The following is a 56,534-nucleotide window of genomic DNA, read 5'->3' as shown; positions in this document are numbered from 1 at the left end:
TTCGGCGACCACGCCGGTCAGCGGCAAGGCCTGCAGCCGGGCCTGATGTTCGATGTCATTGAGCAACGCCTGGTGGCGCTCCGGTGCATCGACAGAAAAACTCTGCGTCGGGCACTGTCCGGCCTCAGCCGGTTGCTGCTGCGGATCCTGCAGATAAAACTCCAGCTCTGCCGCCACGACCGGGAAGTAACCCTTGGCATGCAGGCGTTTGAGCACCCGTTGCAGCACCACACGCGGCTCCAGTTCGCAGGCGTCGCCGTCGGCATTTTTCATCGTCAGCAGCAATTGGGCATGGTGCTGCGGATCGCGGGCGCAGGGCCGCAAGGTTCCGGGCACCGGCAGACACAACCTGTCCGGCTCGCCGGCCTGCTGGCCCAGCCCGCTTTCTTCAATGACCTGGCCGCCAAGATCCATGGCGTAGATCGACAGCGGGAAATAACAGCCTTTATCCAGCGCAAACACCTCGGCGACAGGCAGCCGTTTCCCGCGGAATTGACCGTTCAGATCGTTGAGATAAATATCGACGTGTTCGGTGTCCGGATAGCGCTGTAAATACTGTTCCACTTCTTTGTGGAATGAACGCGCCTGCGAAGCAGGAATATCTGCCAGCAGTGGGTTAAAACCAATAACGTTAGCATGCATGGCAGCCCCCGAAATGAATTAAAGCCGCGGGGGAAATTATTATCAGGGCAGGGGATAAACACATGAGGCATCCGTCTCGTAAGGCCATATTGGCGATGTAATGATGTTATCTGCGCCCCTAAAACCTGTCTGTAAAAACGCCGTAACTTTATTTATAGCCGGAATAAAAAAGGTGTAAATAAGGGGCGTGGCTCTGATGGCCGAAGAATAAATGGCTGCATATACTGCTGAGAGCGACGTTATTCAGGAGAGAAAATAATGATCAGAGTTTTTATCGTGTTTGCCGCCGTGATGACGGCGTTCAGCGCCGGGGCCTCCTCTGAAGCAGCATGGGCCAGCGGCGATAAAGCACTGCAAACCGCCTGCCTGAAAGCCAGCAGTTTGAAAGGGGCCAAAGCCGTCGGCAGCATTATCCATTATGGTGACGACATCGGTTACTCGGCCCTGTTGATCGCTGGGCGCTATCCGCAGGCGTTTATGCATAACAAAGCGCGCAGAGAACTGTGCCTTTACCAGCGAGCCACTAAAAAGGCGGTGGTTCAGGACGCTGACGGGCTGGCGGGAAAGCCATAGCTACCGATCAAAAAAGGGCGCCGGGGCGCCCTTATGCCGTTATTTCAACGCGATACGGATCACGTCGTCCGGCGCCGTGGCTTCTTTCTCGCGGCTGGAAGCCTGTTTGACGCTCACGTACAGCGTCTGGCCATCCGGTGACAGCGCCAGGCTGTTCGGATGGGTTGGGGTCTTGATGGTTTGCAGCAGCTTGTAGTTCTTGGCGTCGATCACGCTGACCTGGCCTGCCTGACGATGGGTGACATACACCTCATTGCGCGTCGGGTTGAACAGGACCGCCAGTGATTCCGGCACGTCGATTTTGCTCAGAATCTTGCCGTCGCGGGTATCGACCACCAGCACCTGGGCCTGCTTGGAGTCGGTGATAAAGGCGCGATGCGTGGCAGGATCCAGGCTGATGTTCAGGAAGAAGTGCTCTTTGGACTCGTCCAATTTCTTGCGGCTGAGCACCTTGTTGGTTTTGGTGTCGATAGTCACCAGCTCGCCGTCGGCGTTGGTCACGTACAGGCGGCTTGCGGCCGCATCCAGTGCCAGACCGGTACCGTATTTGCCGGTTTCGGTGATGGTGGTGCGCAGGGTCAGGTCTTTGCCGTCTACCACCCAAACCACGCTGGATTCACCCAGCCCGGTGATATACAGGGTGTCGGTGGTGGCGTCGGCCACCAGCTCACGCGGTGCCAGCGGTTTTACCGTTTCGGAGCGTTTACGCGCATCCAGCACCAGGCGGCCTTTGACCTCACCGGTTTTACCGTCGATGGCAGTGACCGAGTTATTGACGGTGTTGCCGAAGAACAGCGTGTCGGTTTTGCTATTAATGGCCGCGCCGAAAGGTTTGATATCGTTGTGAATGATCTGGGTGATATCCAGCGTTTGCGGATCCAAACGATACACCACGCCGCCTTTGTCCAGCTTGCGGCTTTGCGAAGTGGCCAGATACAGCGCGTTCTCGCCCTGGCTGTAGACCATCTCGTAAGCGCCTTTGCCGACGGGCTTACGCAGCAGTTCCGGCTCGCCCTGGGCCAGCAGCGGGGCGGAAAACAGCATTGAAGTCAGCAGCAGCAGTGGGAAAGCGGCGCGTGCGCCAAAGCGGCGGCTGGTCGTTGTTGCAGAGTTCATAACCTCTCCATGGAGTTAAAATGCCTGTCGCCGCAGGGCGGTTGCCCAGAGGCTAAAAAGCTCAACATTGAATTCAAAGCAAAATCCGGCCGGTCGCATCGTGGCGCGCCGGGCCTTCTGTTTGCGAATAATAATCATTATTCATGCCGGAGGGGAGTGATTTCTACCCAGGCTGGGGTGAAAATCACAATGTGAAGAGTGGGTGGAGGGTGATCGTTGCCGTGTCGCTGCGTGGGGTTCCTGGTTTTCCTTGTTGGCAGATAACAAATAATTAATTTAGCTGCGTTATTGTTTGGTCGCTGTAATAATATTTATTTGTTATCTCTTATAATAAAAACCCGATAATAACGGAGGTTTCTTTGGGTTAAAAACTCCTGCTTTGTACGTTATGTGAGCGGTTAATTACATTGTCTTGCATTGAATTACAGTTGAATACTTTTGTGGTGAAAAAGTCATCCTGTGGTGGATAATCTCAGGTTATGACATGAATTTTTATAACTTGCGTCATTTGCACACATCGGGTAATTGTTTATGCGTGGCTCAAGACCACCGTATTTATAACAATAATTTTTCGGGCAGGGGTAATAATGAGATATATAAAAACGCCAATATTCATTGGCGGCGTTGTGCTGTCGGCGTTATCCGCCGGCGCGCAGGCAGAAATCACCATTCTGGATAAAAACCCGCAAAGCAATGTGTTGCTGGCACCGCTGAGTTTGAAAGTTGGCGGCAGTATTCGCCCCGAGTGGATATTTAATAATGGCCCGGAGCCGGGATATTATAAAAATGGTCATGATGGCGGCACGCGCTTTCGCTTCAGCGGTGACTATGCGCTGACGCAGGATACCTCGGTTATCGGCTACTACGAGTGGGGCGTCGATCTGGCACACGCGCTGAGCTGGGACGGCCACTACAACGAAGACGGCAAACGCGACTATCAGCGCCAGCTGTACGGTGGCTTCAAAGATGACCGCTACGGCACCTTAACCTTTGGTCACCAATACGGCATTTATTATTCGGTTGTCGGCATTAAAAGCGACGTCTGGGATAACGATGGTCATGCGGGCGGCACCGGCATTGGCATTTCCGGCGACTACGACGGCGGTAATAAACCGAAGAACAGCCTGAAATACACCAATGATTTTGGGCCGGTCACCTTATACGCCAACTATTTATTACCAGAAGACGATTTGCACACGGCGGATAATCTCATCTATCGCCGTAAAGGCGGCGGCGGGTTGGGGTTTGATTATAAGGCGACGAAGGAATTAACCTTCAGCGCGGCCTACAGCTACACCGACGCAAAAATCAAAGACAATCAATATAACGAGAAAGAGTATCACCAGCAGTTGTCCGGCACCGCGCTGACCTGGCAACCGAATAACTGGTATATCGTCGGGACCGCCAGCTATTACAAAGACTATGTGCCGAGCACCCGTGAACGTACCTTGTCGCATTATTTCGCCGGGAGCGGTTACGGGGTAGAAGGCTTTGTCGGTTATACCTTTAATATCGACAAGCCTTTCCTGAAATCGATCCAGCCTTATGTGGCCGCGGACTCGCTGCAATTGAAGGGCGACGAGGAGTACCACGCCAATCACGTTTACCTTGGGGCGGGTACCACCATCGGCTACGGCCTGTCGGTGTATGTGGAACGGACGCTGGCCAACAGCAGCGACAACGAACCGGACTCCACCTGGGTGACGGTGTTCTACGACTTCTGATCGCTCCTGACAAATTTTCCAGGCCGGCCTCGTTGCCGGCCTTTTTGTCTGGTTATTTCACAAGGTGATCCAACCACCCTGCGCCCGATCCGCCGCGGTTTTCTCCGCCAGATAGCGTGCCGGCGGTTTGCCGACGGCTTTGCGAAACATGGTGACGAAGCCACTGGCGCTCTCATAGCCCAAATCCAGCGCCACCCGCTGTACGGTCTCCCCCTTGGTCAGGCGTTGCAGCGCCAGCATCACGTGCAGTTGCCGTCGCCAGTGGCCAAAGCTCATGCCCATTTGCTGCTGCAGGGTGCGGTTGAGGGTGCGTTCGCTCATGCCAATGCGCTGAGCCCATTGGCTGAGGGTGGCTTTGTCCGCCGGATCGGCCAGCAGGCGCTCGGTCAGTTGGCGAATGCGCGCGTCATTGGAGACCGGTAAGTGCAGGTTCTCAATCGGCGCGGCGGCCAATTGATCCAAGAGTACGCCAATCAGTCGCCCTTCAGCGCCTTGCTCGTCATACAGCGGATCAAACCCGCTGGCCTGCAACAGCAGTTCGCGCAGCAACGGCGAAACGGCCAACGTACAGCAGCTGGTCGGCAACCCGGCGATGGCAGCCTGATCGACAAACAGCGCGTAACATTCGGTGGCCCCGGTACCCTGAGCGTTGTGCAGCACGTTGCTGGGCATCCAAAGCGCACACTGCGGCGGAACCAGCCACAGGCCGTTTTCCACTTCGCAGCGGATCATGCCGCGCATCGTATAAATCAGCTGCGCTTTTTGGTGCCGGTGATGGGCGACTTCCCAATCCTTGTTAACGGTGGAACCCTGCACGGCAAAAACTGCCCGGGGCACCCGATCGATATCGAAAAGCGGTTGAGTGACAAAAGGCATGAGAATAATTCTCAATTTGGCGCAAATGAAAAACATTATGTCCTGATTGTGCAATGTGGTCTAGTGCTTCCGCCGATAAAGTAAGCGCACGTTTCCGAACTCTTAGGAGAAATCTCATGTCATTAGATTCTGCAACCTTCCCACTGGTCTGGATGCGTCAGCAAGCCGCCGGCGAACCGAAAGATACCCTCGCCGAATTTGCCGAATTCAGCACCTTGCTGCAGCGTGAACAGCCGTTTGTGCTGCTTTGCGATCGTCGTATGGACGAAAGCGGCGAGCAGGATCGCGACGAGCGTACCCAGGTCGCCCTGTGGAAACGCGATCACCGTGAGGCGTTAGCGAAATGGGTTAAAGGTATGGTGCTGATCGAGCCGGACGACATGCGCCGAAAGGCGGCGGAAGAGTTTGTCGATTTCGCCAGCCGTTTCTGGGGTTATCCGGTGATGGTGGTGGCCAGTGAGCAACAGGCCCATGAGCTGGCACAACGCCTGCTCGAGCAGCGGGAACAATAATTAAAAGGAAGCGCCATGTATCAGCAACAGGTAATTGCGCAACTGCTGGCCTGGATTGAAGCAAACCTCGACCAGCCGCTGACGCTGGACGATATTGCCGCCAAATCCGGCTATTCCAAATGGCATTTGCAGCGGCTGTTCAAGCAGTTGACCGGCCATATTCTGGGCACTTACGCCCGGCGCAGACGTTTGACCGCCGCCGCGCGGGAGCTGCGGCTCACCCATACCGGCGTGGCCTGCATTGCCGATAAGTACCAGTTCGATTCCCAGCAGACCTTCACCCGTTGCTTCAAAAAACAGTTCGGTTTGCCGCCGGCCGGCTATCGCCGCAGTGCGGATTGGTCCAGCCACGGCATGCAGCCGCCGCTGCGGATGGCAGAAGGCCCATTGCCTCAGGGGAGTATTGTCACTCTGCCGGCCATGCAGCTGGTGGGGCGTACCCAGCGTCGCAGCTGCACTCTGGGGCAAATGCAGCATTCGAAAAATGAGCTGCGCCAGTACGTCTGGAACCAGGTGCTGCAACCCGAAGTCGCGCCACCGGCGGTAGTCTACGGCCTCACCAGTCTGGAAGCGGACAACCGACAGCTTGATGGTCAACGCATGGCCTATACACTGGCGCTGGCAGATGAACAGGCCGAAGGGGAGCAGATCCTGATCGAGCAGGGCGATTACGCCAGCTTTACCTATCAGGGGCAGGTCGAAGAGTTGCCAAACTTCGTCGATCGCCTGTACGACTCCGCGATGCCCATGATGAAAGCTGTGCGCCGTCCCGGACAGGATATCGAGCGTTTTTACCCTGCACAGGGAGAGGTTTGTAATGCACGCGGTACGGCGATCCGCTGTGAATATCTGATCCCGATTCGCCGAACGTCACCGCCGGCCGCTGTGCTTTAACGGCAGTTTTCACAGAAAAACCTCTTCGTGCTGCACCAGGTTACAAAAAAGTTCGATATTGCGCTGGTAATGTTTCACACTTAGGCCGATGTGCACATATAATGCGCATCCGGTCATTTATGGCCGCATAACCTATATTGATAACTGCCAGTGGCCACTACCAACACGAAGATGAAAATGAGCATTCGCGCGTTACTAACCCTGTTTACGGCACTGGTGGCTTTCAGCCAGGCTGCCTTCGCCGTTGTATATCCGTTGCCTGCCAAAGACAGCCGTCTGGTGGGTGAGAACATCCAGATCACCGTACCGGAAGACAGCAAGCTGCCGCTGGAGAGCTTTGCCGCTCAATACCAGATGGGCCTGAGCAATATGCTGGAAGCCAACCCGGGTGTGGATCCTTTCCTGCCGAAAGCGGGCAGCACTCTGACCATCCCACAGCAGTTGATCCTGCCGGATGCGCCACGTGAAGGTATCATCATCAACAGCGCCGAAATGCGTCTGTACTACTACCCGAAAGGCACCAACACCGTGATCGTGTTGCCAATCGGTATCGGCCAGTTGGGCAAAGATACGCCGCTGAACTGGACTACCACCGTGCAGCGCAAGAAAGACGGCCCAACCTGGACGCCAACCGCCAAGATGCGTGCGGAATACGCCGCGGACGGCGAGATCCTGCCTGCAGTATTCCCGGCTGGTCCGGACAACCCTATGGGGCTGTACGCGCTGTACGTCGGTCGTCTGTATGCGATCCACGGTACCAATGCCAACTTCGGTATCGGTCTGCGCGTGAGCCACGGTTGTGTGCGTCTGCGTGCTGACGACATCAAGTTCCTGTTCGAAAACGTTCCGGTCGGCACTCGCGTGCAGTTCATCAACGAGCCGATCAAAGCCAGCGTTGAGCCGGACGGTTCCCGTTACATTGAAGTGCACAACCCACTCTCTGCTAACGAAGAACAGCTGAAGTCCAAAGATCCGGTGCCGTTGACCATCTCTGCGCCAGTGGGCAAAGTGATGATGGACCCGGCGGTTAACCAGAGCGAAGTGGACGCGGCAATCAAAGCCCGTTCCGGTATGCCGGTTAAAGTGAACTGATTGATTCAGTCGCTGTAGAAAAGGCGCCTTAGGGCGCCTTTTTTTATGGCTAAAAAACACCGTTTTGCGCAGGCCTCCGCAGTTCTTTGCTTTTCGTTACCGCTGCCGCTTTAAAGGTCGGGTACTGTTAGCAAAAAACAGATTTTCTCGTTGCCTTAAACGGGCATCGCGAAGCTGTAGGTGGGCCAAATTGCGACGGGAAACTGTCGGGAGGCCCGTCGCTGAAACTTCTTTCTCTGGTGCAAAAACGCGACCTGAAGATCTTGCTGTAGAGTGTCAGAATAATCACAGCTTACCTGCCTATGCATCACCGCTATAAATCCTTCCTGGTAATTATTCCTCAAAAAATCATCGTTAATTAATTGGTTATATATCCCCTCCGACCAGTGATTGCCTGAGAAAAAACTCTCAAAACCTCTGCATTGTGAAAATAAGATCACACAAACGTAACAAAAGATAAACATAGGCTCTCTATATTGGCTGCTTTGCTTTTGGGAGGGAGTGCCATGCGTAACTGGAACGAGCCGAAAAAGAACAAAGCGCACATCGAACTGATCCCGATGATCGACGTGATGATGTTTTTGCTGGTGTTTTTTGTGTTGATTAGCCTGAACGTGATCCCGGCCCTTGGCCTGAAGACTCAGTTGCCGTCCGCCGGTAGCGCTCAGCAATTGAAGCCGCAGAAGAAGGCGATCATTACCCTGGGCGCGGAGGAGCAACTGCAGCTCGACGGCCAGCCGATAGCGCTGAGCGCGCTGGTCAGCACGCTGAAGCAACAGCAGCAGGAAAACCAGACCACCACCATTATCGTTAACAGCGACAAAGGCGTTGCGGTAGAGCGCTTGGTCGCGGTGATGGATAACCTGCGCCAGGGCGGTTTCTTCTCCGTCTCCATCGCCACACGGAAGCTGTGACATGTATCTGCTCTATCGCTCACGTCACCTTTTCAGCTGGTTGCCGGCGCTGATCGTCGCGGGCTGCGTGCTGTTCGCCAGCCAACAGGCGGCGCTGAAAATTCAGCCGCGCTATGACGAAACCGCCATGGAGCTGGCATTGGTCGAGCCGGAACCTCAGCCGCAGCCGGAACCGGAGCCGCCGGTGGAAACCCCGCCGCAACCCGAGCCACCGCCGCCGGAACCTGAGCCCCTTCCTGAACCTGTGGTGCCTGCACCTGAGCCGATTGTCGAGGCCAAACCGGTGCCCAAGCCACAGCCGAAACCCAAACCCAAGCCGGTGAAAGAGAAAGCCAAGCCGGTGGAAAAGGCCAGGCCCGCCGCGGTGCCGGCAGCGCCGAGGACCTTGGTCAGCAAGCCCGCCGCACAGCCCGTTCCGCCGGCTCCAGCGGCACCGAAGGTGAACGCGCAGGCAATCGAAAACGGTTATCTGCAGGCATTGCGCCATGAGCTGGAGCAGCGCAAGCGCTATCCCAGCGGGCGGCAGGCTTCGCTTGAACGGCCGCAGGGCAACGTCGAGGTGTGGCTGGAGGTGGATCGCAGCGGTCGGGTGATCTCTTCCGGCATCGCTAATAAGGCCTCCAGCATGCTGCTCAACCGTGCGGCGCTGAGCAGTTTGCAAAGTATCAGCCAGGTGAAGCCGTTCCCAACTGAGGCTTTCAACGGGCAAACAACCAAAAGATTTTCAGCCACGTTCAATTATCAGGCGCCTTGATGCCTGGCATAACAGTTTGATTTTTATGGGATGGAAACAATGAAATCTTTCAATCGATCTGGGGTTTATCTGGCAGTGATGTCGGCGATGTTACCGGGTGCCGTGCTGGCGGCGGACTCGACCGACGTCGGCACCATCAACGTTAAGGGGCAGTCGCTGGGCGGCGGCATGATGGTGCAGGAGGACAGCGCCAAGTCGCGTTCCACCATCACCAAAGAGGCGATGGATAAAATGCCGGCGGCGGCCAACGCCATCGACAAGCTGAAATACACGCCGGGCCTGAACGTCAACAGCGACGATGCCAGCGGTCTGAGCGGCGTTGATTACACCATGCGCGGTATGAGCTCCGATCAAATCGGCCTGTCGATGGACGGGATCCCGATTAATGATTCCGGCAACTATGCGGTTTACCCGAACCTACTGGGTGATTCGGAGAACCTGGGGGAAGTGTTCGTCACCCAGGGCTCCTCGGAAGCCGACGGCCCGCACATCGGCTCCAGCGGCGGCAATATTGGCCTGGTGACGCGGCGTCCGTCTAAAGACTTCGGCGGCTTCGTCAAACAGACGCTGGGCAGCAACAACCTGAGCAAAACCTTTGCCCGTCTGGAGACCGGTGAGTACAACGGCTTCAGCAACTGGATCTCCTATTCGCACACCGAGGCCAAAAAGTGGCGCGGAGAAGGGCGTTTGTACTCCGACAAGTTCGAGATGAACTCGTTGTATGAAGACGGTAACGGCAACAGCAGCAACCTGATCATGAAGTACAACCAGCAAAATAACGTCAACTACAACACACGCAGCAAGGCTCAGTTCGCGGAAGACCCCCGTGGCGATTATGACACCACGCCGTCCTACAATAACCGGGGCCAGCTGACTCGCTATTACAAGCTCAACCGTAATCCGTTCGAGAATTTCAACCTGACGTTCACTCAGAAGCTGCAGCTGCGCGACAACCTGGCGTTAACCCTGCAACCCTATTACTACTGGGGGAACGGCGGCAGCTTCAGCGGCCAGAGCGCATCGGTACTGTCCAGTACCTCGGATCGGGCCGGTCAGTATGACCTCAGCAACTTGCAGTCCAACACTTATTACCGTCCTTCCTGGACCCAGACCTGGCGGCCGGGTATCACCACCAAGCTGAAGTGGGACATCAACGATCAGCACAGCCTGGATATCGGCTACTGGTTTGAACGTGCGCGTCAGTCGCAGACCCAGCCGTTTATCGGCATCAAGGACGACGGCAACCCGCAGCAGCTCTCGGGTAAACCGGGCGGTTCCGATCAGGTGAAGGACGCCAACGGCAAAACCGTGCAGGGGCGTAACCAGTACACCATTACCCCGGCGCAAAAAGTGTGGCTGCAGGACACCTGGTTCGCGACGCCGGACTGGACCTTCGTCGGCGGGCTGGCCTATCAGTACGTTGAACGAAAAGGCGATAACAAGGGCAGCCTGTATAACGTGCCGGAAAAGCGTGATGCCAAATACCATGAATTTCTGCCGAACTTCAGCGCCAGCTACAAGCTGAACCCGGAAAACCAGGTGTTCTATAACCTGACGCGCAACATGCGCACCCCGCCAAACTACGTGTTGTACAACGTCGGCGATTCGCTTAGCACCAAGCCTGAACTGAGCTGGAACCATGAGCTGGGCTGGCGTTTCGAGCGTGAAGATATGCTGCTGAGCGCCTCGCTGTTCTACTTGCGCTACAGCGACCGTCAAATCTCTACCACCAATCCGGACGGTGACTACGAGATGATGAACATCGGCAACGTAGAGAACAAAGGGCTGGAACTGGAGTGGAGCGGCCAACTGCCGCATAACTTCAACTACTACACCTCGTACACCTATACCGAGTCCAAGCAGAAGAGCGACATTGTCAGCAACGGCGGCCTGCCGCTGCCGACCAGCGGTAAAGAAGTGCCGAACGTGCCGAAAAACCTGCTTAACGTGACCCTGGGTTATGACGACGGTTTGTATTACAGCAGCGTGAGCGGCAAGTACGTCAGTTCGTTCTACGGCGACCTGACCAATGACGAGAAGATTGGCGGCCGGACGGTATTCGATCTGGCGGCGGGGGTGCATTTGCCGGTGGACAAGAAGATCGTCAAGAGCGCGGCGCTCCGCTTCGGCATCAGCAACCTGTTTGACAAGGAGTACCTGACTTCGGTGCGCTCCACCACCTTCAACGCCGCGCCTTATAACGGCGTAAGGGCCAGCACGCCTTACTACAACGTCGGGGAAGAACGTACCTTCAGCGTATCGCTGGAAGCCACCTTTTAACTATTTATACCCTATGGCTTTCAAGTTGCAGCCAGGCGGCCAACTCGCTCATCCCCAGGCGCTTACTTAAGTAAGTAACTGGGGTGAGCGAGTGCAGGTAACAACGCTGCGGCTTGAAAGACGACGGGTAAGAGGACTGAACGATGAATGCCAATCTGCTACACGACATTATTTTCTACGTGATGTACGCCGCGCTGGCGATTGCACTGGTGATCATTATCGAACGTGCGTTGTATTTCGCCTATACCCAACGCCAGGCGCGTCGACTGGAGCAGGCGCTGACGTTGGATGTGCACCGCACGGCCGATCTGCCGGATGAGTTGACCCAGCGCAACAGCCTGCCGCTGGCGGTGATTTCACCGGTGCTGGAGCAAAAACACCGTGCCGGTGACCGCGAGGCAATCGGTGATTTGATCGACGCTCAGTATTTGTTGAGCAAGCCGCTGATGGCGCGGGGCCTGTGGTTGCTGGAAACTATCGTTACCGCGGCACCACTGTTGGGGCTGCTGGGCACGGTGATGGGGATTATCGAAACCTTTAAGGCACTGGCTGCCTCGGGAGTGTCCGAGCCGAGCCTGGTTTCTGCCGGGATGGGCACCGCGCTGTACGCTACCGGACTGGGTATCGCCATCGCGCTGCTGTGCCTGGTGGGGAACAACTATCTGCAAAGCCGCATGGAGCGCATTAACGAACTGTTGAAGGTACTGCTGATCCGCGCCGGTGCGCCGGGCAGCCGCCCGGAAAACGGCAACCGCGAGCAACGGGTTGACAGCGAGGTGCCGCGCTATGCCTAATGGCCGTCATTCATGGTGGCCATTAGGCCGCCTTTACACTGCGTTATGGGGTGGTTGCCTGTTGATGTTGAGCCAGAATGCGGCGGCGCGCTTTGAAATTCCCGGCTACGAGCTGGTGTATACCGCACCGGTAGAAACCGCGTTGCAGGCGGATGACCTGCGCAACACTGCCGAAGTGTGGCAGCAGATGTTTGATGCGGCGAAAACCCGCATCGATCTGGGCCAGTTCTACGTGGCGAACCAACAGGGTTCGCTGCTGGATGGCGTGCTGCAGCATCTTAAAGCGGCGGGGGAACGTGGGGTAAAAATTCGTTTCCTGATGGAGGAGAAGGGCATCCGCATTTCTACTCCCGAAACGCTGGAACAGCTTAAGGCGATCCCGAATCTGGAGCTGCGTATCATCCCTTACCAGCGGCTGAGCGGCGGCATTCTGCATGCTAAATACCTGCTGGTGGACGGTGAACAGGCGTTTGTCGGCAGCCAGAACTTTGACTGGCGCGCGCTGACGCACATCCATGAAACCGGGCTGCGCATCAGCGATGCCGGTGTGGTGCGGCAGATCCAGGCGATCTTCGAACAGGATTGGCAGGCGCAGGCGTTGCTGGCGGCGGAAAAACCGGTGCCCCAACTGACGCCCCAACCCACGGTAGAACCGCTGCAGAGCAATTACCTGGTCGCCAGCCCGCGTGCCTACAACCCGGCGGGCGTGATTGATTCGCAGCTTGAGCTGCCGCGCCTGTTGGCCTCGGCCAGGCAGCGAGTGCGGGTACAGGTGATGGACTACGCGCCGTTGTCTTTTGGCCCGGACCGCACCCGGCCTTACTACGCCGTGATCGATAACGCCCTGCGCAGCGCTGCCGCGCGCGGTGTGCAGATTGAGCTGATGGTCGCTAACTGGAATACCAAAAAGCCGGATATCGCCTGGCTGAAAAGCCTGGCGCTGGTGCCGAATGTGCAGGTGAAAGTGGTCACCATTCCGCCGGCAAGCAGCGGGTTTATCCCGTTTGCCCGGGTGATCCACAGTAAAATCATGACCATCGACGGCGAGATCGCCTGGGTAGGCACCAGCAACTGGACCGGCGGCTATCTGGACAATTCGCGTAATCTGGAGATTGTGCTGCACGACGTGAACATGAGCCAGCGGCTGGACAAGCTGTACAGCCAACTGTGGGACAGCCTTTACGCCGAACCGCTGAAACTGGATTACGACTACCCGACGCCCAAACCGGGCGGCGAATCTCAATAGTGTGAAATAGCGTGGTGGTTATTATTTATCGTTGGATGACGTTTCACATTTCTGCTCTTTAAAGGAAAGGGTGTTATCGCCAAAATAAGCAACGGAGACCACCCCTTTTTCCAATTCAGCGACTGTCGCTTCAGGGGGAAGATTATTACATTGGTAGTTGGGGTGATAATGAAGCTCAACAAGGAATTTTTTTGCGATAAGACTGAGGGTTGGTGAGCTGATGTCATAAGTACTTTGCATGCCTATGACCATTAAAGAAGCCAGTATGAGAGGCGCCGCTATGCGCGGCAGCATGATGAGCTTTTTCACTTCTAACTCTTTGTTCGCATCGGGTGAGAGATGTTTCTTCCCGGTAATAAGACGCTGCGCCGTGCGTTTAATAAAGTTCGGTGCAAATATTTGCAGCGGCATGGTGACGAACATTGGAATGAGAATGGCTAACCATTCCAATACGGCCATTGTGATAACGCATAGTAGGATGATGCTCAAGTAAGCGATGGGTGTATACAGGGTCGCGACTATCGTGGTCATTTCTGGGAAAAAACGCGCGTTAGTGTGGGTGAGTTCTGTTAGCCAACTCTTTGACATGGCAGTTGAAATGTAAAAGGCCAACGTTCCTATACCGGCTAGCAGGACTTTTCCTGCCAATCTTGCCCAGGTTTTTCTTATCACCCATTCACACCTGGATTTTAAATCTAACAGGGCTGCGAACGCATAGATCCCAATGCTGATCTGTAACATCAGCAGGCTTTGAGCGTTAATCAGGAAAGCGTAGGGAATTTGCAAGGTAATGAGAAATGTGGCGACATAAAGCAGGAACTCTGTCGCAAGCGATAGCTTATAAAATTGCCGGGTGTTGATCACTAAACGCCAATAGCGTCTGATTAGCTTTTTTTTGATTGTGGGAAACAGAGCAACGGTTCTAAGCAACAATAAGGTCGGCATCGCCATAAGCAAGCACAGGGTTATGGCATAAATAATATAATTTTTGTTGTAGAGAAATAGCGCGAAGAAGACCAGTAAAACGCTTACCACAAATTGGATGCGTCGTTTCCCCGGGGGGATCCTATTTAATATGGATTTGAGCGAGAGGCGGCTCATCATTAATTCCTTGAGAATCAAAAAATGGACGCCGCCCAGAGTAGCATTTTTTAGTCTGTCCTCATAACCAGAGCAGACATTGAAATTATTTCCGCCAGCCGCTTTTTTCCAGTGCCGTCAGCAACTGTTCGGCGCTCAGTCCCTCCGCCCGATGGCCATTACCGGAAACGGTATTGGCGGCCAGCAGGGCATTGATAATCGCCTCTTCCACCGCTTCTGCCGCTGCGGCAAACAGCTCGGAGATGTAATCGTTGTTCACCATGCGCAGCGGGGTGGTAAAGGCACCTTTGTTGGCGTAGTCGGCAGGGGGGAGGCCGTCATTGCCGGTGGCGAAGGCGATAAAAATGTCGCCGCTCGAGTCTTCGGTACCGCCGCCGGTGCGGGCAATGCCGATGCTGGCGCGTTGTGCCAGACGGGCGCATTGGTGCGGCAACAGCGGGGCGTCGGTGGCCAGGGTGACGACGATCGACCCCATGCCCGGGTGCGGCAGCTGCGGTGTAAACGGCGAGTGAATATGTGCCAAATGACGGCCTACCGGATAACCGCCCACCAGCAGCGACGCGCGTTTGCCGTGGTTGGCCTGCACGATGGCACCGACCGTCCAGCCACCGCGATCGGCAGGCAGGCGGCGCGAAGCGGTGCCGATGCCGCCCTTGAACTCATGGCAGATCATGCCGCTGCCGCCACCGACCGCACCTTCCTGGGGTAATCCTTCGTGTGCCGCCTGCAGTGCTTGCCGCACATGTTCAGGCTTGACGTGAAAACCGTTGATGTCGTTGAGCAGGCCATCGAAGGTTTCCATTACCACCGGCATATTCCAGTACACCGCGTCGTCGGCCGGCAGCGCTTCACGTTCCAGCGCGATCAGGCTGTCACGTACCACGCCGACGCTGTGGGTGTTGGTGAAGGCGATTGGGCTGGTGAGCAGGCCGGCTTCGCGGATCCACTCCAGCCCGGTGGCGTCGCCGTTGCCGTTAAGCACATGTACGCCGGCAAAGCAGGGGGATTGCCGGGCCTGGCCGGGACGCGGTTCGATCACCGTGACGCCGGTACGCACGCTGCGCCCGTCGGCCAAATCGGCGTGGATGCTGGCGTGGCCGACGCGAACGCCGGGCACGTCGGTGATGGCGTTCAGCGGGCCGGCAACGCCGTGGCCGATTTTAATGCCCAAATCCTGAGCGCGCTGCGACATGGTTATTCTCCTTCAATTGAGGGTTCAACGTGCGGGATAGCCTGCCGGGTGCGCATATAGCTCAGCAGCAGGCCAAAGCAGAGGATACCGGCAATGATAATAAAGTCTTTCAGGCTGCTGGCGATCAAAATTGTCCATAACACATACAGGCAGCCGATCAGCGCGATCGCCACCGGCAGCGGCCACAGCGGCATCAGATACGGGTGGTGGAAACGTACGCGGCGGCGACTGATCAGCGCGGCGACGGCCATGATGATGTACACCAGCAGCAGCAGGATCACGGTAAATGAGGTCAGATCGCCGAGGTTGGAGCAAAAGGCCAACAGCGCCGAGGGAATACCGAACAGCAGAGTGGCAATCCACGGCGTGCCGAAACGCGGATGGATGATTTTCAGCGCCCGGTTCACCTGCGGCAGCCAAAAACCGTCACGCCCGCTGGAGAACATCATGCGGCTAAACTGCGCCACGATGGCGATAATGGCGTTGAACACCGACAGGTAAATCGCGCCGCTGACTACCCGCGCCAGCGTCGGCCCACCCAGTTGGCTGACCACGTAGCCGACCGGATCGGCCTGTTTGGCCATTTCCGCCAGGGACGGCGCGCCAATCAGCAAAGCGGTGAAGGGCAGCAGCTCGACCAGTACCACGATCGCCAACGTCAGCATGATGGCGGTGGCCATGGGTTTGCCCTGCTCGCGCATGTCCTCCGCCATATACACCGCGGCACCGTAGCCGTTATAGGAAAACAGCGCGACGCCGACCATGGCGACGATCAGCGGTACGGAAACCGGTGCCAACACGCCTTCGGGGTTTAGCATCACCGGCGCGACGAGGATGTCCGCACTTTGGTGCGGGGTGCTAAAGCCCAACCAGGCGATTAGCCCCAGCACCGCGATTTCAACCACCAAAAAGGTGCCGGTCAGCAGCGCATTGGCCTTGATGTTGAAAATGGCGCAGGCTCCGCCGATCAAGATGGTGATCATCCCGGCGGTAGAGGCGTCGAACTGAGTCCCCAGCGCGGTGTTCAAATAAGGCACGGCACCGGTGGCCAGCACCGCCGGTACGAACAGCGCGGCACTGAGAATAAACAGGTAAGTTTGCAGCCCGCACAGGGTGCCGAAGAGGCGTTTGATAATGCTGTATTCGCCCCCGGCGCTGGGGTGTGCCGCACCGAGTTCGGCGTAGCACAGGGCTATAGTGGCGGCGATAAAGGCAGCGATCAGAAATGAGATAAAGGCACCGCTACCGGCGCTGGCGATCGCCAGCGGAGCAATAACGAAAATTGAGCTGGCGGGCGTGACGCCGGAGGCGGTAATCATCACCACGTCGAGGACGCTGAGATTACCTTTGAATTTGTGTTCTGGTGTGGGCTCAGTCATTCAAAACTCCATTAACGCGTTAGTGGGTTATTTTGCGGGCAGCGATCGTGCGGTAGAGCCTTGCGATGGCATGCCGCTGCCCGGGCCTGATTAAATGGAGCGCGTGGAAAGCGAGGCGAATTTCTTCGCCTCTAAAAAATCATTATGATTATTATGAAATTACCCTTGCCCGGACGGGAAGCTGAAGGTGGCATGCTGGGCGTCATGGGAAGAAGGCCAGCGCTGGGTAATGGTTTTGCGCTTGGTGTAGAACCTGACGGCATCCGGGCCGTAGGCGTGTAGGTCGCCAAACAGCGAGCGTTTCCAGCCGCCGAACGAGTGATAAGCCACCGGAACCGGCAGCGCAACGTTGATCCCCACCATACCGACCTGAATATGACTGGAAAAATAACGCGCCGCCTCGCCGTCGCGGGTGAACAGGCAGGTTCCGTTGCCGTACTCGTGGGCGTCTATCATCGCCATCGCCTCTTTCAGCGATCCGACCCGAACCACGCCCAGCACCGGGCCGAAGATCTCCTCCTGATAAATCCGCATGCCCGGTCGCACGTGGTCAAACAGCGTTGGGCCAAGGAAATAACCCTGGCTGATTTGCCCGCTGTCGTCCCGCACCGCCAGCTCGCGACCGTCGACCACCAGGGTAGCTCCCTGCTCAACACCCTGATCGATATAGCCTTTCACTTTTTCATAATGCTGTTGGGTGACCAGCGGCCCCATGTCGTTGCGGTTATCGTTACCGGCACCGACCCGCATGGCCGCCATTTGCCGCTGTAACCCGGCAACCAACGCGTCGGCCGTGCCGTCTCCCACCGCCACCACCAGCGGGATGGCCATGCAGCGTTGTCCGCAGGAGCCGAACGCCGCACCCATCAGCGCACTGACGCTGCCGGCGATGTCGGCATCCGGCAGCACCACCGCATGGTTCTTCGCGCCGCCCAGCGCCTGCACCCGTTTGTTCTGGCCACAACCGGTGTGATAGATGTGCTCCGCTACCGGCGTAGAGCCGACAAAGCTGACGGCTTTGACCCGGGGATCGTGCAGCAGGGTGTCCACCGCCTCGCGGTCGCCGTTGACCAGATTCAGCACTCCCGGCGGCAGCCCGGCTTCGGACGCCAGTTGAGCGATATACAGCGTGGAGGAAGGGACGCGTTCGGAAGGTTTCAACACAAAGGTGTTGCCGCACACCACCGCCATTGGCCACATCCACAGCGGTACCATCGCCGGGAAGTTAAACGGCGTGATGCCTGCCACCACTCCCAGCGGTTGAAACTCGCTCCAGCTGTCGATGCCCGGCCCGGCATCCTTGCTGTGTTCGCCTTTCAGCAGTTCCGGCGCATAGCTGGCGTACTCAATATTCTCGATGCCGCGCTGCAGTTCTCCCATGGCATCGCTGAGCACTTTGCCATGTTCGGCGGTGATCAACCGGCAGATGGCATCGGCATGCTGTTCCAGCAGCGTTTTTAGACGCATCATCACCCTGGCCCGCTTTAGCGGTGGCGTATCGCGCCAGGCTGGGTAGGCTTGCTCGGCGGCGTCGATGGCGCTTTCTACCGTGGCGCGGTCGGCCAGTAACACCTCCTGATGCGACAGCCCGGTAGCCGGATCGTAAACCGGCTGGCTGCGGGTTCCGCCGGTGGCGGACTGGCCGTTGATCCAATGTGCAATTGGCATGGCTTGCGCTCCTTTATTATTCGGTTGCGTTGATAGCGTCGCCGAGGGCGTTGATCAGCGAGTCGATCTGCGCCTCGCTGCTGATAAACGGGGGTGCCAACTGCAGGGTGTCGCCGCCATAGCGGACATAAAACCCGCTTTCCCAGCAGCGCATCGCCACTTCATACGGCCTGCGTGCCGCTTCGCCCGGTCGGGCCGCCAGCGTGATACCCGCCGCCAGACCGAAGTTGCGAATGTCGCTGACGTGGTTGCTGCCCTGTAAGCTGTGCACTGCACGTTCGAAATGGGGGGCCAGCGCCTGCACCCGTTCGATCATCTGTTCGCGTTCAATGATATCCAGCGTCGCCAGCCCCACCGCACAGCTGACCGGATGGGCGGAGTAGGTGTAGCCGTGCGGGAATTCGAGCAAATATTCCGGTTCATCGGTGGCCATGAAGGCCTGGTAAATTTCGGGGCGAACTACCACGGCCCCCATCGGCTGTGCGCCGTTGGTGACCTGTTTGGCAATATTCATGATGTCCGGCGTGACGCCGAATGCCTCGGCGCCGGTCAATGCGCCGCAGCGGCCGAAGGCGGTGATCACTTCGTCAAAAATCAGCAGAATATTGTGTTGAGTACAGATCTCGCGGATGCGTTGCAGATAACCGACCGGCGGTACGATCACCCCGGCCGAGCCGGAGAAGGGTTCGACTATCACCGCGGCGATGGTCGAAGCGTCACGCAGTGTGATGATGCGGTTGAGTTCTTCCGCAAGCTCGGCGCCTTGCTCGGGCATGCCGCGCGAAAAGGCATTTCCCGCCAGTTGGGTATGGGGCAGGTGGTCCGCTTCGGCGCTGGCGCCAAAGGCTTTACGATTGCCGGCAATGCCCCCCACCGCGATGCCGCCAAAGTTAACGCCGTGGTAGCCCTTCTCGCGACCGATAAAACAGGTTTTGCCCGCCTGGCCCTTGGCTCGCCAATAGGCACGCGCCATTTTTAACGAAGTGTCTGCCGCTTCGGAGCCGGAACCGGTGAAAAACACATAGTCCAGCCCGGCCGGGGTCATGGCCTTGATTTTGTTCGCCAGCTCGAAAGATAAGGCATGGCCGAACTGAAACGCCGGGGAATAATCCAATCGGGAAAGTTGCCGGTGAGCGGCATCGGCAATTTCCTGGCGGCCATGGCCCAATCCGCAGCACCACAACCCGGATAACCCGTCAAAAATCTTGCGACCGTCCTGGCTGGTATAATAAACGCCTTGCGCGTGGCTTATCATTCTCGGGTTGGCTTTAAAATTACGGTTGCCGGTAAAGGGCATCCAATGTGCTTCTAACCATTCACGGTCGGCTTTATTTTCACGTTGATTTAAATCAGCCATTTTTCCCTCCGAGGGGGAGAATAGGTACGGTTAATTAACTATGCCCGTCATCTTTTAAATTGCAGCGTTGTTATCTGCACCAGCTCAGCCCAGGTACTTACTTGAGTAAGTACCTGGGCTGAGTGAGCTGGCCGTCTGGCCGCAACTATAAAAGCTAGAGGGTATAAATAAACGTGTTAATGAATTGTTGAGTGAAATTGACTATGTTCTGCTTCTTCACTAATGTGAATAATCATATGTCGAAACTTACTTAAGGTTTTATGCAAGTAAAAAAGCGCGCATTGTTGGGCCAGTTATCGGATATGGATCTGCGGTTGCTGCGGGTATTTAAGGCGGTGGTCGACTGTGGCGGCATGAGCGCCGCCGAGCTGGAGCTGAATATCAGCCTGTCGACCATCAGCAAGCATATCAAGGATCTGGAGCAGCGGCTGGGCCTGACGCTGTGCCACCGCGGGCGCGAGGGGTTTGCGGTTACTGACGAAGGGCTGCTGATTTATCAGGAAACCGTGAATCTGTTGGCGGCGACCGAGGCCTTTCGCCGTGGGGTGGATGATGTGCATCAACGCCTGGGTGGGCAGCTGCACGTGGCGATATTCGACCATACCGTCAGTAATCCTCAGGCACATATCGGCCGGGCGATTGCCTTATTCAGCGAGCAGGCGCCGGATGTCTCTTTGCAAATGTATGTGGAACCGATAAATACCATTGAACGCGGCGTCATTGACGGCCAATTTCAAATTGGCATTATTCCCATGCACCGCAGTGCGGAAAGTTTATCTTATAGTTCGTTATTTCATGAGAGGATGTTCTTATATTGTGGCGCGCAACATGAATTATTTTCCGCTAACCATGAAATACTAAATTGGGATCTGTTGCACAATTATGCCTTTGCCGGATTAGGCTACCATTCGCCGAATATGGAACTGAGCCTGCAGCAGCATTTACATCGCAAGGCAACGGGGTTTGCCCAGGAGTCGATCGCGACCCTAATTCTTTCCGGTAAGTACGTCGGCTTTCTTCCCGACCACTATGCGGCGTTTTTTGTCGCGCAAAATATGATGCGCGCCATCAAACCGACGCTGTTCCGTTATCACTGCGAATATTCCAGCGTGCTGCGGCGTTCGCCCAGCCCGCAGCGGGTGGTCAAGCTGTTCCACGAATGCCTGCTGGCAGCTCATGGAACAGCTTGATGTTTACTGATCTTTCTTCTTGCCAAAAATCTTGATCAGCAAGCCGACCAGGATGCCAATCGCGATGCCGGTGAAAATCCAGCTGATGATGCCCATGTCCAATCTCCCGCTATTACTTTGATCTGATTATATAATCATTCGATGCGGAATGCGCCTTCGATCATCTGCTGCCGCTGCGGCGCGCTGTAGTCGATCAGCGAGTTCTTGCTGTTGGATTTTGCCAGCGTCACCGCCAGTTCGTCTGCGGAAATCGGCAGGTCATCCTGCCAGAAACTGGCGATGGCATTGCGGGTAATAAAGTCGATCAGGTAGCGTTCCGGGCTGTCATGTTGCTCGGGGAACAGGCGGGCGGCAAGCTCAGCCATCAGCGCCCGCTGCTGCGGTTGTTCGCTTTTCGCCAGCAGTTCGAGGAACGGCAGCAGCAGGCGACCACAGACCTGGCCGTGGTGATAATCGCGCAGGGCGCCAATCTCGCCGGCGATGCCGTGGATCACTCCCAGCCCAGCGGCGCTCAGCGTCAGGCCGCCAAGGTAAGAGGCTTGCATAATCGCCTCGTGAGCCTCGGCGCTGCGGTTGAGCGCAGGCCAAGCCTGCAGGAAGTGGCGAATGCCGGTCAGCGACATCTCGCGCGTCATGGTATTGGCGGTTTTGGACAGATAGGCCTCGAACAGGTGGGTAAAGGCGTCGATGGCGCAGTAGGCCAGCACCTTGTCCGGTGACCCTTGCAGCAGCTGCGGATCCAGGATGGCGGTGTGTGGCACAAAGTTGCTATGGCGCAGCGAGGCTTTCACCTTGCTCACCTGGGTGTCGGTGATCACCGCATTTTGCGTGACTTCACTGCCGGTACCGGCGGTGGTCGGGATGGCAATGAGCGGCAGGGTTGCACCGCTGATTTTTGTGTCGCCGATCTTTTCCATATAGCGCAGGGTGGGCAACGGGTGCTCGACCAGCGCGGCAAAGGCCTTGGCAGCATCCAGCACGCTACCGCCGCCAATGGCTACCACGCGTCTTACCTTGCCGCGCCAGCGCGCGACCCAGGCGTCTATCTCTTGCGGTGAAGCCTCGTGACTGACGATTTCGGTGCCGAGCAGCAGTGGCGTCAATGCGTCTGCCAGTGAGGAATACACCGCGCCATTGAGGAATGATCGGCAGCTAAACAGCAGCGTCGGCTGTGGCTCGGCGGTCAGTAGCGGGATCAGTTGGCTGATGCTGCCGTGGCCGAACCAGGTCTGGCGGTTGGCAATGGTCAGGCTGGTAGTCATGTTCTCTCCTTGGCACGCGAAAACCACAGCATAAGCCAGCCTCTGCGGCTGAACCACTGCTTTTCGCTGCCTGAAAGGGATTCCGTTAATATATTAATCAAGCCTCGTTAGGCCACGCCGCAATAATCTGGCGAAGGTGTGATTTGTTTAACATGTAAACGATTCTGCTGTTGCATTTGGCGCTATTGAGTGTTTTCTATAACAAACAGGCCACGGCGTAGCCGGAATAAAGTGATTGTTAATTTATTAATGATGGCGGGCGAAGATGAATATTCAGGTGGAACGGTTATCCGCAGTGATAGACGCAGTCGCAACCCAAGGTTTCTATCCCAACCTGTTGGCCTGGCTGGAAGGGTTCTTCGCCTTTGATAGCGCCATTGTTTACGCGTTTGAACGCGGCCAGGCGCCACGTTGCCTGATCAAAACCGAGCGAGAAAACAGTGACGCGGTCAATCAACTCTATCAACAGGGCGCTTACCTGCAGGATCCGTTTTACCAGGCGCTGAATGATGGCGGCGGCGGCGAGGTGCTGACCCTGCGCCAGTTGGCTCCCTGCGGCTTCTACCATACTGATTATTACCGTAACTTTTACCGCAAGACCGGCTGGCATGATGAAGCCGGCGTGCTGCTGCCCCTGACGCCGGAACGCGGGTTGGGGGTGTTTTTCGGCTCGGCGCGCCAGTCGGTGGGCGTGCGTTATCCGCAGTTGGCTGAGTTGCGTGATGCGCTGACGCTGCTCAAGAGCGTCGCGCGGCTGCATGGCGAAGTGGTCGTCGCCCCGGCAGAACCAGAAAGGGTGACGGATCATGCGGTGCAGGCACGTTATCTGTTGACGCCGCGCGAGCGCGAAATAGTGGATCTGATCCTGGACGGCTGCGGCTCGCAGCAAATCGCCGATCGGCTGTTCATCAGCCTGGGAACGGTGAAAAACCACCGCAAGAACATCTACAGCAAGCTGGCGATCGGTTCGCAGGCCGAACTGTTCAATCTGCTGTTGGCCACCCCGCTGCGCCGCAGCGCCTGAGTGTTAATTATTTGTTGCGAATGTCCCTAAAGGGACATGGCGACGTCGCGCCCACCTCCTGATAATCCGATGTTATGGCATAGGGTCTTCGGGAGTGCGACAGTGAACAATAATATCGAATCGTTAACCTACTACGCGGCAACCAAAAAATACGATCTGCGCTTTCCGACGCTGGAAGAAGATCTGGACGTTGACGTGGTGATCATCGGCGGTGGTTTCTCCGGCATCAATACCGCCCTGGAGTTGGCTGAGCGCGGCATCACCAATATCGCCATACTCGAAGGGCGCTACCTGGGCTACGGCGGCACCGGCCGCAATGGCGGGCAGGTGATGGCCGGTATCGGTCACGATCTGGAAAAAATCAAACGCCACGTCGGCCCCTCCGGGCTGGAAACCATCTTCAAAATCAGCAACCTCGGCGCCGGGATTATTCGTGAGCGCATCAAGAAGTACGAGATTGATGCCGATTTCTGTTTTGGCTACGGCTACCTCGGCAGCAATGCACGCCAGGAGAAAACCCTGCGCAGCTGGCTGAAGGAATTCAAGGCGGTATCGCCGAATGAAGAGATTGAACTCTACACCGGCGCAGAGGTGAAACAGGTCGTGGGGTCAGATGCCTACACCTGCGCATTGAAACACATGGGCGGCGGCCACGTGCATTCGCTCAACCTGCTGTTGGGCGAGGCGAAGGCGCTCAGCGGCTACGGCGTAAAAATCTTCGAAAACAGCAGCGTGCTGGGCGTGGAATACGGTTCGCGCATTAAGGTGCGCACCGCCATGGGCTCAGTACGTGCCAACAAGATGCTGTGGGCGTGCAACGGTTTCCTCAACGGCATGGAGCCGTTCATCTACAACAAAACCATCAATACCTACGCGTTCCAACTGGCGACCGAACCCTTGCCTGAAGAACTGATCCGCCAGATCAGCCCGATCCGCGGTGCCTACAGCGATATCCGCCCGGTGATCGATTATTACCGGGTGACCAATGAAAACCGGCTGCTGTTTGGCAGCGCCACCCGCTTGATCGAATACATTCCGTCGGATCTTAAGGCCTGGAACCGCAACCTGATGCTGAAAGTGTTCCCGTACCTGCATGACGTGAAGATCGACCTGGCCTGGGGCGGGCCGCTGTGTTGCAGCGCCAACCTGTTCCCGCAGATCGGCACCTTGCCGCAGCATGACAACGTGTTTTATGTGCAGGGCTATTCCGGCTTTGGCGTAACGCCGAGTCATATCGTCTGCAAAGTGTTGGCCGAGGGCATGAGCGAAGGATCGGATCGTTACGATCTGATGAGTTCGATTCCGCACGTCAATATCTTCGGTAAAGACAAGCTGCGACGGGTAATGACCACCGCCGGCAAGGTTTGGCACCAGACGTCCGGTTACTGGAAAGGTCGTCGCTAATTTTTATCACAGGAGAGAAACATGAAACCATTACTGCTTAAGCAACCGCTGCCTGAACTGTTGGACATTGGCAGCGTCAGCAACCTGGGCGCCACGGTGATCGCCGGTGAGCCAAACGTCGGGGTGGCGAGCCTTTTCGGTGAGCCGACCGATAACCTGAACTGCGGTATTTTCAGCTGCACGCGCGGCACCTTTGTAATGGAGTATCCGTTCTCCGAACACGCCACGGTGTGGGAGGGTAGCGCGACGCTGACCGACGAAAAGACCGGTAAATCCGTGCAGTATCAGGCCGGGGATTCGTGGTTTGTCGAAAAAGGCACCCCGGTACGCTGGGAGATCACCTCGGATCGTTTTGTAAAACATTACCTGGCGATCGTCGAAGGCTGATCGTTAACTGGCCCCTCTCCGCCGGGAGAGGGGTATTCAGCTATCCCAGCACCCGTTCGATAAAGTCGGTGATCCGCCTTAATATCTGATCCTTGTTGGTTTCGTTAAAACTCTCGTGTCGCCCGCCTGGATTGACCATCGCTTCGAAATCGCTGCCCTTGAGCCGATCGATCGCGGTTTGCGATTCCGCCATTAACACCAGCCTGTCGTCATCGCCATGTATCCACAGCGTAGGCAGCGTGCCGAAGCCCGGGCCGGCGTTAATTTTTGCCAGGATCTGCTGCATCGCCCGCAGCGTCGGGCGTTTGAACGGCCCGTGCCACACCAGCGGGTCGGCCTGATAGGCTTCCCCCACCGACGGATCACGCGACAGGGTGGCAGTATCGAGCGGCGTGTCCGGGATCTCTGGCAGAGTAAGCAAATCCGAAATCAGGGTTCTTTCGCCAATCAAGGGGCCGGAAAGCACCAGCGCACGCACGTCATCGCCATAACGTTGAACGTAGCGGGTGGCAATCATCCCGCCCATGGAATGGCCGATAACCACCAGGGGGACGCCAGGATGCAGCCGCTGAAAATGCTCCGTTACGCGTCGAACGTCGTCGGCCACGGCGTCATAATCTTCAATCAATACGCGTTCGCCCTGCGAAAGCCCATGGCCGAGATGATCGGGGCCGAACACCCGCGCACCCTGCGCTTCCAGCGTACGAGCGACGTACTGATAACGGCCGAGATGCTCGCCGTAACCGTGCACCAGCAGCGCCAGAAAACGCGGTCGGTCATGGCCCCAGTCATGCACGGCAATATCGCCATGCCCACCTTTGATAAAGCTGATCTTCTGTTCAGACATCGTATTTTCTCATCGGAAAGGTCATATTCAGCGTAGCGGCAAAGCGGAGAATGGGTAGGGGCACTGCGTGCGGTGCCCCAGGATATTTAGCGAATGAAGTGCTGTGCCAGCGCATCGATAGCCTGGCGTTGGAACAGATTGAAGGCGTCTCGCGGCTGCTGTTGGCGGATGAATGCCAACAGCGGATCTTCGACCTCGGTGCGAATACCGCTAAGCTGCTCCATCACCGCCAGCCCGCAGAAGGGCACGTAGGACTCGGCATAACCGCCCTCATGCACCATCACCAGCTTTCCATCGCACAGGCGGTCGGCGGCGTCCTGCACCAGGGCCGTCATGCTGCGGAAACTATCGCTGTGCAACTGCATGCGCGCCAGCGGGTCGAGGGCATTGGCATCGTAGCCGCAGGCAACAATGATCAGCTCGGGTTTGAAGCGCTCGAGTGCCGGGATCACTATCTGTCGCATGGCATACAGATAGCCGTCGTCACCGGCACCCGCCAGCAGCGGAACATTGATGTTAAAGCCTTCTCCCGCCCCGGCACCGCGGTCCTGTTCACCGGAGTAGCCCGCCGGGAAGCAGCCGTCCTGATGCAGCGACATCGTCAGTACGTCGTCACGTTGCCAATAGATATGCTGCGTACCATTGCCGTGATGCACGTCCCAATCGAGCACCGCCACTTTGCCCAATCCGTATTTGGCCCTGGCCCGCTCGATGGCGATCGGGATATTGGCCAGAAAGCAGAACCCCATCGACTGATCCGGCAGGCAATGGTGGCCCGGTGGGCGCGACAACGCATAGGCGTTATCCAGGTGGCCCTGCAGCACCGCTTCGACCGCCGCGCAGGCCAGCCCGGCGGACAGTTTGGCTATCTCGTAGCTGCCCGGGCCCAAAGGTGCTTCCTCACCCAGCATGCCGCCGCCGTTATCACTTAGCTGTTTGAAACGTTGCAGATAGTCGGCCGGATGAATACGTAACAGGTCTTCTTCCGTCGCCATGTCGGCACTTAGCAGCTGGATCTGTCGCGACAGGCCGGACACGTCCATCAGGTTTTTCATCCGCCGTTTGGTTTCCGGCGATTCGGCATGGCCCGCCCCTGAAGGCGGTTGCACCCAGCCGCCGACCGGCAGCGTGGTGGCATGCAGGCCGGTGCTGTGCCAGAAACAGCGTTCATCAAACAAGAAACCGGTTTTTCTTTTCACCTTATTACTCCTGTTAAATGGCGCGTTGAACGCGCGGTGAAGCCAGCGAAATCAGCAGCAGCGACAGCAGCGCACTGCCCAGCGCCCCGACCAGCAGCCTGTCGAAACCGCCTGAAGACTCAATCCAATAACCGGCCAGCGTTGGGCCGATCGCCATGCCGCCGCCAATCACCAGATTGATGTTGTTCATCAGCTTGCCGTTGTTATCCAGCCCGGCGACGCGGGCCAGGATAAACGGCAGCACAAAGGTCCAGGTAAACTTGAACAGCACCGCCGCCAGCGCAAAGCGCAGCAGCTGCGGCGTGTGGAACAGCAGCGCAATGCCGGCGAGCAACAAGCCGTAACTTAGCCAGATCAGTCCATTGCCGCCTCGCCTGGCACTGATGAACGCCGCACCGCCGGCGCCGACGATGCCAAACAGCGTGGCGGCCGCCAGCACCTGGCCGCTGCTGACCGGCGAAAGGCCGGCCGCGTGGGCGATACTGCCGATAAAGGTCCAGACTGCGCTCAGGCTGATATAAAAGGTCAGTACCGCCAGGACGGCGAAGACTTTACGCAGCCATGGCGTTGCCGTGGTATGGGCGGTGGATTGCGCAGGGTGAAAGCCGCTGGGAAAGGCGGAAAGCAGCGGCAGGCAGCACAGCATGATGGCCGCCAGGATCAGGTATACCGCCATCAGGCCAAAATGGGCGAACAGCAAGGGCAGCACCAGCAGCCCAACGGCGCCAAGCACCAACTGGCCCAGCACCCACAAGGCGTAAACCCGGCTGGGGTTGGCGGTGCCACCGGCACAGGTGATACACAGGATCATCAGCGTGCCGCCCGCCAAAGAGGCGATGAAACGCAGCCCCAGTAACAGGTGAAAATCACTGACCAGTGCCGACGCCAAATTGCCGACGATAAACACCCCCGCAGCCAGGGTTGCCACCCGGCGCCAGTTAACGCGGCTGATCCACCACCAGGCGGGCAGGGTGGCGAGGCTCATGGCCCCCAGCTCGGTGGAAAACAGATGGCCGATTTGCGCGGGGGTGAGCGACCATTGGCTGGCCAGCTGTGCGGCAACCGCCGGAGCGGTCATCAGGATGCCCGGTGCAATGGCGGCAAAGATGATGATGGCGGTCAGCAGCCGCGGCGGGCAGGGGAGAGCCGCCCCGGCAGCGGGTACAGAAACGGAATCACTGGACATAATAATTATCCCCGCAGGTTAAGCCTGAGTCAGATATAACCGCGTTGCCGTATTCTGGGCAGGCGGAAACCGCGCCATGAATGGCGAATAATTAACGAACTTATTTTCTCCACTATAAGCCGATGTTATGGCTCTATTTATTAACCGTGGGCAATAAAGCTGCTGGCCACCAATTCGGTACGGTTGACCACTTCAGTTTTGGCAAAAATATTGCGCATATGGGTTTTTACCGTTGAAAGCGAAATACCCAGCTTCAACGCTATGCGTTTATTACTGGCGCCTTCACGCACCATATTGACGATCTCCTGCTCTTTGGCGGTCAGCAGGCGGGCTTCCCCGTCGGGCAACAGGTCGCGGGTCGCCAGTTCGATCAGCGGCATCACCGCCCGCAGGCGACCGCGTTCCAGTTCGGTAAACGGCGTATCGCGGATCAAGGACACCCCGGCAACGATGCGTTTACGCTGCCGAATAAAGATCTCCGTCATGTCGCGCATATCATTGGGCAGCATAAAATCATGATAGTAATGGCGGTTATTGGCGATTGCCGCCGGGCTCATGCCGACCATATTGATGTCCTGCTGGTGAAAGTTGGCAGGCTTGAGCGGATCGATCTGCTGGAAATGGTTCAAGTACTGCTGGTGGGTTTTATCGGAGATGCCGTGCAAAATATAGTGGTCTGGCCGCAGGTCCTGGTTAACCAAATAAAACACCCCTGCGGACACCGGGATCAGGTGCGCAATGGTGGTCAAACAGCTGTTGATAAAGGCATCGGACGATGTAATGTGCATGATTCATTTCCTCCCTTTATCGTTCGGTCTGGAATATTCGGTCAATATGTGAACGATACAAGCATAGTGATAGCAATTGTGCAACACAATAAATACATATTAACAACGTGAGCCTGATTGCAATAAAACACATAAATAACAAGGCAACGAAGAGGCCTCGGCAGCGACAGTGCCGCACGAGTGTCGATATTTTATTAATATATTAACGAATGACCTATAGCCTTCCTGCTGAATTTACAGCAGTTTCCCCCTCGGCGTGGTGACCCTCTGCGATATCACCGGCCAGTCTCACCGCTGATGCCGCTCCCCACGGCTCGTTCTTAAGAACGATAGACAGTCTTAATCCCGTTTGTTCTCTCTGTGAAAACCTTTTCTGGCCTACGAAAACCATAACGGTTGATTGGGCACCAAAGGTAAGACGAAAAAGCTATGGTTTGGCCTCGTCCTTAAGGACGATAGTCAGCATTTTCTTTTCCTCTCTATAGTGATATTGCCGCCACTGGCGACGAAACACCTGCAAAAGCACCATCAGGGCCAAACGATAAAACTATAAGAGGACATAACCATGAACCTGTCGTCGCGGCTTCATGCCCATCTTGAGCGGGGCAAGGTCGGATTCCCCACCACGCTGGCCAGCTCGGTCGGGGTGATTATGGCCAGCCCGGTGATCCTCACCGTGACCAGCGGTTTCGGCATCGGCGGCGATACCTTCGCGCTGGCAATGCTGATCGCCTTTATCATGATGCAGGCCCAGCTCACCACCTTCTCGGAAGCGGCGGCGATCTTGCCGACCTCCGGATCGGTGTATGACTATATCGCCTGTGGTATGGGACGCTTTTTTGCCATTACCGGCGCACTGTCGGCCTACCTGATCGTGCATATCTTTGCCGGGACCGCCGAAACCATTCTATCCGGCATTATGGCGCTGGTGAATTTTGAGCACCTTAATACCCTGATGGAAACCCACAATGCTTCCTGGATGGTGGGGGTGGGGTTGGTCATCGTGTTCGGTGCACTCAACGCCTTCGGCATCGAGGCCTTCGGTAAAGCGGAGATCGTGCTGACCTTCGCCATGTGGAGCACCCTGGTGATATTTGGCATTACCGGGCTGCTTTCGCCGCATGCGGTACCGCTGGAAGGCTGGTTCGGCAGCACGCTGAGCCTGAGCGATCCCTTTGCGGTATTCAGCCTGATCGGCATGGCGATGTTTATGTTCGTCGGTTGTGAGCTGGTCACGCCGATGGCGCCGGAGATCAAACGCTCCGCCAGCGTGATCCCACGGGCGATGTCGCTGGGGCTGTGTGGCGTGGCGGTGTGCATGGCGTTGTACGGCGCGGCGCTCAGCCATCAGGTGGAAAACGTGGTGGTGGATGCCGCCAACGGCGTTCATCTGCTGGATACGCCGATGGCGATCCCGGCTTTTGCCGGTCAGGTGATGGGCGAGTTCGGCAAATACTGGTTGGGTATCGGGCTGCTGCTGGCCGGGGCGGCGACCATCAACACGCTGATGGCGGCGGTGCCGCGTATTCTTTACGGCATGGCGCTGGACGGGGCATTGCCACGTATCTTCGCCTATCTGCACCCCCGTTTTAAAACCCCGGTGGTGGGTATTCTGGTCGCGGTATTGATCCCCTGCGTGCATGCCTTTGCCATTCAGGGCAATCTCGACCGTATTATTCCGCTGGTGCTGGCGGCGGTGTGCGCCTGGGGCGTGGCCTACCTGCTGGTCACCTGCTCGGTGGTGATCCTGCGTATTCGCCGCCCGGATCTGCCACGCGCTTACAAATCTCCCTGGTTCCCGCTGCCGCAAATTGTCTCCAGCGTGGGCATCGTGCTGGCGATTATCTATATCACCCCGCCGGGCATGGATCCGCGTGCCGTCTATATCCCGTTCAGCATCATGATTGGCTTGACTGCCGCCTATGCGCTGTTCTGGACCCTGTGCGTGCAAAAGGTCAATCCGTTTAAACCGGTGCCGGTCGAACAGGTACTGGAAACGGCCTTTGCCAAAACGGAAAGCGAGGAGGCCCAGTTTGATCGGCTTACTTCCCTCACTTAATCGCTACTGGCAGCGCTCCCCGGCGGGCTACCAGCCGGGCGTCACCCTCAGCCGGCTGGCGAACAATCTGCAGCCCTATGCCTGCGAGCGCCTTTCGCCCTGCCTGCTGCGCCTGACCTTGCCGCAGGGGGCGGTTATCGACATTAGCGAACAGGTCAGCGCGCTGTTTATGGCGCATATCGTTAGTCAGCGTTTCTGCGTGCAGGGGGCGTGCTCGCAGAAGGAGCCGCTGACGCTACGCATTAACGCCGGCGGTTGGTTGCGGCGACGCGGCGTGGTTTATCGCGCGACCCGGGATGATGCCGTAGCGCAGCGAATGATTGCCGCTCTGTGGCGCTATCCGCAGATTGCCGAAACGCTGGAGCAGCTGGATTTTCGGCGTATCCAACTGACGGTCGCGGCCGGTCATTGGCGGCTGGAGATCGAACATTTTGCCGCTTCGGAAGTGGTCAGCCGTTTGCCTGCCGGTCGCCGCTATCTGCGGCTGGAACCGGAGCAGCGGCGCTTGCTGCTGAGCAGCCTGCTGATGATCGGCCAATTGATGGAGAAACTGGATGAGTAGAGTGGTGGTGATTACCGGCGGCGGCACCGGCGTGGGGGCTGCGTGCGCCAGGCTGCTGGCGAGCAGGGGCGATCGGGTCTTTATCATCGGCCGCCGCCGTGAACCTCTGATGGCGCTGGCGGACGACATTGGCGCGCAGGCATTGGTGGGGGATGCGGCCAGCGGTGAATGCTGGCAAAGCCAGCTGATGCCGGCCATTTTGCAGCAGGCCGGGCGCATTGATTGCCTGATCTGCAGCGCCGGCGGGATGGGGCTGGGGCGCATTACCGAAATGAACGATGACCAGTGGCGTCAGGCGCTGGACAGCAACCTCAACAGTGCTTTTGCCAGCGCCCGCGCCTGCCTGCCGGAGCTGGTGAAAACCGGCGGCAACCTGCTGTTTGTCGCCTCTATCGCTTCGCTGGCCGCCGGGCCGGAGGTGTGCGGCTACGTGACCGCCAAACATGCGCTGATTGGGCTGATGCGCTCCATCGCTCGTGACTACGGCCCGCTGGGCGTGCGTGCCAACGCGGTGTGTCCCGGTTGGGTCACTACGCCGATGGCGGATGAAGAGATGCAGCCGCTGATGGCTGAGTACCACCTTACGCTGGAGCAGGCTTACCAACGGGTATGCCGCGACGTGCCGCTGCGTCGCCCGGCCAGCGCCGAAGAGATCGCCGCTATCTGCCGTTTTCTCTGTTCGGAGGACGCGTCGATCATTACCGGTGCGGCGCTGGTGGCCGACGGCGGCTCCACCATTGTCGACGTACCGACATTGGCTTTTACTTCCCTTTAAGGAGCATCAAATGAGTACAGAAGCGGTATTTATTCAGGTTGGCGCACTGGCGGAAGGCTTTGCGCCGCACAGCAATACGCTGGAACAGCAGCATGGGTTGAGCGGTAACACGCTGACATTACGTTTTGCCGACGGTGAAATGCTGAGTTGTCACTTTGTCGATGAGCAGACGCTGAGTTGGGGGGAGTACAGGGGCATCGCTTATCGCGCCACCAGCATTCGCCCCGGCATTCTGTTTATCGATTTTCTCGATCCCGCACAGGAGAACGCCAGCATCACGCTGGTGTGCGATCGCAACCAGGGTAATTTCACGGCGGTGTATGGCCAGTTGCCGGATGAGGAACAAGCCCGTCTGGACGCCTTCAGCCGGGTTGAGCAAGGGTTGCCGCTGACGGCGGTCAACGTTGAATTCCACTTTGGCACGCTGGATAACGCCGATGTTGCGCCGCCAGAGTTCACCGACGAGCTGATTGGCATGCGTAACATGTATACCTACAGCCAGACCGAGCGTTACGAACACATTTATCTGAACGACAATTTCTACGCCTGGCAGTGCCTGGATGGCGTGGAGAAAGGGCTGGCGGATGTCGATCGCTGCCACTACGTGAAGGTGGCCGAACAGCTGTACCTGTTTGTCTGGCGAGAGAAGATTGTGCCGACGCTGGGCGTGGTCATGATCGATCTGCAAGGCATGCGCACCGACGGCAAGATCCTCGGCTATCAGGGCAGTGATTTCAGCGCGCTGAGCAATTTTGCGGTAGGCGCCCATGCGCAGGTGCTGAACACCACCCACCATCCACGGGGATAGTCCGATGAATGCAACCTATGCGGCTGATGCGTTCAAGGGGCAGGTGGTGCTGGTGACGGGCGGTGCGCAGGGCATCGGGCTGGCGATCGTCAGTGCCTTTGCTCAGTTGGGCGCGACGGTGGTGATGGCGGATCTGCAGCTGCAAAAAGCGCAGGATGCCGCCGAGACGCTGCAACAGCAGGGCGGGCAGGTCCAGGCGATGGCCTGCGATCTGGCCGATCCGGGGCAGATTGCCGAACTGGTTGCAGCGGTGGGGCAGCAGCATCAGCGGCTGGACGTGGTGATCCATAACGCGGCTTACTTCCCGCTGACGCCCTTTGTCGAGATTGACGCTGTGTTATTGCAACGCACGCTGAGCGTTAATCTGATGGCGCCGTTCTTTCTGGCGCAGGCGGCTTTACCCTGGATGCAACGTCAGGGCGGGGGCTGCATTTTGGTGACGTCGTCGGTGACCGGGCCACGGGTCGCCTATCCGGGGTTGGCGCACTATGCCGCTTCAAAGGCCGGAGTAAACGGGTTTATTCGCGCGGCGGCGCTGGAACTGGCGGCGGCTGGCGTCAGGGTCAACGGTGTGGAGCCGGGAATGATCCGCACGCCGGCGATGGCCAATCTGGGGGGCGCGGCGGTCAATCAGGCGATTGCGGCCGCAGTGCCGCTCGGGCGATTGGGGGAGCCGGAAGACATTGCGGCGGCGATGGTGTTTCTCGCCTCACCGGCGGCCGCCTATATGACCGGCCAAACGCTGGTGGTGGACGGCGGCGCGTTACTCCCCGAGGCTCATCCTGTTCTTTCTTGACGTTGCAGCCTGGCTGCAACGCCAATTAATCAGAGGATGATAATCGGAAGGATCATTTCTTTGTGGGATGAGCGGTCACGTTGGCGGGCAGTTTATCCCCCAGGGTGATCAGCTCGTCCAGTAAGGTCATCAACTGGTCCATTTTCTGCTGTGAAAATGCGGCTTCGATTTCAGCGTACCCCTGTTCTACCTGGTGGCGCGCCACTTCATACAGCTCCTGACCCTGCTGGGTGAGAGACACGTACAGCTTGCGCTGATCGTTAACCGGTTTCAGGCGGAAAATCAGCTTATCGCGTTCCATGCGCGACAAAATGCCGGTCAGGCTGGGGCGCAGGATGCAGGTTTCTGCTGCCAATTCGTGGAATTCGATCGAACGACTATTGGCCAAAACGCGAATGATGCGCCATTGCTGTTCGGTCAGGTTATGGCTTTTCAGGATCGGGCGAAAAAAGCCCATGGCGGTTTCACGCGCTTGCAGCAGGGCAATGGTTAAGGACTCATGCATAGATTTGGCCTTGGCTATAAGGGTGTTCGTCATTCAGGCATTTACCGTTGTGGCTCAGCAGGTGGCCGTGCGGACACTGCAATACCCCTATCGGTAAATCCTGATTTTATTAATAACTTAATAGTAGCCAAGTTTACCCAGATGGATAAAGCGAAAACGCATCCGCAGCGGTAAAAATCACCTAAAAATGATTAATTCGTTGAATAATCACGCCAATGTTCATGGGTTGTGAATATTTTGTTATCACGATCACAAATCAATCCACCGGCGTTGCGTAAAAGCTGAACAGCGTATAAAAGTATTCATTAACATATTAATGAATGCCGAATTGCCCTGTTGTGTCATTGAAAGGAGTTTGCATGAAAGGCACCGTATTTTCCGTCGCGTTGAATCACCGCAGCCAGATAGACGCTTGGGATCAGGCGTTTCATCAGCCGCCGTATAAAACCCCGCCGAAGACCCCGGTGTGGTTTATCAAACCGCGCAATACCCACCTCGCCAACGGCGGGGCGATCCCGTTTCCTGCCGGTGAGCAAGTGCAAAGCGGCGCCACGCTGGCGGTAGTGATTGGCAACACCGCCCGTAAGGTGCCGGCCGAACGGGTCGCCGACTATCTGGCCGGTTATGCGCTGGCCAACGACATCAGCCTGCCGGAAAGCAGCTTCTACCGCCCGGCGATCAAAGCGAAATGCCGCGACGGTTTTTGCCCGTTGGGGGAGATCGGTTCATTGGTGACCACCGATGCGGTGGAGATCATCACCGAAATCAACGGGGTAGAGCAGGATCGCTGGTCGACGGCCGATTTGGTGCGTTCGGTGCCGGAACTGATCGCCGCCATCAGCGATTTTATTACCCTGCAGCCGGGCGACGCAGTGCTGATCGGCACGCCACACCAGCGGGTGGAGATCAAACCTGGAGATGAAGTGAGGGTGCGTGCCGCCGGTTTGCCGACCCTGACCAACCGCGTAGTGCAGGCAGGAGAAACCGCATGAGACACGCCCGTATTCGCCATCATGGCCAAATTGTTAATGTCAGCGTCGACGAGCAACTGCGCGTGACGTTGCCGGACGGCACGGTGTTGCCAGAGCAGGACGTCGAGTGGTTGCCACCGGCGCAGGGCACGGTGTTTGCCCTGGGGCTGAACTATGCCGATCACGCCAGCGAGCTGGAATTCAAGGCCCCGGAAGAGCCGCTGGTGTTCCTCAAGGCGCCGAACACCCTGACCGGCCATCGGCAGGTTTCGGTACGTCCGGCCAACGTCGACTATATGCACTACGAAGCCGAGCTGGTGGCGGTGATCGGCAAGACGGCGCGTAACGTCAGCCGCGAAGATGCCATGGCGTATGTGGCGGGCTACACGCTGTGCAACGACTACGCCATTCGCGACTATCTGGAAAACTATTACCGCCCGAATCTGCGGGTGAAAAGCCGCGATACCCTGACGCCGATTGGGCCGTACATCGTCGATCGTGACGATATCGCCGATCCGCACCGTCTGGCACTCAGCACCTACGTTAACGGCGAGCTGCGTCAGCGCGGCAGCACCGCCGACATGATTTTCGATATCCCCTACCTGATCAGTTACCTGAGTGAATTTATGACGCTGCAGCCGGGCGACATGATCGCCACCGGCACGCCGAAAGGGCTGGCCGACGTGCAGCCGGGCGATGAAGTGGTGGTGGAGATTGAGGGCATCGGCCGTCTGGTTAACCACATCATCAGTGAAAAAGATTACGAGGAAAGCCTGCGATGAAAACCATCAACCATTGGATTAACGGTAAAAACGTAGCCAGCAAAGAGTATTTCACTACCACCAACCCGGCCAACGGCGAGGTGCTGGCAGAGGTCGCTTCCGGCGGGCAGTTGGAGATCGATCAGGCGGTGGCTGCCGCCAAGGCTGCGTTCCCGAAATGGGCCAATACGCCAATGAAAGAGCGTGCTCGCCTGATGCGTCGTCTGGGCGAGCTGATTGACGAGAACGTGCCGCAGATTGCCGAGATGGAAACCGCCGACACCGGCCTGCCGATCCACCAAACCAAAAACGTGCTGATCCCGCGCGCTTCTCACAACTTCGAGTTCTTTGCCGAGATCTGCCAGCAGATGAACGGCCGTACCTATCCGGTGGACGACAAGATGCTCAACTACACGCTGATCCAGCCGGTGGGGGTGTGTGCGCTGGTGTCACCGTGGAACGTGCCTTTCATGACCGCAACCTGGAAGACCGCGCCTTGCCTGGCGCTGGGCAATACCGCGGTGCTGAAAATGTCCGAGCTGTCGCCGCTGACCGCCGATCGCCTGGGCGAACTGGCGCTGGAAGCCGGCATTCCGGCCGGGGTACTCAACGTGGTGCAGGGTTACGGCGCCACCGCCGGGGATGCGCTGGTGCGTCATAAGGACGTGCGTGCGGTGTCCTTTACCGGCGGCACCGCCACAGGACGCCGGATCATTGAAAACGCGGGCTTGAAGAAGTTTTCCATGGAGCTGGGCGGGAAATCGCCGGTACTGATTTTCGAAGATGCCGACATCGAACGTGCGCTGGACGCCGCGCTGTTCACCATTTTCTCGATCAACGGTGAACGCTGCACCGCCGGTTCGCGCATCTTTATTCAAGAGAGCATTTACCCGGAATTCGTCAAACGTTTTGCCGAGCGCGCCAACCGCCTGCGCGTAGGCGATCCGCAGGATCCCAACACGCAGGTTGGGGCGTTGATCAGCCAGCAGCACTGGGAAAAAGTGTCCGGCTATATCCGCCTCGGGCTGGAAGAAGGCGCCACCCTGTTGGCCGGTGGCCCGGACAAACCGGCTGGCCTCAGCCACGGCAACTTCCTGCGGCCAACGGTGCTGGCGGATGTCGACAACCGGATGCGCATCGCGCAGGAGGAGATTTTCGGGCCGGTGGCCTGCCTGCTGCCGTTCAAATCGGAAGAAGACGGCCTGCGCATGGCCAACGACGTGGAGTATGGCCTGGCGTCGTACATCTGGACGCAGGATGTGAGCAAGGTGCTGCGTCTGGCCCGCAATATTGAAGCGGGGATGGTTTTCGTCAATACCCAAAACGTACGCGATCTGCGCCAGCCGTTTGGCGGCGTGAAATCTTCCGGCACCGGCCGCGAGGGCGGGGAATACAGCTTTGAAGTGTTCGCCGAGATGAAGAACGTGTGCATTTCCATGGGTGACCACCCGATCCCGCGCTGGGGCGTTTAAGCCTCAAACCATAATAAAAAAGAAGGAGATGAGAACAATGACGACCAAACTTACCACCGATGCTGTCCCTGCTCCCGATGTTGTGCGCTGCGCCTATATGGAAATTCAGGTCACCAACCTTAAAGCCGCGCGCGAATTCTACGTCGATATCCTGGGTCTGGTTGTGACCGCCGAAGACGAGAAAACTCTCTATCTGCGGTCGATGGAAGAGTTTATCCACCATAATCTGGTGCTGCGTGAAGGACCGGTGGCTGCGGTTGCGGCCTTTGCCTTCCGGGTGCGTACGCCGGAAGACGTCGATCGGGCCGAAGCCTATTTCAAAGCGTTAGGTTGCCGTACCGAGCGTCGGGTGAATGGCTTCGCCAAAGGCATTGGCGATTCGGTCCGGGTAGAGGATCCGCTCGGCTTCCCGTACGAATTCTTCTACGACGTGCAGCACGTCGAGCGTCTGGCCTGGCGTTACGATCTCTACACGCCAGGGGCGCTGGTACGTCTCGACCACTTTAACCAGATCACGCCCGATGTTCCGCGTGCGGTGGAATACATCCAGGGCCTGGGGTTCCGCGTGACGGAAGATATCCGGGATGAAAATGGCGTGGTTTACGCCGCCTGGATGCGCCGCAAAGCCACGGTGCACGACACCGCGATGACCGGCGGCGCCGGGCCGCGTATGCACCATATTGCGTTCGCCACCCATGAAAAACACAACATTCTGGCCATCTGCGACAAGCTCGGCGCACTGCGTAAATCCGATTTGATCGAACGTGGCCCAGGCCGCCACGGCGTCTCTAACGCCTTCTATCTCTATCTGCGCGATCCCGATGGCCATCGCGTAGAAATCTATACCCAGGATTACTACACCGGCGATCCTGACAACCCGACCGTGAGCTGGGATGTGCATGATAACCAGCGCCGCGACTGGTGGGGCAACCCGGTAGTGCCAAGCTGGTACACCGAGGGGTCACTGGTGCTCGATCTCGATGGCCAGCCGCAGCCGGTTATCGAACGCAACGCGCCAAGCGAAATGGCCGTCACCATTGGCGCGGATGGTTTTTCCTATACCCGTCAAGGCGATACAGAGAAAGGCTTTAAGCTCGGCAACACCCTGTAGCCCCCAACGCGCGGACAGGCGTTCGCGCAAATTCGTCTCCCGGAGATTGCTATGCCGCATTTTTATGCTGAATGCACCAATAACATCCGCGAAGAAGCCGAGCTCCCCGCGTTGTTCGCCAAGGTCAATCAGGCACTGGCGGACACCGGTATTTTTCCGCTGGCCGGAGTGCGCAGCCGCGCTATCTGGCTGGATACCTGGCAGATGGCCGACGGTAAGCACGATTACGCCTTCGTGCATATGACATTGAAGATTGGTCACGGCCGCAGCCTGGAAAGTCGTGAACAGGTGGGTGAGATGCTGTTTGCGCTGATCAAAGAACATTTTGCCGCGCTGATGGCCAGGCGCTATCTGGCGCTGTCATTCACGATGGAAGAGCTGGATCCGGTGCTGAACTACAAGCAAAACAATGTCCACGCGCTATTTCGCCAAGGCTAAGGGGCCGTCAATGTTGAATAAAGAGCTGGTTAGTCGTGCCGTGCAGCGCTTGCATCAGGCGGAGCAAAACCGCGAGCAGATACGCGCGCTGTCGCTGGATCATCCCGAGATCACCATTGAAGACGCTTACGCCATTCAGCGCCAGTGGGTAGAGCTGAAGATCGCCGAAGGGCGCAAACTCAAGGGTCATAAAATCGGCCTGACGTCGCGCGCCATGCAGGTCAGCTCCCAAATCTCCGAGCCGGATTACGGCGCGCTGCTGGACGACATGTTTTTCAACGATGGCAGCGATATTCCCATCGACCGTTTTATCGTGCCGCGCGTCGAGGTGGAGCTGGCCTTCGTGCTCGCCAAGCCGCTGCGCGGGCCAAACTGCACGCTGTTCGACGTTTATAACGCCACCGATTACATCATTCCGGCCCTGGAGATCATCGATGCGCGCAGCCATAACGTGGATCCCGAAACTCAGCGCCCGCGCAAGGTGTTCGACACTATTTCCGACAATGCCGCCAACGCCGGGGTGGTGATGGGCGGGCGGCCGATCAAACCGGACGCGTTGGATCTGCGTTGGATCAGCGCGTTGCTGTACCGCAACGGCGTGATTGAAGAGTCTGGCGTGGCGGCAGCGGTGCTGAACCATCCGGCCAACGGCGTGGCCTGGCTGGCCAACAAACTTTTCCCGTACGACGTAGAGCTGGAAGCCGGGCAGGTGATCCTCGGCGGTTCCTTCACCCGACCGGTTGCCGCCCGACGTGGCGACACCTTCCATGCGGATTATGGCCCGATGGGCTGCATCAGCTGTCGCTTTGTCTGATCGGCCCTTTCCCTGTGGGAGAGTGGAAAAACCAATGGAGAACACCATGTTAACCAACCCTTTCAAGCAGGCGTTGCAGGAAAAACGCCCGCAGATTGGCCTGTGGCTGGGGCTGTGCAGCAGCTACAGCGCAGAAATGCTGGCCGGGGCCGGTTTCGACTGGCTGCTGATCGACGGCGAACACGCGCCCAACAACGTACAAACGGTATTGGGCCAGCTGCAGGCCATCGCGCCTTATCCGAGTCATCCAGTGGTGCGTCCGGCATGGAATGATCCGGTGATGATCAAGCAACTGTTGGACGTCGGTGCGCAGACGCTGCTGATCCCGATGATCCAGAACGCAGAACAGGCGCGTGACGCGGTGCGAGCCACCCGTTATCCGCCGCATGGCATACGCGGCGTTGGCAGTGCGCTGGCTCGTGCTTCCCGCTGGAACAGGGTGCCGAATTACCTGCAACAGGCCGACGCGCAGATGTGCGTACTGGTGCAAATCGAAACCCGTGAGGCGGTGAAAAACCTGGATGCCATCCTGCAGGTGGAGGGGGTCGACGGGGTATTTATCGGCCCGGCGGATCTCAGTGCCGACATGGGGTTTTCCGGCAATCCACAGCAGCCGGAAGTGCAGCGCACCATCGACGACGCTATAGCGCGCATCAGCGCCGCCGGTAAGGCAGCAGGCATTCTGACGGCCAACCCGGAACTGGCGCAGCACTATCTGGCGTCCGGCGCGCTGTTTGTCGCAGTAGGGGTGGATACCACCCTGCTGTCGCGAGCGGCGGAATCTTTGGCCAGCCGCTTTAAACAAGAGCGGCCGTCCGTACAGTCCCCGAGCGTTTATTAGGTTGCAGGCCGCCATCTTATTGGAGACACCATGAGCAACGTCGATTCGCTGCCGCCGGTCAACCCGGCGCAGCAACATAAAGCGTTAACCGCCGCCGAGCAATCGGTGATTAAAAAGTTATTTCGGCGACTGATTATTTTCCTGTTTGTGCTGTTTGTTTTCTCTTTCCTCGACCGCATCAACATCGGTTTCGCCGGGCTGACGATGGGCAAGGATCTCGGCCTGAGCTCGACCATGTTCGGCCTGGCGGCAACCTTGTTCTACGTCACCTATGTGATCTTCGGCATTCCGAGCAATATCATGCTGGGGATCGTCGGCGCGCGACGCTGGATCGCCACCATCATGGTGCTGTGGGGCATCGCCTCGACCTGTACGCTGTTCGCCACCGGGCCGACCAGCCTGTACCTATTGCGGATGATCGTAGGCATTACCGAGGCCGGTTTTCTGCCGGGGATTTTGGTGTATCTCACCTATTGGTTCCCGGCTTTTTACCGCGCTCGCGCCAACGCGCTGTTTATGATCGCCATGCCGGTAACCATGGCAATTGGCTCATTGGTGTCCGGCTATATTCTGGCGCTGGACGGGCTGATGAACCTCAAAGGGTGGCAATGGCTGTTCCTGTTGGAGGGCATTCCTTCGGTGCTGTTGGGCGTGGTGGTGTGGTTCTACCTCGACGATACTCCTGCCAAAGCCAAATGGCTGACCGACGAGGAAAAGGCCAGTCTGAAGGCGATGATGGAGGCGGACAAACTGCAACTGGTGCAGCCCAATGGGCCGGGCAGCCATCGGGCATTGCAACAGCGTAGCCTGTGGCGGGAAATTTTCACCCCGATTGTGCTGATGTATACCCTGGCTTATTTCTGTCTGACCAACACCCTGAGCGCCATCAATATCTGGACGCCGCAGATCCTGCAGAGCTTCAATCAGAGCAGCAGCAACATAGTGATCGGTATTCTGGCGGCGATCCCGCAGGTCTGTACCATCGCCGGCATGGTGTGGTGGAGTAAGAGATCGGATCGGCTGCAAGAGCGCAAACACCACACCGCGCTGCCGTACCTGTTTGCCGCTGCCGGCTGGCTGCTGGCGTCGGCCACCGATCACAGCATGATCCAGCTGCTGGGGATCGTGATGGCGTCGGTGGGGTCGTTCACGGCGATGGCGATCTTCTGGACTACGCCGGATCAGTCCATCAGCCTCGAGGCGAGGGCGATTGGGATCGCGGTGATCAATGCCACCGGCAATATCGGATCTGCGGTCAGCCCGGTATTGATCGGCTGGTTTAAGGATCTGACCGGCAGCTTTAACTCTGGGCTGTATTTCGTTTCGGCGTTGTTGATCATCGGTGCCGTGATCGTGTGGCGGATCCCGATGCAGGGCTCGCGTCCACGGGCCACGCCATAAGCCTGATATTAGGCTATTTTACTTGCCATTTTGGCCTAGGGCAGTGCTCGGAACCCTGACGTACTGCGTGTACGCTCGGGTTCCTGCGCGCTGTCCATGGCCAAACTGTCTGCGACAATGACGCCTAATAAAAGGCTTATCACGGATCTCATCGCTGATGGAGGATGATGTGCAGAAAAGTACCGGTTTTATCGCCAATATCGATATCTGCAAAGAGTACGATGCGCGTTACGCCACCGACGAAGTGCACTATGAAACCTTCGCCGGACTGGCGGCGTTTTTTGGCCGTGATATGCAGGTGCATTGGCACGATCGGTTTTTCCAGATGCATTTTCTGGAGACCGGCAAGATTGAGCTGCAGCTGGACAGCCAGCACTATTCGGTGCAGGCACCGCTGTTCATCCTGACGCCGCCCTCGGTGCCCCATGCATTTTTCACCGAACCGGACAGCGACGGCCACGTGCTGACGGTACGCCAGGAGCTGATTTGGCCTTTGCTGGAGCGCCTCTACCCTGGCAGCAATCTGGCGTTGGACATGCCGGGCATTTGCCTTTCACTGGCGGATGCACCGCAGGAATTGACCGCGCTTAGCCATTACTGGGCGCTGATCCGGCGTGAGTTCAGCCAGAGGTTGGTGGGCCGCGAACAGACGCTGGTGCTGTTGGCGCAGGCGGTGTTTACCCTGCTGTTGCGCAATACCACGCTGGAGGATACTGCCACCAGCGGCGTGCGGGGTGAGCTGAAGCTGTTCCAGCGTTTCAACAAGATGGTCGATGAGCGTTTTCGCGATCACCTGGCGGTGCCGGACTATGCTCAGGCGCTCGGCGTCACCGAATCGCGGCTCAACGATTTGTGCCGACGGTTTGCCAATCAGCCCCCCAAACGTTTGATCTTCGATCGCCTGCTGCGCGAAGCCAAGCGCATGCTGCTATTCAGCGCCTGTACGGTGCATGAAACTGCCTACAGCCTGGGCTTTAAGGATCCGGCCTATTTCGCGCGTTTCTTCAATCGTCTGGAAGGCTGTTCACCCTCGACCTACCGCGCCGCGCAGCATCCCCTTTCATAACGGCGGAACACCGTCTGGATCACAATTCGCGGCGATTGCGGCCAACCCGCCTGAAAAGTACCGGCGTTTGCCGCAAAAGTCTCTTCTCGAAACCGGCCCTGGAAGCTTCAATTAAGCAACCAAAAGAAAACATTATTTTAACAAGCGACCGAATCCACGGTCTGCACTATGCCGATTACGAGGAAGACTTAAATGAAACCTGAAGACTTTCGTGCTGACAACAAACGCCCGTTCACCGGTGCCGAATACCTGAAAAGTTTGCAGGACGGTCGTGAGATTTATATCTACGGCGAACGAGTGAAAGATGTCACCACTCACCCGGCATTCCGTAATGCAGCGGCTTCGGTCGGTCAACTGTACGACGCGCTGCACGATCCGGTCAGCCAGGATCGCCTGTGCTGGAACACCGATACCGGCAACGGCGGTTACACTCACAAATTCTTCCGCTACGCCCGCAGCCCGGAAGAGATGCGCCAGCAGCGTGATGCCATCGCCGACTGGTCGCGCCAGAGTTACGGTTGGATGGGGCGCACCCCGGACTACAAAGCAGCCTTCGGGTGTGCGCTGGGGGCTTATCCCGAGTTTTATGGTCAGTTTGCCGATAACGCGCGCCACTGGTACAAACGCATTCAGGAAACCGGCCTGTACTTTAACCACGCTATCGTTAACCCACCGATTGACCGCCACAAGCCGGTCAACGAAGTGAAAGACGTTTACATTCAGGTGGAGAAAGAGACCGACGCGGGCATTATCGTCAGCGGGGCCAAGGTGGTGGCGACCAACTCGGCGCTGACCCACTATAACTTTATCGGTTTTGGTTCTGCCCAGGTAATGGGGGATAACCCGGACTTCGCGTTGATGTTTGTGGCGCCGATGGATGCCGAAGGGGTGAAGCTGATTTCTCGCGCCTCTTATGAGCTGGTGGCGGGCGCAACGGGATCCCCGTTCGATTATCCGCTTTCGAGCCGTTTCGATGAGAACGATGCGATCCTGATTATGGATCATGTGCTGATCCCGTGGGAAAACGTGCTGATCTACCGCGATTTCGATCGTTGTCGTCGCTGGAGCACGCAAGGGGGCTTCGCTCGTCTGTTCCCGCTGCAGGCCTGTGTGCGCCTGGCGGTGAAGATGGACTTTATCACCGCGCTGCTGCAAAAAAGCCTGTCCTGTACCGGCGTGCTGGAGTTCCGTGGCGTACAGGCCGATCTTGGCGAAGTGGTGGCCTGGCGCAATATGTTCTGGTCACTGAGCGATGCGATGTGCGCCGAGGCCACCAAATGGGAAAACGGCGCTTATCTGCCGGATTCCACCGCGATGCAAACTTACCGCGTGATGGCACCAATGGCCTACACCAAGGTGAAGCACATTATCGAAAAGAACGTCACCAGCGGTTTGATTTATCTGCCGTCCAGCGTGCGCGACATGAATAACCCGGAGATCGATAAATACCTGGCGCGTTACGTGCGCGGATCCGACGGTATGGATCACGTTGAACGCATCAAGATCCTCAAGCTGATGTGGGATGCGATCGGCAGCGAATTCGGCGGTCGCCACGAGCTGTATGAGATCAACTACGCCGGCAGCCAGGATGAGATCCGCCTGCAGTGTCTGCGCAACGCACAGGGATCCGGCGCCATGAACCAGATGATGGAGATGGTCGACAAATGCCTGTCCGACTACGACCAGCACGGTTGGAAAGTGCCGCATCTGCATAATAATGGTGACATTAATCAGCTGGATAACTTGCTCAAGTGATCCTGAAGGAGGGGTGTATGTCTCAGGAAAATGAACACCGTTTGCTGTTTCGCGACGCGATGGCCAGCCTGTCCGCCGCGGTGAATATCGTCACTACCGACGGTCCTGCGGGGCGCTGCGGCATTACCGCCACCGCCGTGTGCTCGGTGACCGATACGCCGCCGACGCTGCTGGTTTGCATTAACCGCAACAGCGCGATGAACCCGGTTTTCCAGGCGAATCAGCGTCTGTGCGTTAACGTATTGAACCATGAGCAGGAGCTGATGGCGCGCCACTTCGCCGGTATGACCGAACTCAGCATGGAGGATCGTTTCCGTCTGGAGGAGTGGCAAAACGGCGCACTGGATCAGCCGGTGCTGCGTAACACGCTGGCCAGTCTGGAAGGGGAGATCGAGCAGATCCAGAGTATTGGCACTCATCAGGTTTATCTGGTGCAGATCCGCCAGATCCGGGTGAGTGCGGGCGGTAACGGCCTGATCTACTTCAAACGCAACTTCCATCCGGTGATGCACAAGATGGCGGCGTTAGTCTGAAAATGGCGGGGCGCACGGGCTGCGCCCCGTTACGGCATTAGCTTTTGTTGGTCGCCAACTCGGCGACCAGCCGGTTAACCGGATCGCTCATGTTGGTGAATTTACTCAGTTCCGAGCGGGTTACCACCACAAATACCCCAACGTTTTTCTGCGGGATCATCGCCATATAGGTGATAAAGCCACCGCCACCGCCGGTTTTCTGAATAATCCCCGGCAGTTCGCCGTTCGGCGCCATATACACCCATCCCAATCCCAGGGCGCTGGCTTCACCCGGCACATCCATCCCTTTGAGCGAAACCAGATCGTTACGCTGGAAGTACATGGTCTGCTCGCTGGCCGCGGTTGATTTGCGTGGGCCGGAGACGTTGGAAGTGAGGAACTGTTGCATCCAGCGCTGCATATCGCGTGGGGTAGAGTAAACGCCGCCGCTGCCGGCCGCGGCCGTGGTATCGCGGCAGGCGCTGGGGCCGGCTGAGGCAACCATCAGCCGTGAGCACTGCTCGGCACTGGGGGTCAGGGTGGTGTCGACCATACCGAGCGGCGCGGTGATTTTTTCTTTCAGCAGGGCGCTGTAAGGTTTACCCGCCGCTCGTGACAGCGCATCCGCCAGCAGGTCATACGCCAGGTTGGAATAAGAGGCACGTACGCCCGGCGGTACCGTCACGTTGGCATGCTCCAGCCACTGCCAGCGCTGCGCTTTGGTCGGCCAGGTGAACACCGGCGTTTTAGGCGGCTTCTTGCCCGGTTGCTCACGCGGCAGTGCGCTGGTGTGGGTGGCCAGGTTCAGCAAGGTGATCGGCTGGCGAGCGTTATAAGCCGGTACGTAGGCACCGGACGGGGCGTATTTGCGCAGCGGATCGGTGAGTTTGACCCGGCCTTCCGCCGCCATTTTGACCATCACTTCGCTGGTCATCAGCTTGGTGATCGAGGCGATGCGGATCAGGGAATCCGGGCGCGGACGCAGGTTGTTACCGGGTTTGGTGTCGCCAAAACTGCGGTTAACCACCTGATTGCCGTCGATCACCACCAGCGCCATGCCGGTGGCGCCGCTGTTGTAGAAAATGTGCTCGGCATATTGGTCGACGATTTGCGAAGCCAGCTGCGGGGCGGCGGCCTGCGCGGCCAGCGGAGCGGCACACAGGCTCAGCGCCAGCAATGAAGCGGAGAAAGAGTTCTTCAACGATGGTTATCCATTTTAAAAGGCAGCAGTGAAAGGGCCTATACCCGTCGTCTTTCAAGCCGCAGCGTTCAAATCCGTTTCCGACAGATTTGTCACTCACCCCAGTTACTGTAGGGGGCGAATATATTCGCCCCGATTAATGCGGGCGCAGCATGCGGCGCCTCTACAAAAGCTGGGGATGAGCGAGCAGGTCGCCTAACTGCAACTTGAAAGCCATAGGGTGCAATGCAATATGCTGTCAGTGTAATGTGCCTGAGCCTTGGCTGCATGTGGAAAAAAGGCGGTTTGAGAAAAAATTTCTCACCGCCCTGATGCCGACCAATCGTCCTACTGCGCGCGGGCGAAAATGGCGATCACTTCGTCCAGATGCGCTTTCATCGCCTTGCGTGCGCCACGCACGTCACGCGCCTCGATAGCGGCCAGAATTTCCCGGTGTTCTTGCTCGGAACGGTGCGGCATGTCATCCGGCGTATAGTGACGCTGAAGTACGCGGAACATGCTGCCGTAGCGGTGGCCGAGCAGGTGGCCGATGATAAAGGCATAAGCTGGGTTGCCGCTGGCCTGGGCGATGCGGATATGGAACAGCCGATCGCCGGGATGGGTGGCCGATCCCGCGCGGTTATCACGGCAGTTTTGCTCGTAGGCCTCACGGATGCCCGCCAGTTCCTGATCGGTGGCGTGCCGTGCCGCCAGTGCCGCCGTTTCGGGCTCGATCAACAGGCGGGTTTGCAGCAGTGAGAACGGCGGCAGCTCGGCGTTAAAATCCAGCTCGATATTCAATTCATCATCGATTTCCGCCCACTGATCCCGGCCGGCCTGGGCCATCACCGGCTCTTGCGATGTCATCACCGGCGTTTGCGCCCGGACGATCACCCCGTTGCCGACTTTGACATCCACCAGGCCAATCACTTCCAGCGCGATTAGCGCCTCTCGAACGGAGGCCCGGCTAACCTGTAACTGCTGGGCCAGATCGCGTTCGGAGGGCAGGCGGCTGCCGGGAGGAAATTCATTGTTATCGATAAGCCGTTTCAATTGGTCGGCTATCTGTCTGTAAATACGAGGGTTTTCCAGTCGGGTGATCGGCATTTTTTACCTTGGCCTTTTCCGTGTTAAGTGATTCAGCGCACAGTTATTAGTCAAACCGCTTGAGTAATCGTTATTCAAGTGTAAAAAATTGGTTAATCAAAAAGCTGTTTCAAGTGTATCTCATAACATTCTCACCAAACCATAACGCGTAAAGCGTCTTTTGTCATGTTAAAGGCCTGACCTTTAATCGCCCTAAGTGGCCTGACCATTAGACCTTTAAGCCAAGGGAGCGAAAATGAATTTAACCGGAAAACGCGTGCTGATCACCGCCGCCGGCCAGGGGATTGGCTTCAGTACCGCCAAACTTTTTGCTGAGGCAGGCGCGCAAGTCATTGCCACCGACATCAACACCGAGCAACTGCAGGGTTTGCCCGGCATCGAGCCAATGACGCTTAACGTCACCGATGCCGCGGCGATTGCGGCAGCGGCGGAAAGCCTTGGTCCGATCGACGTGCTGTTCAACTGCGCCGGCGTGGTACACAGCGGATCAATCCTGGAGTGCAGTGAGGATCAGTGGGCATTTGCGCTGGATCTGAATGTGACCGCGATGTACCGCATGATCCGCGCCTTTCTGCCCGGCATGCTGGCGCGAAAAAACGGGTCGATTATCAATATGTCCTCGGTGGCTTCCAGCGTGAAAGGAGTGCCTAACCGCTTTGCCTACAGCGCCACCAAGGCGGCGGTAATCGGCCTGACGCGTTCGGTGGCGGCGGATTACGTCACTCAGGGCATCCGTTGCAACGCCATTTGTCCCGGCACGGTGGAGTCGCCTTCGCTGCGGCAGCGCATCGCCGAGCAGGCGCGCGAGCAGGGACGCAGCGAAGAAGAGGTGTACCAGGCGTTTGTGGCTCGTCAACCGATTGGCCGTATCGGCACCACCGGCGAGATAGCCCAATTGGCGCTGTATCTGGCCTCCGACGCCAGCTCCTACACCACTGGGACCGTACAGATTATCGATGGCGGCTGGAGCAACTGAGGCCAGGCGCTTTGGAACATTTTTAGAGTGAGGACATCATGAAACTTTTACGTTACGGCGCACCGGGACAGGAACGCCCAGGAATATTGGATCCGCACGGGCAGATCCGCGACCTGTCGCAGCATATTGCCGACCTGAGCGGGGATGCGTTGCTGCCGGCGGCCTTGGACAAACTGCGTGCGCTGGACATCAACCAACTGCCGCGGGTGGAAGGACAACCGCGACTGGGGCCGTGCGTGGGCCACATCGGCAAATTTATCTGCATTGGCCTCAATTATGCCGACCATGCGGCGGAAACCGGCGCGGCGATCCCCTCCGAGCCGGTAGTGTTCAACAAATGGACCAGCGCGGTGGTCGGGCCGAACGATGAGGTACAAATCCCGCGTGACTCGCTTAAAACGGACTGGGAAGTGGAGCTGGGCGTGATTATTGGCCAGGGCGGACGCTACATCAGCGAACAGGACGCGATGCGCCACGTCGCCGGTTACTGCGTGATTAACGACGTTTCGGAGCGTGAATTCCAGATTGAACGCGGCGGTACCTGGGACAAAGGCAAAGGCTGCGACACCTTTGGCCCCACCGGCCCCTGGCTGGTGACCGCCGACGAAATTGCCGATCCCCATAGCCTGAACCTGTGGCTGGAGGTGGACGGCAAGCGTTATCAGGACGGCAACACCAGCACCATGATCTTCCGCATTCCGCAAATTATCAGTTACCTGAGCCGTTTTATGAGCCTGCAACCGGGCGATGTGATCTCGACCGGTACGCCACCGGGCGTCGGCATGGGGCAGAAACCCACGCCTCTCTACCTGAAAGCCGGACAGACGATGCGGCTGGGTATCGAGGGATTGGGTGAACAGCGTCAAACAACCGTACAGGCCTGATGGGGAGCATTGCCATGACAACGATTACCGCACTGCGGGTGGAAGATATTCGCTTCCCGACTTCATTGGCGCTGGACGGATCCGATGCGATGAATCCGGATCCCGACTACTCCGCCGCTTATGTGATCCTGGAGACCGATCGCGCCGATCTGAGCGGCCACGGGCTGACTTTTACCATTGGCCGCGGCAATGAGATCTGCTGCGCGGCGATCCGCGCGCTGGAGCACCAGATCGTCGGTGTCACTCTGGAAGAGATCGCCGCCGATATGGGGGCCTTTTGGCGTCGTTTTACCAGCGACAGCCAGCTGCGTTGGATCGGGCCGGACAAGGGGGCGATCCACCTGGCGACCGGCGCGGTGATCAACGCGGTTTGGGATCTGTGGGCCAAAGCCGAGGGGAAGCCGGTGTGGCGGCTGGTGGCGGAGATGACGCCAGAGGAACTGGTGCGCTGCATCGATTTTCGCTACATCACCGACTGCATTACGCCGCAGGAGGCGCTCACGCTGCTCAAACAGCGGGCGCAGGGTAAAGAGCAGCGTCTGGAACGGCTGCTGGAGGAAGGCTACCCCTGCTACACCACCTCCGCCGGGTGGCTGGGCTACCCGGACGACAAGCTGCGTCGGCTGTGTCAGGAAGCGGTCGATGCCGGTTTCTCCTACCTGAAGCTGAAGGTGGGGCGCGATCTGGAAGACGATATCCGCCGCGTGCGCATTGCTCGCGAGGTCATCGGCCCCGATCGCCAACTGATGATAGACGCCAACCAGGTCTGGGAGGTCAACGACGCCATCCCTTGGGTGAAACATCTGGCATTCGCCAAGCCCTGGTTTATCGAAGAGCCCACCAGCCCGGATGATGTCGAAGGGCACCGTCGCATTCGCGAAGGGGTGCATCCGGTCAAGGTTGCCACCGGCGAGATGTGCCAAAACCGCATTATGTTCAAGCAGTTCATCATGCGTGAAGCGATTGACGTGGTGCAGATCGACGCCTGTCGCCTGGGGGGCGTCAATGAGGTGCTGGCGGTGATGCTGATGGCGGCCAAATACAACCTGCCGGTATGTCCGCATGCCGGAGGTGTGGGGCTGTGTGAATACGTTCAGCATCTGTCGATGATCGACTACCTGTGCATTGCCGGTACCCACGAAGGACGGGTGATCGAATACGTCGATCACTTACATGAACACTTTGTTCACCCTTGCGACGTCAAGGGGGCGGCCTATATGCCGCCACGTCATCCGGGTTACTCGATCGAGATGCACGCGTCATCGCTCGAACAGTATCGGTTCCGCGGTTGAACGGGAAACAGCCCATGCTGCGCATCGATGCCCACCAACATTACTGGCAATACCATCCGCAACGCTACCCGTGGATCAGCGAGCAGATGGCGGTGCTGCAGCAGGACTTTGGTCCGGCGCAGCTTGCTCCATTGCTGCAGCGCCACGGTTTTGACGGTGCGCTGGTGGTGCAGGCCCGGCACGGCGAGCAGGAAACACAGGAACTGTTGGCACAGGTGCAGCAGAGCCGTGGCGTCTGCGGGGTAGTGGGCTGGCTGGACATCACTGCGCCGCAGCTGGCGCAGCGGCTTGATGAATGGCGGCAGCAGCCTCTGCTGCGTGGCCTGCGTCATCTGGTGCAGGATGAACCGCAGCCGGACGCCTGGCTGGCGCGGCCGGAAGTGCGGCGCGGCATGCAGATGCTGCAGCGGCAGGGCTACGTCTACGACATGTTGGTCACCCACCGGCACTTGACGGCGGCGGCGCAGTTTGCCGCTGAACATGACGACTACTGGTTGGTATTGGACCATCTCGGTAAACCGGATATCGCTTTGGGCGCAAAGCACTGGGCGCAGCAAATCAAGCCGTTGGCGGCATTGGGCCATGTGGTCTGCAAACTGTCGGGGCTTATCACCGAAGTGCCCGGTGGCCGGTGGCAGGCATCGCAGCTGCTGCCGTTTTTTGATGCGGCGCTGGAGGCATTCGGCCCGCAGCGGCTGATGTTTGGTTCCGACTGGCCGGTGTGCCTGCTGGCCGGGGACTATGGCCAGGTTTATCAACTGAGTGAGCAGGCGATCGCCACGCTGAGTCCTTCGCAACAGGCGGAGATTTGGGGCGGCACCGCCTGCCGAATTTATGGCTTAACGGAGTCTGGTTATGGATCTGTATCTGAAAGATAAGGTGGTGATCGTCACCGGCGGCGGTTCCGGCATCGGTGCGGCCATCACCCTGCTGCTGGCGGAGGAAGGGGCGATCCCGGTGATTGTCACCAACGCTGCGCCAGAGGCGGAGTTTCTGGCGCAGCTACGGCGGTTGCAGCCGCAGAGTGCGGTGATCATCACCGACTTATGCGAAGAGCAGGATTGTCGACGGGCGGTGGCGCAAACGCAAGAGACCTTCGGCCGCATCGATGCGCTGGTGAATAACGCCGGTGTTAACGATGGCGTGGGGTTGGAGGCCGGCCGCGAGGCCTTTGTCGGATCGCTGGAGAAAAACCTGATCCATTACTACCTGATGGCGCACCTGTGTCAGTCGGCGCTGCAAAACAGCAAGGGTGCCATCGTCAACATCGCTTCCAAAACGGCCCTGAGCGGGCAGGGCGGCACCAGCGGTTATACCGCCGCCAAGGGCGCCGTGCTGGCGTTGACCCGCGAGTGGGCGGTGTCGCTGCGCCATGAAGGCGTACGGGTGAATGCGGTGGTTCCGGCGGAGGTGATCACTCCGCAGTATCAGCGCTGGATCAGTACCTTCGCGCAGCCGGAACAGCAGCTCGAGAAAATTACCGCACGCATTCCTCTCGAACATCGGATGACCACGCCGCAGGAAATCGCCAACACCGTGGTGTTTTTGATTTCATCGCGTTCGTCGCACACCACCGGGCAATGGCTGTCGGTGGATGGCGGTTATCTGCATCTTGATCGGGCGATCACATGAGTGGCGCGGCGGACAGGGGACGGCGCTTTTGTCAGGCGCTCGATCTGGTCGACTCACCGGCGCTGATCGAGGAGTACCTGCACCATCACCAGCGTATCTGGCCGGAGATTGCCGCTCATCTGCGGGAGCACGGCATTTTGGATATGGAGATTTATCGGCTGGGCACCCGGCTGTTCATGATTGTTGACGTTAGTACCGAGTTCGATGCCGCGCGGTTTGCCGCCGCCGGCCTGAGCAACCCCCACGTGCAGCGCTGGGAAGCCCTGATGTGGCAATACCAGGTCGCCACCCCCTGGACGCCGAAAGGCGAAAAATGGGTGGAGATGGAGCAGATATTTTCTTTGCAAAAACAATAACATCGCTACCCTACCGAGGATATATCAATGCTTGCTGAAAAAAGTGCGGCCCCGCCACAGCTGGGCGTCAAGTCAACCGCCAACCTGCGCTGGGCTTTTATTCTGGTCACCAGCCTGTTCTTTATGTGGGGGCTGTCGTATGGCCTGTTGGACGTATTAAACAAACACTTCCAGGAGACATTGCACGTTACCAAGGCGCAGTCGGGATTATTGCAGGCGGCATATTTCGGCGCCTACTTCCTGGTGGCGCTGCCCGCCGGCTATTTTATGGATAAGAAAGGGTACAAGGCCGGAATTTTGGTCGGGCTGTGCCTGTATGCGCTGGGGGCGTTGCTGTTTGTGCCGGCGGCATCCGCCAACAGCTTCGCCATGTTCCTGTTCGCGCTGTTTGTCATTGCCTGTGGACTGGGCTGCCTGGAAACGGCGGCCAACCCTTATGCCACGGTGCTGGGCGACGCGAAGGGGGCTGAACGGCGGCTGAACCTTTCCCAGTCGTTTAACGGTCTGGGGCAGTTTATCGGCCCGATGATCGGCGGCACGCTGTTTTTCTCTGCCACCCAAGGGGCGAGCAGCGGTGACCAGAGCGCGGTGAAGATGACCTATGTGGCAATCGCCGTGCTGGTGCTGCTGATTGCCTTTTTGTTCGGCCGCACCCGGCTGCCGGACATTCGTGAGGAAGAGCAACCGGAACACGGTGAAATCGCTCAGGGGCTATGGCAGCACAAACACTTTGTCGGCGGGGTGATCACCCAGTTCTTCTATGTGGCAGCCCAAGTGGGCGTCGGTGCATTCTTTATCAACTACGCCACCGAACACTGGAACGAAGTGTCCAACCAAAGTGCGTCCTACTTGCTTTCTATCGCCATGATTTGCTTTATGGTCGGACGCTTCTTCAGCACCTGGCTGATGGGCCGGGTCAAGCCGGCCACGTTGCTGATGATCTACTCGCTGATTAACATTGCGCTGTGTGGCGTGGTGATGCTCAGCCTGGATGGGGTCTCGGTGGTGGCGTTGATCGCGGTGTTCTTCTTTATGTCGATCATGTTCCCGACCATTTTCGCCCTGGGGGTGAAAAACATGGGCAAACACACCAAGCGTGCCAGCTCCTTTATGATCATGGCGATCGTCGGGGGGGCCATCATGCCTTACTTTATGGGGGCGCTGGCGGACAAATACAGTACGGCACTGTCGTATGTGCTGCCGCTGTTGTGCTTCGGCGTGGTGTTTGTTTACGGTTTGCAGCAGCGCCGTCGCTAAAAGTCTGGCCCGCTGGCTCAGACAGCGGCGGGCTGTACGCTAGGTGCCAACTGAATATTATTGCGGCCGTTGTTTTTCGCCTGATACAAGGCGGCATCGGCCGCACGGATCGCCGAGGACACGTCAAGCTTGTCCAAGGCGGAGATCCCGGCGCTGAGCGTCACAGTGGTGCTTTCCAACTGGTTGAAGCGATGGGGGATTTTTAATCCCTGCACCCGCAGCCGCACCCGTTCGGCCAACTGGGTGGCGTAATCCTCGCTGACGTTGGTCAGCAGCACCAGAAACTCTTCCCCGCCGTAGCGCACCACAATATCGCGAGAACGCACCGAATCGCGGATGGTGATGGCAACCTGCACCAGCGCCTGATCGCCCATGGTATGACCATAGTTATCGTTATAAGCCTTGAAATGGTCGATATCGAGTAACACCACGAAATGACAACCCGACGGCGGCACCGTCAGCATATTGATTTTATTTTCCAGTCCCCGGCGGTTATAAAGCCCGGTTAAGGGATCGATCATGCTCAAATTGCTGAACCGGTCCCGTTCGTTATACAGATTGGCTACCAGCGTTTGGGTAAAAAGCTCGCTGCGTTTGAGCATCAGATGATGAATAGAGAATGCGATAATCGGCAATACCGTGGTGAATACGATCCTGGTGGTATTGTGCATACCGTCCAGTAATAGAATAACCAGGGCGGAAGGCACGGCGTGCAGGCAAAAAGCGATAAAGTTATCGGTTAAGGCAATGGCGCTGATAAAAAACATACTGAACAGACTAATTAATAGAAAACTTTGGTTGTTCGGCGCACAGTACTGACTTTTAACGTAAATATGGGCAGCCCACAGCAGGCCAAGCACGCAGGAAAATAGATTCAATTTTTTGACGTATAACCGTGGAGACTGCAAGGTAAATAACAGCGCCACCAGACAAAATATCGGTATACCTAATAAAGGTAGGGTAAAAGCTGGCTTGTCATTAAATGGGACCAATAATGTAAATATGGAAGAGGCCGCGTTCATTAACAAAAATAAAAATAATGATAAGCGGTGTTTGCTGTTCAGCAGTTCCTGATAAGAACGCGCGTTCATACGGAGTTCACTCTTCACAATATCGATCTGTCGAAAAATTAAGGTGGCGAAAAATTCTATCGGCGTGAATTAAACATTCGCATTGTATGGTTGTTGATTGTGATTATTAACATGCGAATAAGACTAAGAATTTTCTTATGGCAAACTATCATTTTTACACCGTTATGTCATCCGCGTTTGGTGGTTGCGGCGAAAATGATGCGCAGTGAAAAAAAGTGTTATATGATATTGGTTATCATTATCACTTGAAGGGTAGGGTTATCATGATTGCAGCCATGATTACCGCGTGTGGGTTGTGGGGCGTCAGTTGGTGCCTGGGCAATCGGCTGGCCAGCGCCTGGGGCGTTTTGTTGCCCTGCGCTTTAATGCCGTTACTGGCATTGATCAACCTGGATATGATGCAACTGCGTACGCTGATTGTGATCGCTATGCTGGCGACGCTGGTGATGTTGTTCAACAGCCGCTGGCGGCATTACCTGCTGCTGCCTTCCTGTATGGCATTGGCTGGGGGATTGGCGGCGATCAGCCTGAATTTCAATCTGGGATAAAAACGCAAAAATCACGCTATCGCGTGTTGGTTATCGTTTCGATTGGGAATGGCTTTGGGGGGAGGACTTCCGAAGAGATTTATCGATTGGTGCGAAGAGAGGGACTTGAACCCTCACGTCCGTAAGAACACTAACACCTGAAGCTAGCGCGTCTACCAATTCC

General features: G+C 57.5%; 55 protein-coding genes (1 of these 55 running past the window's edge). 38 read left to right on the top strand and 17 right to left on the bottom strand.

What is annotated here, in order from left to right; genetic code table 11:
- Positions 1-642 carry the start of a glutamine synthetase family protein gene (locus tag AC1RKC_RS18905; protein WP_261448607.1) on the bottom strand. Its footprint begins 738 nt before the window's first position, so the window shows 642 of its 1,380 coding nt (coding positions 1-642); it begins with the start codon at positions 640-642; its stop codon lies beyond the left edge, outside the window.
- A gap of 258 nt (positions 643-900) precedes the next feature.
- Here AC1RKC_RS18905 and AC1RKC_RS18900 point away from each other — a divergent pair, with 258 nt between their 5' ends.
- Positions 901-1,215, top strand: coding sequence for a hypothetical protein (locus AC1RKC_RS18900; RefSeq protein ID WP_261104354.1), 315 nt, complete (start codon positions 901-903; stop codon positions 1,213-1,215).
- A gap of 39 nt (positions 1,216-1,254) precedes the next feature.
- Here AC1RKC_RS18900 and yncE read toward each other — a convergent pair whose 3' ends face one another.
- Positions 1,255-2,331 (bottom strand): 7-bladed beta-propeller protein YncE, encoded by a 1,077-nt coding sequence (gene yncE / locus AC1RKC_RS18895; RefSeq protein ID WP_048762869.1) that lies wholly within the window; start codon positions 2,329-2,331, stop codon positions 1,255-1,257.
- A 587-nt stretch (positions 2,332-2,918) separates the two neighbouring features.
- Between yncE and AC1RKC_RS18890 the strand changes: the two genes are divergently transcribed.
- Positions 2,919-4,055 carry a porin gene (locus tag AC1RKC_RS18890; protein ID WP_020825050.1) on the top strand — a complete coding sequence of 379 codons (1,137 nt, stop codon included), beginning with the start codon at positions 2,919-2,921 and terminating at the stop codon, positions 4,053-4,055.
- A 57-nt stretch (positions 4,056-4,112) separates the two neighbouring features.
- On the opposite strand, the gene AC1RKC_RS18885 is transcribed toward AC1RKC_RS18890, so the two are convergent.
- Positions 4,113-4,931, bottom strand: a complete 819-nt coding sequence (locus AC1RKC_RS18885; protein ID WP_020825051.1) for an AraC family transcriptional regulator — start codon at positions 4,929-4,931, stop codon at positions 4,113-4,115.
- A 116-nt stretch (positions 4,932-5,047) separates the two neighbouring features.
- On the opposite strand from AC1RKC_RS18885, the gene AC1RKC_RS18880 reads away from it, so the two are divergent.
- From AC1RKC_RS18880 to AC1RKC_RS18845, 8 genes are all read left to right on the top strand, one after another.
- Positions 5,048-5,443 (top strand): hypothetical protein, encoded by a 396-nt coding sequence (locus AC1RKC_RS18880; RefSeq protein WP_020825052.1) that lies wholly within the window; start codon positions 5,048-5,050, stop codon positions 5,441-5,443.
- Positions 5,444-5,458: 15 nt separating this feature from the next.
- Complete coding sequence (locus AC1RKC_RS18875; protein ID WP_020825053.1) at positions 5,459-6,337, top strand: helix-turn-helix domain-containing protein; 879 nt, start codon at positions 5,459-5,461, stop codon at positions 6,335-6,337.
- 171 nt (positions 6,338-6,508) lie between these two features.
- The gene (locus AC1RKC_RS18870; RefSeq protein WP_041414166.1) at positions 6,509-7,429 is read left to right on the top strand and encodes a L,D-transpeptidase family protein; all 921 of its coding nucleotides are present in this window, start codon (positions 6,509-6,511) and stop codon (positions 7,427-7,429) included.
- Positions 7,430-7,935: 506 nt separating this feature from the next.
- Positions 7,936-8,343, top strand: coding sequence for an ExbD/TolR family protein (locus AC1RKC_RS18865; RefSeq protein WP_020825056.1), 408 nt, complete (start codon positions 7,936-7,938; stop codon positions 8,341-8,343).
- A 1-nt stretch (position 8,344) separates the two neighbouring features.
- Entirely contained in the window at positions 8,345-9,097 is a 753-nt protein-coding gene (locus AC1RKC_RS18860; protein ID WP_490635012.1) for an energy transducer TonB family protein, read from the top strand.
- A 39-nt stretch (positions 9,098-9,136) separates the two neighbouring features.
- Complete coding sequence (locus tag AC1RKC_RS18855) at positions 9,137-11,377, top strand: TonB-dependent receptor family protein (RefSeq protein WP_490635013.1); 2,241 nt, start codon at positions 9,137-9,139, stop codon at positions 11,375-11,377.
- Positions 11,378-11,520: 143 nt separating this feature from the next.
- Complete coding sequence (locus AC1RKC_RS18850) at positions 11,521-12,171, top strand: MotA/TolQ/ExbB proton channel family protein (RefSeq protein WP_260629309.1); 651 nt, start codon at positions 11,521-11,523, stop codon at positions 12,169-12,171.
- Complete coding sequence (locus tag AC1RKC_RS18845; protein ID WP_261139445.1) at positions 12,164-13,417, top strand: phospholipase D-like domain-containing protein; 1,254 nt, start codon at positions 12,164-12,166, stop codon at positions 13,415-13,417. Before AC1RKC_RS18850 ends, AC1RKC_RS18845 begins: the two co-directional genes overlap by 8 nt.
- A gap of 21 nt (positions 13,418-13,438) precedes the next feature.
- Here AC1RKC_RS18845 and AC1RKC_RS18840 read toward each other — a convergent pair whose 3' ends face one another.
- The 5 genes from AC1RKC_RS18840 to aptA form a co-directional block, all read right to left on the bottom strand.
- Positions 13,439-14,518, bottom strand: coding sequence for a hypothetical protein (locus AC1RKC_RS18840; RefSeq protein ID WP_020825061.1), 1,080 nt, complete (start codon positions 14,516-14,518; stop codon positions 13,439-13,441).
- A gap of 85 nt (positions 14,519-14,603) precedes the next feature.
- Positions 14,604-15,710: a DmpA family aminopeptidase gene (locus AC1RKC_RS18835; RefSeq protein WP_493092703.1), complete on the bottom strand. Its 1,107-nt coding sequence runs from the start codon at positions 15,708-15,710 to the stop codon at positions 14,604-14,606.
- A gap of 2 nt (positions 15,711-15,712) precedes the next feature.
- Positions 15,713-17,089, bottom strand: coding sequence for an APC family permease (locus AC1RKC_RS18830; protein WP_020825063.1), 1,377 nt, complete (start codon positions 17,087-17,089; stop codon positions 15,713-15,715).
- A 159-nt stretch (positions 17,090-17,248) separates the two neighbouring features.
- On the bottom strand, positions 17,249-18,757 hold the full coding sequence (locus AC1RKC_RS18825; protein ID WP_261139443.1) for a CoA-acylating methylmalonate-semialdehyde dehydrogenase: 1,509 nt from the start codon (positions 18,755-18,757) through the stop codon (positions 17,249-17,251).
- A gap of 16 nt (positions 18,758-18,773) precedes the next feature.
- On the bottom strand, positions 18,774-20,114 hold the full coding sequence (gene aptA, locus AC1RKC_RS18820; RefSeq protein ID WP_261139442.1) for an omega-aminotransferase AptA: 1,341 nt from the start codon (positions 20,112-20,114) through the stop codon (positions 18,774-18,776).
- 260 nt (positions 20,115-20,374) lie between these two features.
- Between aptA and AC1RKC_RS18815 the strand changes: the two genes are divergently transcribed.
- Positions 20,375-21,304: a LysR family transcriptional regulator gene (locus tag AC1RKC_RS18815; RefSeq protein ID WP_020825066.1), complete on the top strand. Its 930-nt coding sequence runs from the start codon at positions 20,375-20,377 to the stop codon at positions 21,302-21,304.
- A 134-nt stretch (positions 21,305-21,438) separates the two neighbouring features.
- Here AC1RKC_RS18815 and AC1RKC_RS18810 read toward each other — a convergent pair whose 3' ends face one another.
- Entirely contained in the window at positions 21,439-22,566 is a 1,128-nt protein-coding gene (locus AC1RKC_RS18810) for an iron-containing alcohol dehydrogenase (protein ID WP_261139441.1), read from the bottom strand.
- Between the two features lie 265 nt (positions 22,567-22,831).
- Here AC1RKC_RS18810 and AC1RKC_RS18805 point away from each other — a divergent pair, with 265 nt between their 5' ends.
- The 3 genes from AC1RKC_RS18805 to AC1RKC_RS18795 all read left to right on the top strand — a co-directional run bounded on the left by AC1RKC_RS18805 (position 22,832) and on the right by AC1RKC_RS18795 (position 25,381).
- Positions 22,832-23,590: a response regulator transcription factor gene (locus AC1RKC_RS18805; protein ID WP_046374583.1), complete on the top strand. Its 759-nt coding sequence runs from the start codon at positions 22,832-22,834 to the stop codon at positions 23,588-23,590.
- 102 nt (positions 23,591-23,692) lie between these two features.
- A complete protein-coding gene (locus AC1RKC_RS18800; protein ID WP_046374582.1) occupies positions 23,693-24,994 on the top strand; it encodes an NAD(P)/FAD-dependent oxidoreductase in 1,302 nt (433 codons plus the stop codon).
- 21 nt (positions 24,995-25,015) lie between these two features.
- Positions 25,016-25,381 (top strand): cupin domain-containing protein, encoded by a 366-nt coding sequence (locus AC1RKC_RS18795; RefSeq protein ID WP_046374581.1) that lies wholly within the window; start codon positions 25,016-25,018, stop codon positions 25,379-25,381.
- 40 nt (positions 25,382-25,421) lie between these two features.
- On the opposite strand, the gene AC1RKC_RS18790 is transcribed toward AC1RKC_RS18795, so the two are convergent.
- From AC1RKC_RS18790 to AC1RKC_RS18775, 4 genes are all read right to left on the bottom strand, one after another.
- A complete protein-coding gene (locus AC1RKC_RS18790; RefSeq protein WP_261135841.1) occupies positions 25,422-26,228 on the bottom strand; it encodes an alpha/beta hydrolase in 807 nt (268 codons plus the stop codon).
- Positions 26,229-26,314: 86 nt separating this feature from the next.
- On the bottom strand, positions 26,315-27,427 hold the full coding sequence (locus AC1RKC_RS18785) for a class II histone deacetylase (protein WP_115060201.1): 1,113 nt from the start codon (positions 27,425-27,427) through the stop codon (positions 26,315-26,317).
- Between the two features lie 13 nt (positions 27,428-27,440).
- Entirely contained in the window at positions 27,441-28,613 is a 1,173-nt protein-coding gene (locus tag AC1RKC_RS18780; RefSeq protein ID WP_142816005.1) for an MFS transporter, read from the bottom strand.
- Between the two features lie 140 nt (positions 28,614-28,753).
- On the bottom strand, positions 28,754-29,401 hold the full coding sequence (locus tag AC1RKC_RS18775; RefSeq protein WP_020825075.1) for a helix-turn-helix transcriptional regulator: 648 nt from the start codon (positions 29,399-29,401) through the stop codon (positions 28,754-28,756).
- Between the two features lie 565 nt (positions 29,402-29,966).
- Between AC1RKC_RS18775 and AC1RKC_RS18770 the strand changes: the two genes are divergently transcribed.
- Genes AC1RKC_RS18770 through AC1RKC_RS18750 form a run of 5 tightly spaced genes read left to right on the top strand, consistent with a single transcriptional unit; the run spans position 29,967 to position 34,401 of the window.
- Positions 29,967-31,460 (top strand): APC family permease, encoded by a 1,494-nt coding sequence (locus AC1RKC_RS18770; protein WP_261139439.1) that lies wholly within the window; start codon positions 29,967-29,969, stop codon positions 31,458-31,460.
- Complete coding sequence (locus AC1RKC_RS18765) at positions 31,435-32,022, top strand: DUF3156 family protein (RefSeq protein ID WP_261139437.1); 588 nt, start codon at positions 31,435-31,437, stop codon at positions 32,020-32,022. The genes AC1RKC_RS18770 and AC1RKC_RS18765 overlap by 26 nt, the downstream gene beginning before the upstream one ends.
- On the top strand, positions 32,015-32,797 hold the full coding sequence (locus AC1RKC_RS18760) for an SDR family NAD(P)-dependent oxidoreductase (RefSeq protein WP_048762883.1): 783 nt from the start codon (positions 32,015-32,017) through the stop codon (positions 32,795-32,797). Before AC1RKC_RS18765 ends, AC1RKC_RS18760 begins: the two co-directional genes overlap by 8 nt.
- 10 nt (positions 32,798-32,807) lie before the next feature.
- A complete protein-coding gene (locus AC1RKC_RS18755; protein WP_261139435.1) occupies positions 32,808-33,605 on the top strand; it encodes a molybdenum cofactor biosynthesis F family protein in 798 nt (265 codons plus the stop codon).
- Positions 33,606-33,609: 4 nt separating this feature from the next.
- The gene (locus tag AC1RKC_RS18750) at positions 33,610-34,401 is read left to right on the top strand and encodes an SDR family oxidoreductase (protein WP_048762884.1); all 792 of its coding nucleotides are present in this window, start codon (positions 33,610-33,612) and stop codon (positions 34,399-34,401) included.
- Between the two features lie 52 nt (positions 34,402-34,453).
- On the opposite strand, the gene hpaR is transcribed toward AC1RKC_RS18750, so the two are convergent.
- Positions 34,454-34,906 (bottom strand): homoprotocatechuate degradation operon regulator HpaR, encoded by a 453-nt coding sequence (hpaR, locus tag AC1RKC_RS18745; RefSeq protein ID WP_041415197.1) that lies wholly within the window; start codon positions 34,904-34,906, stop codon positions 34,454-34,456.
- A 359-nt stretch (positions 34,907-35,265) separates the two neighbouring features.
- On the opposite strand from hpaR, the gene AC1RKC_RS18740 reads away from it, so the two are divergent.
- From AC1RKC_RS18740 to hpaC, 11 genes are all read left to right on the top strand, one after another.
- On the top strand, positions 35,266-35,898 hold the full coding sequence (locus AC1RKC_RS18740) for a fumarylacetoacetate hydrolase family protein (RefSeq protein WP_046374572.1): 633 nt from the start codon (positions 35,266-35,268) through the stop codon (positions 35,896-35,898).
- Complete coding sequence (locus AC1RKC_RS18735) at positions 35,895-36,659, top strand: fumarylacetoacetate hydrolase family protein (protein ID WP_020825083.1); 765 nt, start codon at positions 35,895-35,897, stop codon at positions 36,657-36,659. The genes AC1RKC_RS18740 and AC1RKC_RS18735 overlap by 4 nt, the downstream gene beginning before the upstream one ends.
- The gene (hpaE, locus tag AC1RKC_RS18730; protein ID WP_046374571.1) at positions 36,656-38,110 is read left to right on the top strand and encodes a 5-carboxymethyl-2-hydroxymuconate semialdehyde dehydrogenase; all 1,455 of its coding nucleotides are present in this window, start codon (positions 36,656-36,658) and stop codon (positions 38,108-38,110) included. The genes AC1RKC_RS18735 and hpaE overlap by 4 nt, the downstream gene beginning before the upstream one ends.
- A 37-nt stretch (positions 38,111-38,147) precedes the next feature.
- The gene (gene hpaD, locus AC1RKC_RS18725) at positions 38,148-39,221 is read left to right on the top strand and encodes a 3,4-dihydroxyphenylacetate 2,3-dioxygenase (RefSeq protein ID WP_020825085.1); all 1,074 of its coding nucleotides are present in this window, start codon (positions 38,148-38,150) and stop codon (positions 39,219-39,221) included.
- Positions 39,222-39,272: 51 nt separating this feature from the next.
- Positions 39,273-39,659, top strand: coding sequence for a 5-carboxymethyl-2-hydroxymuconate Delta-isomerase (locus AC1RKC_RS18720; protein WP_020825086.1), 387 nt, complete (start codon positions 39,273-39,275; stop codon positions 39,657-39,659).
- 10 nt (positions 39,660-39,669) lie between these two features.
- Positions 39,670-40,473, top strand: a complete 804-nt coding sequence (gene hpaH, locus AC1RKC_RS18715) for a 2-oxo-hept-4-ene-1,7-dioate hydratase (RefSeq protein WP_020825087.1) — start codon at positions 39,670-39,672, stop codon at positions 40,471-40,473.
- Between the two features lie 46 nt (positions 40,474-40,519).
- Positions 40,520-41,314 carry a 4-hydroxy-2-oxoheptanedioate aldolase gene (gene hpaI / locus AC1RKC_RS18710; RefSeq protein WP_276545030.1) on the top strand — a complete coding sequence of 265 codons (795 nt, stop codon included), beginning with the start codon at positions 40,520-40,522 and terminating at the stop codon, positions 41,312-41,314.
- 30 nt (positions 41,315-41,344) lie between these two features.
- The gene (hpaX, locus tag AC1RKC_RS18705) at positions 41,345-42,715 is read left to right on the top strand and encodes a 4-hydroxyphenylacetate permease (RefSeq protein ID WP_020825089.1); all 1,371 of its coding nucleotides are present in this window, start codon (positions 41,345-41,347) and stop codon (positions 42,713-42,715) included.
- A gap of 169 nt (positions 42,716-42,884) precedes the next feature.
- On the top strand, positions 42,885-43,781 hold the full coding sequence (gene hpaA, locus AC1RKC_RS18700) for a 4-hydroxyphenylacetate catabolism regulatory protein HpaA (RefSeq protein ID WP_044554078.1): 897 nt from the start codon (positions 42,885-42,887) through the stop codon (positions 43,779-43,781).
- A 192-nt stretch (positions 43,782-43,973) separates the two neighbouring features.
- Positions 43,974-45,536 (top strand): 4-hydroxyphenylacetate 3-monooxygenase, oxygenase component, encoded by a 1,563-nt coding sequence (hpaB, locus tag AC1RKC_RS18695; RefSeq protein WP_115060186.1) that lies wholly within the window; start codon positions 43,974-43,976, stop codon positions 45,534-45,536.
- Positions 45,537-45,553: 17 nt separating this feature from the next.
- The gene (gene hpaC, locus AC1RKC_RS18690; RefSeq protein WP_122077028.1) at positions 45,554-46,069 is read left to right on the top strand and encodes a 4-hydroxyphenylacetate 3-monooxygenase, reductase component; all 516 of its coding nucleotides are present in this window, start codon (positions 45,554-45,556) and stop codon (positions 46,067-46,069) included.
- A gap of 37 nt (positions 46,070-46,106) precedes the next feature.
- Here hpaC and ampH read toward each other — a convergent pair whose 3' ends face one another.
- Complete coding sequence (gene ampH, locus AC1RKC_RS18685) at positions 46,107-47,249, bottom strand: D-alanyl-D-alanine-carboxypeptidase/endopeptidase AmpH (protein ID WP_020825093.1); 1,143 nt, start codon at positions 47,247-47,249, stop codon at positions 46,107-46,109.
- 327 nt (positions 47,250-47,576) lie between these two features.
- Complete coding sequence (locus AC1RKC_RS18680) at positions 47,577-48,335, bottom strand: FadR/GntR family transcriptional regulator (RefSeq protein WP_020825094.1); 759 nt, start codon at positions 48,333-48,335, stop codon at positions 47,577-47,579.
- 235 nt (positions 48,336-48,570) lie between these two features.
- Between AC1RKC_RS18680 and AC1RKC_RS18675 the strand changes: the two genes are divergently transcribed.
- The 7 genes from AC1RKC_RS18675 to fucP are packed head-to-tail and all read left to right on the top strand — an operon-like array spanning position 48,571 to position 54,732.
- Positions 48,571-49,311 carry an SDR family oxidoreductase gene (locus AC1RKC_RS18675; protein ID WP_020825095.1) on the top strand — a complete coding sequence of 247 codons (741 nt, stop codon included), beginning with the start codon at positions 48,571-48,573 and terminating at the stop codon, positions 49,309-49,311.
- A gap of 38 nt (positions 49,312-49,349) precedes the next feature.
- Entirely contained in the window at positions 49,350-50,195 is an 846-nt protein-coding gene (locus AC1RKC_RS18670; protein WP_041414170.1) for a fumarylacetoacetate hydrolase family protein, read from the top strand.
- A 14-nt stretch (positions 50,196-50,209) separates the two neighbouring features.
- Positions 50,210-51,487 (top strand): L-fuconate dehydratase, encoded by a 1,278-nt coding sequence (locus tag AC1RKC_RS18665; protein WP_048762886.1) that lies wholly within the window; start codon positions 50,210-50,212, stop codon positions 51,485-51,487.
- A 14-nt stretch (positions 51,488-51,501) separates the two neighbouring features.
- Positions 51,502-52,365 (top strand): amidohydrolase family protein, encoded by an 864-nt coding sequence (locus tag AC1RKC_RS18660; RefSeq protein WP_048762887.1) that lies wholly within the window; start codon positions 51,502-51,504, stop codon positions 52,363-52,365.
- On the top strand, positions 52,343-53,119 hold the full coding sequence (locus tag AC1RKC_RS18655) for an L-fucose dehydrogenase (RefSeq protein ID WP_201895765.1): 777 nt from the start codon (positions 52,343-52,345) through the stop codon (positions 53,117-53,119). Before AC1RKC_RS18660 ends, AC1RKC_RS18655 begins: the two co-directional genes overlap by 23 nt.
- A complete protein-coding gene (locus AC1RKC_RS18650; RefSeq protein ID WP_046374566.1) occupies positions 53,116-53,475 on the top strand; it encodes an L-rhamnose mutarotase in 360 nt (119 codons plus the stop codon). The genes AC1RKC_RS18655 and AC1RKC_RS18650 overlap by 4 nt, the downstream gene beginning before the upstream one ends.
- Before the next feature lie 27 nt (positions 53,476-53,502).
- Positions 53,503-54,732: an L-fucose:H+ symporter permease gene (fucP, locus tag AC1RKC_RS18645; protein ID WP_020825101.1), complete on the top strand. Its 1,230-nt coding sequence runs from the start codon at positions 53,503-53,505 to the stop codon at positions 54,730-54,732.
- Between the two features lie 17 nt (positions 54,733-54,749).
- Here fucP and AC1RKC_RS18640 read toward each other — a convergent pair whose 3' ends face one another.
- The gene (locus AC1RKC_RS18640) at positions 54,750-55,823 is read right to left on the bottom strand and encodes a GGDEF domain-containing protein (protein ID WP_020825102.1); all 1,074 of its coding nucleotides are present in this window, start codon (positions 55,821-55,823) and stop codon (positions 54,750-54,752) included.
- A gap of 263 nt (positions 55,824-56,086) precedes the next feature.
- Between AC1RKC_RS18640 and AC1RKC_RS18635 the strand changes: the two genes are divergently transcribed.
- Positions 56,087-56,371, top strand: a complete 285-nt coding sequence (locus AC1RKC_RS18635) for a DUF1435 domain-containing protein (RefSeq protein ID WP_020825103.1) — start codon at positions 56,087-56,089, stop codon at positions 56,369-56,371.
- Positions 56,372-56,534 lie beyond the last annotated feature (163 nt).

It is taken from the genome of Serratia sp. GW822-FHT06E05 (assembly GCF_058799445.1).
Note: the sequence above shows the minus strand (reverse complement) of the source record. Positions and strands in the feature narration are given on the sequence as shown.

Excerpts from the sequence above, each read along its gene's own strand:
- AC1RKC_RS18900 (WP_261104354.1), top strand. The coding sequence starts at position 901 with ATGATCAGAGTTTTTATCGTGTTTGCCGCCGTGATGACGGCGTTCAGC.
- yncE (WP_048762869.1), bottom strand. The coding sequence starts at position 2,331 with ATGAACTCTGCAACAACGACCAGCCGCCGCTTTGGCGCACGCGCCGCT.
- AC1RKC_RS18890 (WP_020825050.1), top strand. The coding sequence starts at position 2,919 with ATGAGATATATAAAAACGCCAATATTCATTGGCGGCGTTGTGCTGTCG.
- AC1RKC_RS18885 (WP_020825051.1), bottom strand. The coding sequence starts at position 4,931 with ATGCCTTTTGTCACTCAACCGCTTTTCGATATCGATCGGGTGCCCCGG.
- AC1RKC_RS18880 (WP_020825052.1), top strand. The coding sequence starts at position 5,048 with ATGTCATTAGATTCTGCAACCTTCCCACTGGTCTGGATGCGTCAGCAA.
- AC1RKC_RS18875 (WP_020825053.1), top strand. The coding sequence starts at position 5,459 with ATGTATCAGCAACAGGTAATTGCGCAACTGCTGGCCTGGATTGAAGCA.
- AC1RKC_RS18870 (WP_041414166.1), top strand. The coding sequence starts at position 6,509 with ATGAAAATGAGCATTCGCGCGTTACTAACCCTGTTTACGGCACTGGTG.
- AC1RKC_RS18865 (WP_020825056.1), top strand. The coding sequence starts at position 7,936 with ATGCGTAACTGGAACGAGCCGAAAAAGAACAAAGCGCACATCGAACTG.
- AC1RKC_RS18860 (WP_490635012.1), top strand. The coding sequence starts at position 8,345 with ATGTATCTGCTCTATCGCTCACGTCACCTTTTCAGCTGGTTGCCGGCG.
- AC1RKC_RS18855 (WP_490635013.1), top strand. The coding sequence starts at position 9,137 with ATGAAATCTTTCAATCGATCTGGGGTTTATCTGGCAGTGATGTCGGCG.
- AC1RKC_RS18850 (WP_260629309.1), top strand. The coding sequence starts at position 11,521 with ATGAATGCCAATCTGCTACACGACATTATTTTCTACGTGATGTACGCC.
- AC1RKC_RS18845 (WP_261139445.1), top strand. The coding sequence starts at position 12,164 with ATGCCTAATGGCCGTCATTCATGGTGGCCATTAGGCCGCCTTTACACT.
- AC1RKC_RS18840 (WP_020825061.1), bottom strand. The coding sequence starts at position 14,518 with ATGAGCCGCCTCTCGCTCAAATCCATATTAAATAGGATCCCCCCGGGG.
- AC1RKC_RS18835 (WP_493092703.1), bottom strand. The coding sequence starts at position 15,710 with ATGTCGCAGCGCGCTCAGGATTTGGGCATTAAAATCGGCCACGGCGTT.
- AC1RKC_RS18830 (WP_020825063.1), bottom strand. The coding sequence starts at position 17,089 with ATGACTGAGCCCACACCAGAACACAAATTCAAAGGTAATCTCAGCGTC.
- AC1RKC_RS18825 (WP_261139443.1), bottom strand. The coding sequence starts at position 18,757 with ATGCCAATTGCACATTGGATCAACGGCCAGTCCGCCACCGGCGGAACC.
- aptA (WP_261139442.1), bottom strand. The coding sequence starts at position 20,114 with ATGGCTGATTTAAATCAACGTGAAAATAAAGCCGACCGTGAATGGTTA.
- AC1RKC_RS18815 (WP_020825066.1), top strand. The coding sequence starts at position 20,375 with ATGCAAGTAAAAAAGCGCGCATTGTTGGGCCAGTTATCGGATATGGAT.
- AC1RKC_RS18810 (WP_261139441.1), bottom strand. The coding sequence starts at position 22,566 with ATGACTACCAGCCTGACCATTGCCAACCGCCAGACCTGGTTCGGCCAC.
- AC1RKC_RS18805 (WP_046374583.1), top strand. The coding sequence starts at position 22,832 with ATGAATATTCAGGTGGAACGGTTATCCGCAGTGATAGACGCAGTCGCA.
- AC1RKC_RS18795 (WP_046374581.1), top strand. The coding sequence starts at position 25,016 with ATGAAACCATTACTGCTTAAGCAACCGCTGCCTGAACTGTTGGACATT.
- AC1RKC_RS18790 (WP_261135841.1), bottom strand. The coding sequence starts at position 26,228 with ATGTCTGAACAGAAGATCAGCTTTATCAAAGGTGGGCATGGCGATATT.
- AC1RKC_RS18780 (WP_142816005.1), bottom strand. The coding sequence starts at position 28,613 with ATGTCCAGTGATTCCGTTTCTGTACCCGCTGCCGGGGCGGCTCTCCCC.
- AC1RKC_RS18775 (WP_020825075.1), bottom strand. The coding sequence starts at position 29,401 with ATGCACATTACATCGTCCGATGCCTTTATCAACAGCTGTTTGACCACC.
- AC1RKC_RS18770 (WP_261139439.1), top strand. The coding sequence starts at position 29,967 with ATGAACCTGTCGTCGCGGCTTCATGCCCATCTTGAGCGGGGCAAGGTC.
- AC1RKC_RS18760 (WP_048762883.1), top strand. The coding sequence starts at position 32,015 with ATGAGTAGAGTGGTGGTGATTACCGGCGGCGGCACCGGCGTGGGGGCT.
- AC1RKC_RS18755 (WP_261139435.1), top strand. The coding sequence starts at position 32,808 with ATGAGTACAGAAGCGGTATTTATTCAGGTTGGCGCACTGGCGGAAGGC.
- AC1RKC_RS18750 (WP_048762884.1), top strand. The coding sequence starts at position 33,610 with ATGAATGCAACCTATGCGGCTGATGCGTTCAAGGGGCAGGTGGTGCTG.
- hpaR (WP_041415197.1), bottom strand. The coding sequence starts at position 34,906 with ATGCATGAGTCCTTAACCATTGCCCTGCTGCAAGCGCGTGAAACCGCC.
- AC1RKC_RS18740 (WP_046374572.1), top strand. The coding sequence starts at position 35,266 with ATGAAAGGCACCGTATTTTCCGTCGCGTTGAATCACCGCAGCCAGATA.
- AC1RKC_RS18735 (WP_020825083.1), top strand. The coding sequence starts at position 35,895 with ATGAGACACGCCCGTATTCGCCATCATGGCCAAATTGTTAATGTCAGC.
- hpaE (WP_046374571.1), top strand. The coding sequence starts at position 36,656 with ATGAAAACCATCAACCATTGGATTAACGGTAAAAACGTAGCCAGCAAA.
- hpaD (WP_020825085.1), top strand. The coding sequence starts at position 38,148 with ATGACGACCAAACTTACCACCGATGCTGTCCCTGCTCCCGATGTTGTG.
- AC1RKC_RS18720 (WP_020825086.1), top strand. The coding sequence starts at position 39,273 with ATGCCGCATTTTTATGCTGAATGCACCAATAACATCCGCGAAGAAGCC.
- hpaH (WP_020825087.1), top strand. The coding sequence starts at position 39,670 with ATGTTGAATAAAGAGCTGGTTAGTCGTGCCGTGCAGCGCTTGCATCAG.
- hpaI (WP_276545030.1), top strand. The coding sequence starts at position 40,520 with ATGTTAACCAACCCTTTCAAGCAGGCGTTGCAGGAAAAACGCCCGCAG.
- hpaX (WP_020825089.1), top strand. The coding sequence starts at position 41,345 with ATGAGCAACGTCGATTCGCTGCCGCCGGTCAACCCGGCGCAGCAACAT.
- hpaB (WP_115060186.1), top strand. The coding sequence starts at position 43,974 with ATGAAACCTGAAGACTTTCGTGCTGACAACAAACGCCCGTTCACCGGT.
- hpaC (WP_122077028.1), top strand. The coding sequence starts at position 45,554 with ATGTCTCAGGAAAATGAACACCGTTTGCTGTTTCGCGACGCGATGGCC.
- AC1RKC_RS18680 (WP_020825094.1), bottom strand. The coding sequence starts at position 48,335 with ATGCCGATCACCCGACTGGAAAACCCTCGTATTTACAGACAGATAGCC.
- AC1RKC_RS18675 (WP_020825095.1), top strand. The coding sequence starts at position 48,571 with ATGAATTTAACCGGAAAACGCGTGCTGATCACCGCCGCCGGCCAGGGG.
- AC1RKC_RS18670 (WP_041414170.1), top strand. The coding sequence starts at position 49,350 with ATGAAACTTTTACGTTACGGCGCACCGGGACAGGAACGCCCAGGAATA.
- AC1RKC_RS18665 (WP_048762886.1), top strand. The coding sequence starts at position 50,210 with ATGACAACGATTACCGCACTGCGGGTGGAAGATATTCGCTTCCCGACT.
- AC1RKC_RS18660 (WP_048762887.1), top strand. The coding sequence starts at position 51,502 with ATGCTGCGCATCGATGCCCACCAACATTACTGGCAATACCATCCGCAA.
- AC1RKC_RS18655 (WP_201895765.1), top strand. The coding sequence starts at position 52,343 with ATGGATCTGTATCTGAAAGATAAGGTGGTGATCGTCACCGGCGGCGGT.
- AC1RKC_RS18650 (WP_046374566.1), top strand. The coding sequence starts at position 53,116 with ATGAGTGGCGCGGCGGACAGGGGACGGCGCTTTTGTCAGGCGCTCGAT.
- fucP (WP_020825101.1), top strand. The coding sequence starts at position 53,503 with ATGCTTGCTGAAAAAAGTGCGGCCCCGCCACAGCTGGGCGTCAAGTCA.
- AC1RKC_RS18640 (WP_020825102.1), bottom strand. The coding sequence starts at position 55,823 with ATGAACGCGCGTTCTTATCAGGAACTGCTGAACAGCAAACACCGCTTA.
- AC1RKC_RS18635 (WP_020825103.1), top strand. The coding sequence starts at position 56,087 with ATGATTGCAGCCATGATTACCGCGTGTGGGTTGTGGGGCGTCAGTTGG.